Genomic DNA, 57280 nt, shown 5'->3' on the forward strand with positions numbered 1-57280 from the left:
GGGCCCAGATCTTGGCATCCGGTGCAGGCTGTTTCTGCACGTCATAGGGCAGACCGATATGCGCCGTGCCGGGCTTGCCCGTCGTCATCGCGCGGAAGGCGGTGCGCATCGTCTGCGGGATCTCGCCCACCGTGTCGATCACCTTGTTCCACTTGGTCAGCGGACGATAGAGCGTGGTCTGATCCAGCTCGGTCAGCGGAAAATGGCCCCGCGCGCTGACCGGGACATCGGTGGTGATCGCCAGCACCGGCACCGAGCTTTCGTTGCTTTCCACCAGTCCCGGCAGGATATAGGTCGCCCCACCGCCCGAGGGCCCTTCACACACGCCGACCTTGCCGGTCACCCGGGCATACCCATCCGCCATATAGGCCGCGCTGCGTTCGTCGCGGGTCAGCACATGGGTAATCCCGTGGTCAAGCCGCGCAAGCGCATCGTAAAGCGGCAGCGAGGTATCACCGCACAGCCCGAAGACATGCGTCACCCCGTGCGCTTCAAGCATGCGCACCACGGCTTCCGCGCCACTGAGCTGGTTGTGAGTCGTGTCCATTATGCCCTCATACAGTCCTGTATACAGTAAGTTATACAGGTATGTTTCTGTGACGGAAGACCCAAAAAACCTTTTGTTATCAGCTACAATACCTAAGATTGCAGAACCTGATCCGCTCACGACAGCGCCCCGGCGCGGCGATTCGGCCTGCTGGATCCTGCGGACCGCCAAGGGCGCGCGGGCCTCATGGGGGTCGCTCGCGCAGCAAGGGTTTTGCCCGCCCGATTGCTGCGCTATCGTCCCGGTCGTCGAAGGGCGCGGATATCTTGCACGGGGATCACAGGCGTTTCATGGGCATCGAACGGGACCTGATGGGCGGCCTTGCCAAGGGGCTGCGGGTCATCGAAACCTTCACCGCCGAGCGGCCCCGCCAGTCGATCAGCGAGGCGGCGGCGGCCTGTGGGCTGGACCGCGCGACCACGCGGCGCTGCCTGCTGACGCTGGCGCATGAAGGCTATGCCGATTACGACGGCAAGTTCTTCACCCTGAAGCCGCGCGTGCTGAGGCTGGGCACTGCCTGCCTTGCCACCATGCCCCTGCCGCAGATCGTGCAGCCGATGCTGGACACGCTGTCGGACCGGATTGGCGAAAGCACCTCGGTTTCGATCCTCGACGGGGACGAGATCGTCTATGTCGCCCGTGCCGCACAGCAAAAGGTGATGTCCATCGCGCTGATGCCCGGCTCGCGGCTACCCGCCTATTGCACCAGTATGGGCCGCGTGCTGCTGGCCGCGCTGCCTGAGGATGAAGCCGCGGGGATCATCGGCGCGGCCCCCCTGCCCGCGCGGACGCCGCACACGCGGACCGATCCTTCGCGGATCCTCGAAGAACTCGTGCAGGTCCGTGCACAGGGCTTCGCGCTGATCGACGAAGAGGTCGAGCGCGGCCTGCGCTCGCTTGCCGTGCCACTCTTTGACAGCCACGGGCGCGTGAAAGCCGCGCTGAACGTGGGCCTTGCGGCTTCGACCCACCCTGCCGCCACGCTGGCGGAACGGTTCCTGCCCGCGCTTCTCGACATGCAACAAAACCTGCGCGGCCTGCTGCGCTGACCCCTCATCGCCCACAACGGGCCCAAAGATCGGAGACATCATGACCGCCATCACCCTTACCGCCAAAGACGGGCACCAACTGGGCGGCTATCTGGCCCTGCCGCAGGGAACGCCGCGCGGCGGCATCGTCGTCATTCAGGAAATCTTCGGCGTGAACGTCCATATCCGCGACATGTGCGACCGCTTCGCCGCGGCGGGTTACGCGGCGCTTGCGCCCGCGCTGTTCGACCGGATCGAGCGTGATTTCGAATGCGGCTATGAGCCCGACGATATCGCCATGGCCCGCGCCTTTATCCCCAAGCTGGACTGGGACGCGGTGATGCTGGACACCGAGGCCGCGCGCGCCGAGTTGTCGCAATACGGCAAGGTGGGGATCGTAGGCTATTGTCTGGGCGGCTCGGTCGCCTTCCTTGCCGCCGCCGAGATGGACGGGATTGCCGCCGCCTCGTGCTATTACGGCGGCAAGATCAAGGATTTCGCCGACAAGAAGCCGCATTGCCCGGTGCAGCTGCATTATGGCGCCCTGGACAAGGGCATTCCGCCCGAGAATTACGAAGCGGTGCGCGCGGCGCGGCCCGATTGCGAATTCCACCTGTATGAAGACGCTGATCACGGCTTCAACTGCGACCGCCGCGCCAGCTTCCACCCCGAAGCCGCCGCGATGGCCCAGAAACGCACCGAAGAGCTGTTCGCCAAGACCGTCGGCTGACCGCGCGCCCGGCGCCCCTGCGCGCAAACGCCCCCGCCATGGTCGCGGGGGCGTTTGTCATTGTGGCACTGCCTCAGGTATCGAGCTTCATCAGCGTCATGCCCGCGACGATCAGCACGGCCGCAGCGATGCGGGTCGCATTGAGCGCCTCGCCGTGCAGGATCACCCCGGCGATGAAGGTGCCGACCGCGCCGATCCCGGTCCAGACCATATAGGACGGCCCGGCGGGCAGTTCCTTCATCGCAACGGCCAGCAGGCTGAGCGAGGCGACGATGCCGACCACGGTGACGATGCTGGGCACCAGCACGGTGAAGCCGTTTGACGCTTTCATCGTCGTGGCCCAGACGATTTCCAGCAGACCGGCGATTGCCAACAGGATCCATGACATGAAACAGGCCTTTATCGTAGGGGCGCGACGCCGATGCGCCGCGCGAGGGTAAAAAACCGACGGCGCCGGAGGGCGCCGCCGGAAGGGCCGGGCCACGGGCCCGACTCGATTGAGCGCCGACAGGCGTTACTTCTTCAGCGCCTTGTAGGCATGTTGCTCATGACGCCAGCCAAAGACGATGGCGACGACGACAAGGGCAAGGCTGGCGGCGATCCACAGCCCCTCGACCGAGCCATAACCGGCATAGATCGGGCCGCTGATGCCGTCCCAGGTGGTGGAGGTGAACGGAGCTTCCATGGGGTTTTCCTTCCCTGTGTTGATTATTCAGCCGGGCTGACCGACGGGTGAAGCGCCTCGGGATAGGCCGACGCGGGAACCTTGACCGCATCGAGCCCCCGGATCTCGGCCTCTTCGGGAACGCGCAGCTGGCCCGTGACCTTCAGCAGGAACGACACGCCATAGCCCGGCACGAAGCCCAGAAGACCCATGACGACGGCACCGATCAGCTGGCCGGTGAACGAGATCTGGATCACGTCTTCACCGAACAGCGCGGGATAGCCCTGCGCGGCGATGCCGACGGCGATCACGCCCCACATGCCGAGGAACCCGTGCACCGCGAAGGCGCCGACCGCGTCGTCGATCTTGCGGCGCTCGATGAACGAAGCGACGAAGGGCATCATCGCGGCACCGAGGAAGCCGATCACGAAGGCCATCGGCGGGTACCACAGGTCAAGCCCGGCCGCGCACGAGATGATCCCGCCCAGCGCGCCCGACATCATCCAGAACGGATCGCGGGTCACCATCCAGGCACCGATGATGCCGCCGGCAAAGCCCATCAGCGTGTTGAAGGTCATGCCCGAGATCGTCATCGGCGTGCCGTAGATCGTCGCTTCGATCGCGTTGCCCCACGACCAGGCCTCGCCCGGAACGATGACGCAGCCCATCAGGAAGCCCCAGAACCCGGCGATGATCAGCATCAGCCCGATCAGCGTCATCGGCATCGAGTGACCGGCGATATGGTTGGCGCTGCCATCGGCATTGAACTTGCCGATCCTCGGCCCGAGATTGATCAGCACGCCCAGCGTGAAGAAGCCCGCGATCATGTGCACGACACCCGCCGCGCCGAAATCGTGGTAGCCGAATTGCGTGACCAGCCAGCCATCCGCGTGCCAGCCCCAAGCGCCACCCAGGATCCACACGAACGAGCCCAGCACGATCGCCAGAACGACGAATCCCGTCAGCTTGATACGCTCGATCACGCCGCCCGACATGATCGACGCGGTGGTCGCGGCAAAGAGCACGAAGGCCCCCCAGAAGACGCCCGACGAGCGGTCATCGAGATTGGGGCCCATATAGTCGCTCCACGGCAGGGCGACGTCGTTGGCATAGGCCAGCCCCGAGATGCCCATCGCGCCCTCGGACAGCGTCAGCCCGGTGGGGAACGCCCAGTAGATCCACCAGCCGATGAAATAGAAGAACGGCACGATCATCGCGAAGGCGAGGATGTTCTTGATGCCTGAGGCGAGCGCGTTCTTCGACCGCGAAGCGCCCATTTCGTAGGCGAGGAACCCGGCATGGATCAGAACCATGAGCGGGATCGTCAGGTAATAGAATGTCTCCGAAAACGTGCCGTTGGTGGCGGCAAGGTTCCCCTGTATCTCGGCGATCGATGCCGCCAAGGATGCGAGTTCCTGTTCCACGTCAGTCTCCCGTTATGAAGTTGTCGTTTGTCCCGAGCCGCTTTGGTTTGAACCAATTTCTTCTGCTGGCTCACTCAGTGACGACAATCAGAGCGGAGGAAATCACCTCAGGTCAAAAATTTTTCTTCTAGAGAATTTAGTAGCGCATGAATTTGGACCATGAAAGCGAGCATTGCGACCGGAAAGATGAAAATATGCGCGCCCCACGCACATGATGCAGGCTTAAAAACAAGGCCTATGTGGGCCTGGCGGGGATCTTGGCCGCGGAAAAGATGCGCAAGAGATTCGTCCAATCGGTCAGGTCACACGCCACGGGAAGCAATATTGGTCCATTGGTCCCGTGATGACGCGCACAATCATAGGTAGCAGCACCCGTTTCGCCGCCTGCCCTCTGGCTCGGTGCCCCGAACGCCCCCGGTACGCCCCATCCATTGCTTTTCATTTTCGGACATCCTATTCCGATTTTCGGCCCAGTCGGGATACCCGCCATGAAACGCATCGCCTTTCTGCTGATCGACGGACACGCGCTTTTATCGACCGCCTCGGCGCTCGAGCCGTTGCGCGCGGCGAACCTGTTTTCGGATGGCGCGGCCTTCGAGGTGACGCTGCTGTCGCGCAACGGCGGGGCGGCCTTGTCCTCGGTCGGGGCCAGTTTTCCGACTCGCGCCTATCGCGAGGTCGCGCTCGATTTCGACCTGATCTTCGTGGCAGCGGGCGGTGATCCCGCGCGGGTCTCCGACCCCGCGCTCTTTGCGTGGCTCAGACAGGCCGACAGGCAGGGGATCGCTCTGGGCGGAATTTCCGGCGGGGCGGTGATCCTTGCCAAGGCGGGGCTGCTCGACCAGCGCCGGTTCACCGTCCACTGGCACCATTACGAGGATTTCGAGAAGCTGGGCGGCGCATGGCTGCTGGAGCGGCGGCTCTTCGTCATCGACCGCGACCGCTATACCTGCGCGGGGGGCGCGGCGCCTCTGGACATGATGCATGCAATCATCGCCCGCACGCATGGCACGGCCTTCGCCCAGCGCATTTCCGACTGGTTCATCCAGACCGAGATCCGCAGCCCCGAAGCGCCGCAGACCGCCTCGATCGAGTCGCGCTACGGCGCCCTGCCCCGCGCGGTGACGGCGGCGCTTGAGCTGATGGAATCGCATATCGCCGACCCGCTGTCACACGAACAGATCGCGGCGCTGGCCGGTTTGTCGGGACGGCAATTGCAGCGCCAATTCAATGCCAGCCTCGGCCGGTCCGTGATGGCCGAGTATCGCCGCATCCGGCTGGAAACCGCGCGCGAGCTGATCGTCTCGACGCGCCTGCCCTTGTCCGAAATCGCCCTGATGACGGGTTTCGCGCGGCAGGCGAACTTCACCGAGGCCTTTCGCAGCCAGTTCGGCGCCGCCCCGTCGTCGCTGCGCCCCCGGAAGGGCGCGGCCTAGACCCCGCATGCCCCCCATGTTGCCCTTCCCCGCAGGAAGACTATTTGCCCCGGCGGAAGAGCTTTCAGTCAGCCGTTGCGCGCCCTGCGCGGTTCGGCGCGCTTTGCAACGCCTGAAAACTGGGGCACATACACAGCCTCACGGGAATGACCGGCCCACGAGCCGGAACGCGGAAGAGAGACAATCGTAATGACCAAAGCCGTGGGGACCGAAGCCGTGTCCAAGCTGACGCAAGACCCGCACAGCGTGCGCGAGGAACGCGAGAAGATCCTCGAGGTGGCCATCGGTCGCGAAGTCCGCGCCTATCGCAAGCAGCAGAACATCACCGTGGCCGAGCTGTCCAAGCTGACCGACCTGTCGATCGGGATGCTGTCGAAGATCGAGAACGGCAACACCTCGCCCTCGCTGACCACCTTGCAGACGCTGGCCAACGCGCTGTCGGTGCCGCTGACCGCCTTCTTCAAGGGATACGAGGAACGCAGGCAGGCTGTGCACACCAAGTCCGGTCGCGGGGTCGAGATCGAGCGGGCCGGCACCCGGGCGGGGCATCAATACAAGCTTCTGGGGCATATCGGCTCGAATTCGAGCGGCGTGATCGTCGAGCCCTACCTGATCCAGCTCGATTCTGAATCGGACGTGTTCAAGACCTTCCAGCACGACGGGATCGAGATGATCTACATGCTGGAAGGCAAGATTGATTACCGCCACGGGGCCGAGATGTATCCGCTGGAACCGGGCGACACGCTGTTCTTCGATGCAGACGCGCCGCACGGGCCCGAACGGCTGGTGCAACTGCCAGCGCGCTATCTGTCGATCATCAGCTATCCGCGCGAGAAATGACGAAAAAGGCCCCCGGATCGCGGGGGCCTTTCGTCATCTCTGCCGGTCACTTCTGTAGTGGCGGCTCGGTGTCCAGATCGGGCCAGACGCCGGGCGAGGTGGGCAGCCCGTCGTCGTATTGGCTCAGGTAATCCAGCATCATGGGCCGGTTGGCGATGAAGCCTTTGTAGGTCGCCAGTTCCTCGGGCAGGTCGCGCACCACCCGGTGGAGGCGACGTCCCCATTTGGGCACCGTGACCAGATCCTGAAACGCGATCAGGTAGCAGCGAATCGGGAAGACCAGCGCATTCGAACGCGGCAGCCGGTAGAAGGTCTGCAACTCGACCCGCAGATGCTGCTTGGCGCCGATATTCTCTGGCGTGAGCTCGGTCTTCTGGATGCCCCATTTGTGGTAATTCTCGGGGCTGGTATCCAAGAGCGGGTTGACCGTCATCGTCCAGTTCAGCCGCCGCGCCGGCGCGCCCTGCTGCACGTTCATCAGGAATTTCAGCGCGCGCTTGAAGATCCCCATCTCATGCGCCAGCGGCACCGGCGCGTGCCATTCGAAGAAATTCATGCCGATGTCGAAATCCAGCGACCAGTCGGCCTGCGTCGTCACCATCCCGGCATCCATCCACAGATTGTCATCGCGCTGATCCAGCACGGCGAAATCGCCCTGCGTCTGACGGGTGATGTATTCCATCGGGCCGTAAGGCAGCGTGGTTTCGTCCATGAAGGTGAAGGTGTCGTCGATCCCCATCGGCCTGTTCACCCAGCGCCAGCGGTCGCCGTCGCGGTGCAGCTCGAACAGGTCGGGATAATCCTCGGATTTCGAGACCATGATGAGTTCCAGCAGATCCCAGCCGGCCAGCGTCATATGTGGCAGCGACTGGCAGCGCAGGGGATCTTCAGCCAGCACCAGCGCGCGGTCGCGCATCTCGGACACGTAGTGCTCGTCTACATCGAAGCGCTTCTCGTAGACGGACCCCGCCGGACCGCCGCGATGCTGCTCCATGTTGACCGAGTACATGTAGCTGTCTTCGTGGAACGGAAACGGGAAGCGCTTGATCGCCCAAGGCGAATTACGGAAAGAATAATCGCCGCGAAAGGTCTCGTCGTTGAACTGGATGGTCATTCGATGCTCCCTATCGGTCCAGAACCAGCGTCGGGCCGACAAAGCGGCTGACGCAGGGCATGATCTTGGTGCCGCTCGCCTGCTGATCGTCTTCCAGCCAGTGGTCGCGGTGGATGAATTCGCCTTCATGCTCGACGACATCGGTTTCGCATTGCCCGCAGGCGCCGCCCCGGCACAGGAAGGGCGCGTCGACGCCGCAGCGCTCCATGGCTTCCAGCAGGCTTTCATTTTCGCCCACCCGGATCGTCATGTCGGATTTGCACAGCCGCACCTCGAAGGGCTTGCCGGGTTGCGGGGCGAGGAATTCCTCGGAATGCACGTTGTCTTCGGGCCAGCCATGGTCGGTGGCGGTGCGGTGCACCCACTCGATCATGCCCTTGGGGCCACAGACATAGACATGCGTGCCCAGCGGTTGCCCGTCGAGCAGATCGCCCAGCGGAATCGCCTGTTTGCGGTCGTCGTAATAGATGCGGACTTTGCCGGGATGGCGGGCGGTCAGAACATCGGCATAGGACGCGAGTGCCTCGTTGCGACAGGCGTAATGCAGTTCCCACCGCGCGCCGAGCTTCTCAAGCTGCGCGATCATCGCAAGGAAGGGCGTGATGCCGATCCCACCGGCAAGAAACACATGCTTGCGCCCGCGCAGATCGACCGGGAACAGGTTGACCGGATAGGACAGCGTCATCCGGTCGCCGGGCTTCACGTTGCGATGCAGGAACAGCGATCCGCCCCGCCCCTGATCGTCGCGGCGGACCGAGATGGCGTAGGTGCCGGGATCGGCGGGGTCCGACATCAGCGAATAGGGGTTCAGGCGCGTGCGGCCCGCATCGTTCATCTCGACCACGGTATGCGCCCCGGCCGAAAACGGCGGAAAGGGCGCGCCGTCGGGGCGCTGGAATTCGAAACGGGTGACCAGTTCGTTGACCGGCACGACGGCGCTGACGATCACTTCGATCTTCTCGGCGCCGGCCTTGGTTTTCTGGGGGGCGGCGCTCATTTGTACAGCTCCACGGGTTCGGGGACATTACCGGGATCCTCGGCGTCGATGCAGACGGCCTGAAAGGCGGCAAGGCGGCGCGAATAATGGTCGCGCACGAACAGGTTCAGCCCGCAATGCGAACAGGTGAAGGGATCGGTGGTCACGTCCTCGGTGATGCCCTTGCAATGAACGCATTGCATCCGCCGCGCGACCGAGCCGCGATGCTCTGTCTGCACCGCGCCAAGGGGAATACCCGCCGCCGCGACCTCTGCCGCGGCGCGGCCCATCAGACCTTCAGTTCCAGCCAGATAGACTTGCAGGCCCATATGCGCGTCCGACAGCACCCGGCGCAGGCGCGGCAGCGCAGCATCGAAGCTGGGGCCCACATAGAACTGCGCGGGTTCAAGCGCGCGCAGCCGGTCGGTATAGGCCTGACCGGTGGTGCGCGGGATATAGAGGATATGCGCCTTGGCCATCAGGCCCACATCCTGCGCGGCCAGATCGAGCAGCGCCTCGGCCCCTTCGGCATCGGCGATCATCAGATGCGCCTTTCCCGGTCGCGGCGCGAGGGTGCCATAGACCGGCCGGCTCGCAATGCTCTTGGGGAACTGGAATTTCGACATTGCGGCAGTTACTCCCGTTGTCCTGTTGCCTGTTGCGAAACAGGCGCCACCCGCAGGGGGAGCGCCTGTCGTTGTGGGGTCAGCCCTTGGCGGTGCGGATGACCTTGTCCTTGTCGTAGAAGGGCATCTCTTCGGTCACGCAGGGGATTTCGGTCCCGTCCGCGTTGACCACCACCATCTTGGTGCCGGGCACCGCACAATCGACGGGCATCCGGGCGATGCCGACATTGTGGTTGTTCAGGCTCGAATGCATCCCGAAGGTCACGAGGCCCACTTCCTTGCCGTCCTTGACCAGCTTGGCGCCGATATCGGCCCGGGTCGTGCCCTCAAGCTTCACGCCGTAGATCTTGAACCGCTCCTTGCCCTTGAGGGCGTAGTGGTTCTCGGCCCCGCGGAAACCGGTCTTGCCCGGCGAGACGGTGAAATCGAGGCCCAGCTCCCACAGCGTGTCGCCCGCCGGCTCATCCGCGAAGGGGAAGGTTTCGGAATTGTCGCCGGGGAAGAACAGCAGGTAGCTTTCCGTGCGCAGCAGATCGAGGGTCGAGAACTGCACGGGCCGGATGCCCATATCCTTGCCCTCGGACAGGATCGTGTCCCACAGCTCGAGCGCATGACGCCCTTCGCAGAAAATCTCGTAGCCGCGCTCGCCCGTATAGCCGGTGCGCGAGATCATCACCGGCTTGCCGAACAGCTTGGTCTGCATGATGCCGAAATATGCGAGATCGCGGATACCGGGCACATGCTTGGCCAGAAAATCGACGGCCACCGGCCCCTGAAGCGACATGTCGTGCAGGCTGTCGTCGAAGATCATCGAGACATTCTTGCCGAAGGCGGCCATGGCCATGGATTCGTGGCCCGTACCCGCGCCATGGACGACCATCCAGTGATTGACCGACAGCCGGTAGATCACGCAATCGTCGATGAACTTGCCCTCGTCATTGAGCATCGAGGCATAGATCGCGCGGCCCGGCATGATCTTGTCGACATTGCGGGTGGTGACGCGGTCAATGACGGCAGCGGCATGCGGTCCAACCAGATGAACCTTTTTCAGACCAGAGACATCCATCAGGCCCGCTTTGGTCCGAACGGCGAGGTAATCCGCCTCGGCGCGCTCGTCGCTGTGGTCGTAGAACCACGCGGTGCCCATGCCGTTCCAATCTTCCAGCTCGCCGCCGATCTCGGCATGGCGCTGCGCAAGCGCCGAGGTTCTGTAGATAATCGCCATGTTTTGACCTCCCAAGGCATCACTGTCTCACCGCATACAGCCGCAGCGCCCACCAAAAATCAACACTTTAGTTCACATTTGTTTCCTGAAGGGAAATTCCCGCGCAGCCCGATTCAGCGCGCCGAAAGGCTGCGCAAAAGGTTGATCATGCTTTGAAAACCGGGACGATTCAGAAATCCCCCCAAACGACCCGGTGTCTTCCCGCAAAAAGGATAGCGTCCAAAAAATGCATTGGTCCAGACCAATGTTCAAAATCCGGGCAGATTGGATCAACGCGAGGGCGGTTCAGGAAGCGCCGAGAGGTCACAGAAAAGAATCACCCGGGCGCAATCCGGTCAGTCCGCCTCGCCGCGCCAGTCGGGCACGTCGTTGACCAGCTTGTGCGCCGCGCGGCGCAAGGTGGCGCGCAGGCGCTCGACGACCGGCCCGGTCATCGCGCAATCGTGCAGCGCCGCATCGAATGTCTGCAGCCACAGCTCGGCATCGGCGCTGCGGATCGGCACATGGGCGTGGATCTCGCGCAGGTTCATGTGCCCGTGCCGCTCGCGGTAATAGGCCCGTCCGCCCAGAAACCCGCACAGGAACTCGAACTGGGCCTGCCGCGTATGCGACAGACCATGCCCACGGAAATGCAGACGGTGCAGGGCATGCACCGCCGGGTCGGTTTCCATCCGGTCGTAGAACCGGGTGACGAGCCGGTGCAAAGCCGCCTCGCCGCCCAGCGCGTCGAGCGGGGTCGCGCTCACGAGCGCGGGCGCGTCTTCTGCGGGTCGTAATGCGCGAAGGCCACGATCCGCGCGGGCAGGCGCTTCTGGTGGCCGTCGAGCTTGCCGATCTCGACCTCGGTTCCCTCGGCGTGATGGGCCACATCGACCCGCGCCAGCGCGATATTCTTGCCCAGAAGCGGCGAGCGCATGGACGACGTCACCTCGCCGATCTGTGCCCGTCCGATATGGACGCAATCGCCGTGACCCACCGCGACATTGCTGTCGATATCCAGCCCCACCAGCTTGCGCGCGGGGTGCTCCTTGCGCCGGATCAGCGCGTCGCGGCCGATGAAATCGTCGGGCTTCGACTTCAGCGGCACGGTGAAGCCGATCCCCGCCTCGAACGGGTCGGTCTGGTCGCTGAAATCGTAGCCCGCGAAAATCAGCCCGGCCTCGATCCGTAGCATGTCCAGGGCTTCCAGCCCCATCGGTTTCAGCCCGTGCGGCTGCCCGGCCTCCCACACGGCGTCGAAAACCGCGCTTGCGTGTTTGGGGTGGCAGAAGATCTCATAGCCCAGCTCGCCGGTGTAGCCGGTGCGCGAGACGACGACGGGCACGCCCTGATCGTCGCCAATGCGCGCGGGGGCAAAGCGGAACCAGTCGAGCGCATCGAAGCGGGGCTGGTGCGGCGCGGTCCAGATCACCTTTTTCAGGATCTCGCGGCTTTCCGGCCCCTGCACGGCGATGTTGTGCTGCATGTCGGTCGAGGCGCGCACAAGCACCTTCAGCCCCAGCTCGGTCGCCTTCTCGCGCAGCCATTCGCCGCCGTAATCCGACCCGCCGATCCAGCGGAAATTGTCGCGACCCAGACGGAACACGGTGCCGTCGTCGATCATCCCGCCATGCGGGTAGCACATCGCGGTATAGACCACGCCGCCCACGGGAAGCGTCTTCATGTTGCGGGTAAAGACATACTGGCACAGCGCCTCGCTGTCCGGCCCCGTAATCTCGAATTTTCTGAGCGCGCTGAGGTCCATCACCACCGCCTTCTGGCGGCAGGCGTGGTATTCCTCGATCGGGCCGGCGGTCGACATGCAATTGGCCAGCCAATAGCCGTTATACTCGACGAAATTCTGGGTGAAGCGGGCGAAACTGTCGTGAAAGCCAGTCTGTTTGGTCATTTTCGGCTCCGAATCGGGCGTCGGGCGATAGGCGATGGCCCGCTGAAAGGTTTCCTTGCCGCTATAGGTGCGGACATGGATGTCGGTCGGGTTCCAGCCATTCGCGGCCGAGGTGTCATCCGGGCAGGCGGAACTCACGCAGACCAGATCGGTCAACGCTCGCAGCAGGACGTAATCGCCGGGCCGCGACCACGGCTCGTCTGAATACATCACGCCGTGCTCATCGAGCCCGGTATTGAAGAAGAAGTTGATCGCCATCCAACCACGCCGCGCCGTCACGCCATGCGGGGCCAGGGCTGCGTTGAAATTGTCCGAGCAATTGACATGCCCCGGATAGCCGATGTCGTCGTAATACTTCGACGAACAGGCGAGCGCGAAGGCATCGTGGCGCCCGCAGGTATCCTGCACCACCTCGACAAGCGGCAGCATGTCGTGGTCGTAGTATTTCGCGTGCAGCCCCGGCATCGGATAGGCGTGTTCCATCAGCGTCCGCGTGGTCGTCACGTCCAGCGCATGGACCACGCCCTTGTCGAGCTTGCGCGCGGCGAAGCATTGGAAATCCGTGCATTGCCGTCCGTCGACATCAAGGATCTGGATATAATCGCCCGCCTTGACGAAATAGGCCTCGGCGGTGGCGGAATGGACGCGGATATCGCTGACCGGCTCGGCCAGCGGGTCGGGCAACTCAAAGCGCGGCGCCTGTTTGATGACCGCACGACGCACCATCACCGTGAGCGGCGTCGCGGTATCCTGCGCTTCGAAATCCATGATCCCGCCCGGTGCGGCAAGGATCGCTACCCCCTCGCGCGTCGCGGTGAAGCTTTCCGAGGCACCCGCCGGGGTCTGGCTGTCGAAGAGCGTGATGGCCGTGGCGCGGGATAGGTCGATGCCGCGCGCCTCAAGCCCCAGACGCAGACTGCGAAGCGAGGCATCGCCGCCCGTGACCAGCGCCATCAGCCCCTTTGGCGCAGCCGTCGCCGGAACGCCAAGGATCCCGGGATCGCTGGCGCCCTTGGGATCGGCGCAGACGATCTCGCAGGGCTGACCGCCCTCGGTATTCTGCACCTCGATCCGGTCGCCCGGTTCAACGCGGATCAGGATCGCGCCCGCGCCCTCGACGACATAGCGCTCAGTTCCCGGCGGCATCGAGAAGACGCGCGGCTGGATCAGGCCGCTGGGCCGGGGCGGACCGGCTTTCACCGAGGGGTATTTGTCGTCCAGCATGGGATCACCCTTTCGCTTGGCGTTCTGTCTCTGCGTCTCAGGCCGTCAGCCCTTCGGGTTCGGGCAGGCCATGCGCGCGGCAGCAGGCGGTCACGGTATTGGCCAGAAGGCAGGCGATGGTCATCGGCCCTACCCCGCCCGGCACCGGCGTGATCGCGCCCGCGACCGCCGCACAGCTGTCATAGTCGCAATCGCCCACCAGCTTGGTCTTGCCGTCACGCTCGATCCGGTTGATGCCGACATCGATTACCGTGGCGCCCGGCTTGATCCAGTCCCCCGGCACCATTTCGGGCCGGCCCACGGCGGCAACCACGATATCGGCGCGGCGGACGGCCTCGGGCAGATCCTTGGTGCGGCTATGCGCGATGGTCACCGTGCAGCTGTCGCCCAGCAGCAACTGCGCCATCGGCTTGCCGACGATGTTCGAGCGCCCGATCACCACCGCATCCATTCCCGACAGGCTGCCGTGAAGATCACGCAGCATCATCAGACAGCCCAGCGGCGTGCAGGGGACCATGGATTTCTGCCCCGTGCCCAGCAGCCCGACATTCGAGATATGGAACCCGTCCACATCCTTGGCCGGGTCGATGGCGTTGATGATCAGATCTTCGTTCAGATGCCCTGGCAGCGGCAATTGCACGAGGATCCCGTGCACCGCCGGATCGGCGTTGAGCCGCGCGATCAGTTCCAGCAGCGCCTCTTCGCTGGTCGAGGGCAGAAGCTTGTGCTCGAACGAATTCATGCCCGCCTCGACCGTCTGCTTGCCTTTCGAGCGGACATAGACCTGGCTTGCGGGGTCCTCGCCCACCAGAACCACGGCAAGCCCCGGCGTGATCCCATGATCCGCCTGCAGCCGGGCGACATGGGTCGCTACCTCGCCGCGAATGCGGGCCGCAAAGGCCTTTCCGTCAATGATTTGAGCCGTCATTTTCGATCCTCGTTTCGGTCGAAGCGTCGGGGCGACCCGGTGGGGCCGCCCGTCCCATCCTCAGAACAGGCCTTCGATCTGACCGTCATCGTTCAGGCGGATGCTCAATGCGCTGGGTTGGCGCGGCAGGCCCGGCATGGTCATGATCTCGCCGCAGACCACGACGACGAAGCCCGCCCCGGCGCTGAGCCGCACCTCGCGCACGGGCACCGAATGCCCCGTGGGCGCGCCGCGCAGGTTGGGATCGGTCGAGAACGAATATTGCGTCTTCGCCATGCAGACCGGCAAATGGCCGTATCCCTGATCTTCCCACAGCTTGAGCTGATCGCGGATTTTCTTGTCCATCAGCGCCTCGTCGGCCCGGTAGATGCGCTTGCAGATGGTCTGGATCTTGTCGGCCAGCGACATCTCGTCGGGATAGATCGGCGCGAAATTGGCCTGCCCCGCCTCGGCGATCTCGGCCACCTTGCGGGCGAGATCCTCGGACCCTTCCGAGCCCAGTTCCCAGTGACGCGACAGAACCGCGACGGCGCCCTGCTGGGCCACATAATCCTTCACCGCCTGAACCTCGGCCTCGGTATCGGTGACGAAATGGTTGATCGCCACCACGACCGGCACGCCAAAGCTTTTCAGGTTCTCGATATGACGGCCCAGATTGGGGCAGCCCTTTTTCACCGCCTCGACGCTTTCGGCGCCCAGATCGGCCTTGGCCACGCCGCCATTCATCTTCATCGCGCGCACCGTGGCCACGCAGACCACGACCGAGGGCGCCAGCCCCGCCTTGCGGCACTTGATGTTCATGAATTTCTCGGCACCCAGATCCGCGCCGAAGCCCGCCTCGGTGACCACGTAATCCGCAAGCTTCAGCGCCGTCGTCGTGGCGATGACCGAGTTGCAGCCATGGGCGATATTGGCGAAAGGCCCGCCATGCACGAAGGCCGGATTGTTTTCCAGCGTCTGCACGAGGTTGGGCTGCATCGCGTCCTTCAGCAGGACGGTCATCGCGCCTTCGGCACCGATATCGCGGCAAAAGACCGGGCTGCGGTCGCGGCGATAGGCCACGATCATGTCGCCCAGCCGCTTTTCCAGATCTTTCAGGTCATTGGCCAGACACAGGATCGCCATCACTTCGGACGCCACGGTGATGTCAAAGCCCGCCTCGCGCGGGAAACCGTTGGCGACACCGCCCAGCGAACAGGTGATCTGCCGCAGCGCGCGGTCGTTCATGTCGACCACCCGGCGCCAGACGACTCGGCGGATGTCGATATCCTGCTCGTTGCCCCAGTAGATATGGTTGTCGATCATCGCCGACAGCAGCGAATGCGCGCTGGTGATCGCGTGGAAATCGCCGGTGAAGTGCAGGTTCATCTCTTCCATCGGCACGATCTGCGCGTATCCGCCGCCCGCGGCGCCGCCCTTCATGCCGAAGTTCGGGCCGAGGCTGGCTTCGCGGATGCAGACCATCGCTTTCTTGCCGATCCGGTTCAGACCGTCGCCCAGACCTACCGTGGTGGTGGTCTTACCCTCGCCCGCCGGGGTCGGGTTGATTGCGGTGACAAGGATCAGCTTGCCGTCGTCCCGGCCCTTGACCGAGTTGATGAAGCTCTGGCTGACCTTGGCCTTGTCGTGACCATAGGGCAGCAGGTCGTCGGCCGGGATGCCCAGCTTTTCGCCGATCTGCATGATCGGCTGTTTCTTGGCTTCGCGGGCGATCTGGATGTCACTCTTGTAGCTCATGGTCCTCGCATCCTGTCGGTTTGTGTGGCTAAGGCACTGCCCGTCATCGGGCAGAAATATTCCTTATGCTCAATCTTTTTTCTTTTCAGTCAACACAAGAATTGACGCCTCGGCAGTCGCCGCGTGCCTGCCTACAAGGCGCAACACGCTATTCCCGCCCGGAAGCAAAGACTTCCGGGCCGGGGAAAGGGCCGGCATTCAGACCGGCCCTTCAGGTCGAAACTGCGGGCGATCAGTTGCGCAGATAGGCGGTCATGCTGTCGTCCAGCGCATCCTTCCACGGCGTGTGATGCACGGGCGCCATGGTGCCGGTGATGACCGATTTGTACGAGTTGTTGCGGAAGCCCATGATGTCTTGCATCTTGTGCTTCTTCCACTCGAAGAAGGCCTGACAGGCGCCGTCGATGTCGAAGCTGGGATAATCCGTCTCGGCCACGAGTTCCTTTACGTAATCCGCCTGATACTGGATCGCGTATTTGGTGTCGTCGTCGGCTTCCTCGCGCTCTTCGCGCTCTTTCACATCAGCCAGCATCTGCTCTTTGGAGACCGCCGAAAGGTCGATCTTGCCCATGATCGCGTCCCGCGCCCACCAGGCCTGCGCGTCGAACATGTTGAAGGTGAACCACTGGTCCTGCATGCCGAGATAGAACAGCTTCGGGTTATGGACCCACGCCACGCCCTTATAGAGATCGGCGGTGGCGAGACGGTTGGCGGTCTTCAGCCGCAGATCGTCGGGCAGGAAGTTGAAGAAGTGCTTGTAGCCGGTGCACAGGATGATCGCATCGACTTCCTTGCTCGACCCGTCCTTGAAATGCGCGACGTTGCCGTCGACCTTGACCAGCGCGGGCTTTTCTTCCCAATTGTCGGGCCAGGCGAAGCCCATCGGCGCCGAGCGGTAGCAACTGGTGATCGACTTGGCGCCGTATTTCCAGCATTGCGACCCGATATCCTCGGCCGAGTAGGACGCCCCCATCACGAGGATGTCCTTGCCCGCGAATTCGCGCGCGTCGCGGAAGTCGTGGGCATGCAGCAAGCGACCGTTGAAGCGCTCGAACCCTTCGTAATACGGGACGTTCGGCGTCGAGAAATGGCCCGAGGCGACGACGACGTTGTCGAATTCCTCGCTGTAGACGTAATCCTTCTGGTGGTCGTGCAGCGTCACCGTGAACTTGCCGGTATTGTTGTCGTAGTCGATCCAGCGCACCGCGGTGTTGAAGCGGATCCAGTCGCGCACATTGGCCTTTTTCACGCGGCCTTCGATATAGTCGAACAGCACGGCACGCGGCGGGTACGAGGCGATCTGCTTGCCGAAATGCTCCTCAAAGGAATAATCGGCGAATTCCAGCCCCTCCTTGGGGCCGTTGGACCACAGGTAGCGGTACATCGAGCAATGCACCGGCTCGCCGTTTTCATCCACCCCGGTGCGCCACGTGTAGTTCCACAGCCCGCCCCAATTGTCCTGCTTCTCGAAGCAGACGATCTCGGGGATTTCCTCGCCATTGGCGGCGGCGGACTGAAAGGCGCGAAGCTGCGCCAGACCCGACGGCCCGGCACCAATGATCGCGACACGTTTCTTGCTCATGAGTGGCTCCCTTGTCGAATTTTTTAATTGGTTCCATGTGGTCCGGACCAAAGTACGCCGCCAGCAGACCAAAATGTCAACAATAATTCACGGCAGGCATATGTTTTCATTGCCAGGAGCATCATTTCCCTTTTGACTTCAAAGGGTCCGGTGCTACGAATTGGCATGCTCAACTCCAGTTTCGCGCACCGTATGGCGGTGACCTCGCTGTTTCCCCAGAGCCGAGTCGGCATGAACGAGCCGGTGAAGATCGGCTTTCTCGCGCCATTGACCGGTCCCGTCAGTTCCTGGGGCCTGCCGGGGCTGCGGGGGTGCCGGTTATGGGAGGAATGGCTCAATCGCGCGGGCGGCATGTTGATCGGCGGGCGGCGCTATCCGGTGTCGATCATCCCCTTCGATTGCGGCTACGATCCCGAACAGGCGATGGAGGGGGCTCGCCATCTGGTGCGCACAGAACAGGTGCGGCTGCTGATGATGCTGGGCGGCGACACGTTCACGCCGGTGCGTCAATTCCTGAACGAAAACAAGGTTCTGACATCAACATTACTGCCATCGGACCTGTCACCCGACACGCGCTATCTGATTGCCCCCGCCGAGGTGCATCCGCTCTATAACGTCACCGCCGTCGACTGGCTGTCGCGCGCCCGGCCCGGAATCCGCAAGGTCGCGCTGTGCAGCCAGAAGGACGCGCATGGCCTGCCTTCGGTCGCGACCTACCGCGCCGCGTTCGAGGCCGCGCGAATCGATGTGGTCAAGGATATCCTCTATGATCCGTCGGAAACCGACGTGGCCAGCATCGTGCAGCCGATGCTCGATTCCGAACCTGATCTGCTGTGCTGGTGTACCAGTTACACACCAATGGTCCACTCAATGACCGAGTACGCCCATAAAATGGGCTACAAAGGTGAAATTCTGTCCTGCACGATGGACAACTACCAGCGACTGGTTGCGCGCACCTCGCTGGATTTCATGGACGGCGCGATCTTCCAGTTTCCCGATTTCGACGACCCGAAGCTGGCCAAGAAGGCGTTCTTCTTCAACCGCCCCAGCACCTTTTTCAAAGAGTACAACGCCCGCTACCCCAACAGCTGGAGCGCGGTGAGCTGGGAATATGTCGCGATCCTCGATCTGTGGCACGCGGCGGTGGAAAAGGTGGGGTCGGTCAACCCGGTCTCGGTGCTGAACACGATGAAGCACATGGACACGACGACGCATGCATTCGGCGCGGCCCGCTGGTGGGGCGAAAGCATCTTCGGCATCGACAACGCGCTGGTCGGCGACTGGCCGGTGGTCACGCTTCAGGAAGGCCGCGCGCGGATCGTCGAATTCGGCTCGGTCCCCGACTGGCTGGAAAAGCACGAACCGCTATTGCAGCGCCATCTCGGCGCGGTCGGCCAGCTCTGGCGACAAAGGCTCGAGACCGGCGATCACAAGACCGGCCTGACCTCGCGCGTTGTCGAAAGCTGACACGGGCGCCGCTTAGCCGTCGTGCAGGAACAGTTTCTGCTCTTCGACCAGATGCAGCTTGGTGATCTCGACCGCGGCCTCGACATCGCGGGTGGCGATGGCGTTGAACAGCGAGTTGAAGCGCGTCTGGTATTCCTGAATCCGGTCGGGCGTCAGGTGCTTGCGCATCAGCGCGGTGCGGAAGGACTGCCGGCAGACCTCGATCGTCAGCTCATAGCAGGATTCCAGCAGCGGGTTGCGCGTCGCCTTCGCGATGCGGCGATAGAATTCTTCTTCGCAGCGAATGAACTCGTTTAGATCGGTGCGCACCGCCTCGATCTGCGCGACGGTCTGGGCCAGCGCATCAAGCTCGCGCGGGGTCATGTTCATCACCGCCAGCCGCGTCATCTCGGGCTCGATGATCGAGCGCACGATCAGGTGGTCAAGCGGGCTGGTACGCTCGCCGATGGAATCGGGCGAGGGCGTTTCGGGACGCTCGGATTGATAGATCACGAAACTGCCGCTGCCCTGCCGCCGGCGGATAAGCTTGCGCGTTTCCAGCACATCCAGCGCCTCGCGCACGGTATTGCGCGACACCCCAAGCTCGGCCGCCAGCGCGCGTTCGCTGGGCAGGCGGGAATCGGGGGGGTATTCGCCCGAGCGGATCCGCGCATACAGCGTGTCGATCACGATGCGGACGGTTTCGCCGACCGTCTGGCCGATGGGCAGCTCCGCTGTGGGCAAAGAGTTCATGAGGGATCTACTTCGAAACGATACGGGTCCAGGGCTTTTGCCAAGCATAGTGCAGGGGTTGTGCAAGCCACAAGCATGACCCGCTGAATAGTGAAGGCCCCGGCACGAACCGGGGCCTTCGGTTCTGGTCTTGCGATCAGGCCTGTGTCGGTGTGTCGGCGTGGGTGACCACGTCGGGCTCAAGCCCCCAGCGCACCACGTCGAGGCCCTTGATCTGATCCTCGTCCGAGACTTTCAGCCCGGTCGTCGCGCGCAGAAGGACGGACAGGACAAGCCCCGTAACCACCCCCGCGCCGATGCAGACCACGATCCCGGCCACCTGCATCAGAAGCGAGATCTCGCCATGCTGGAAGGCATAGGCGCCCTCTTCGATGCCCAGATACCCGCCGCGCGGCGTCCCGGACTTGAAGATACCCACAAGCAGCATGCCCAGCACGCCGCTTCCAAGGAACAGCGGGAACAGCTTGTGCTCGTCGATGCCGCGCTTGAGCGTGAACTCGTAGACCGCGTAAGCGGCAAGCGGTCCGGCAAGCCCGACGATGAAGGCCTGCCACGGCAGCCAGACATCAAAGCCCGACGCCCCCGCCACGTAGCCCGCAAGCGGCCCCAGCAGCGTGTAGGCATAATTGCCCGAGCGATAGGCCAGCAGGATGCCGGTGATGGCCCCGCCTGCCCAGACCAGCGCGTAATTGTTCAGCGCGATGCCGACGCTGGTATCGGCCATGGTTACGCTGACGGCATGCGCCTCGGGGTCGAAGAAGAACAGGCACGACATGATCACCATCGGCAGCCCGGCAAAGATGATCAGCAGCCCCGGTGCGCACAGCCCGATACTGGGCGCGAGATAGGCGCGGACCTCGGGATGCGGCTCCATCATGCCCGGGCGCTTGCCCATCTGCGCGTTGAGCACCAGCGCAATACCGGCGGGGAACATGTAGACGAAGCCCACGCCGAAGAAGTCGTGAAAGCCGAGATTGGTCAGCGGGCCGACCGAACCCCAGGTCACCCAGCTCAGCACCGACGACCCCAGCGTCGCCACGATGCAGGTGACGTAATAGGCCGAGGGCTTCATCCGCTCGGAGACCGAGAAATGCAGCAGGATGTTGATGATCCCGGCAAAGACCGCCAGGAAGAAGATGAAGATCTGGAACGTGTTCAGACCGGGAAAGACCGCCGGATCGACATGCTGCGCCAAGGCATTGGTCAGGTTCCCTCCCAACCACCAATCCTTGATCGAATCCATCAGCGTGCCATCGGCCATGATGTAGTATTGCGCGGCCCAGAAGCCGAAGCCGATCCCGTAATAGGTCGCAAAGCCCAGAAAGAAGCCCAGCACCTTCTCGATGGTCGAGTTGAACAGGCTGCGGCGGCGCGCGGTACCCGCGTCGATCAGCAGCAACCCGACGACCACCAGCAGCGCCCCCACGGTGCCGGATGCGTATAGGATATTTTGTACCAGTGAATTCAATGTCACCTGTTCCGCGTAAAACGCGGTTGTGTCGACGGACATAAGCTCCTCCCTCTTGTGTCCCTGAGTCGTTCCGCCGGCTTTTCTTTGCGGCTTTTGGGGCTGCAGAAGGACAAACGTCGGATGGCGCCTGCCGCCGATCGGCACGGGAACCAATTCAGACCGGTTACAGTCCGCCTTGGCCCCACTGGATCATGTCCGACAATTGGTTCTTTTCAAAGATATTTTTGAATTCAAAATTTACTATCTACTTTCAATGCAATAGGCCAACATAGTGGAATAATTTTCCTGCAAAGAAAGAACCAGTTATCACCCAGAAACGCTAGATTCAGGCAGAATCACAGGGCCACTTCGCTTGGCCTCAACGCCGCGAGGCCGGGATCCGGACACCAAAACAGACGCCCCGCGCGGTGGCGGGGCGTCTGTGACTGCGGGTGATCTCCTGCGTTTTCGGCGCCGCTCAGAGCGGCGCCAGACGGTGGAAGCGCGATTGCTCGTAGAGCAGTGCGGCGCCCTCGGCCTCGCTGATATCGGTGATCTGTCCGATAAAGACCTGATGCGTTCCGGCGGTCAGGCTTTCGGCCACCTCGCAGGAAAAGGCCACTCGCGCATCGGCCAGAACAGGCAGGCCCGAAGCGTCGTCGCGCCAGTCACCCAGCGCGAACTTGTCCTCGCCCGTGGCGCCGCCCGCGCCGGCAAAACGCATCGCCACGTCGCCCGACGGATCGGGCAACAGGTTCACCGCGAAGCGCCCGCTTTCAAGGATGCCCTGGCAGGTGCCGGTGGCGCGGTTGACGCAGATCAGCAGGCTGGGCGGGTCCGCCGTTACCGAACAGACCGCCGTCGCGGTGATCCCGCGCCGTCCCTGCGGGGTGAGCGTGGTGATGATCGTCACCGCGCCCGGAAACCGCGCCATGGCGGACCGGAATTGACCGGGATCGACAGACATGCCCATGATCTCTCCTTTTCTGGCTCAGGCCGCTTTCAGCTCGGACAGATAGGCCGAGGCCGCATCGGGATCGGCGAACCACGGGAAGAAATCGCGCGGATCGTCGAACGCATTGGCGATGCGGTGCGCCAGTCGCGGCTCGACGCAGGCGGTGCCCATGATTTCCAGAATGAAGGGCGGCGGCGGGGCCAGCATCATGTTGGTCCAGTTGACCACCCATTGCGCATAATCCCAATAGGCATCGAAGGTGCCCTGCATCCACGCGCCGTCAAACGGCCGATCGCCGTGGTCCAGAATGCGCTTCAGATAAACCCGCGCCGCCTTGGCCGCGTTGTTCGAGCCCTGCCCCGTGATCGGGTCATTCAGGCAGACGGCATCTCCCAGCCCCAGCACCATGGCGCCCGAGGGCAGCGTACCGATGGGCTTGCGCACCGTCGGCGGGAAGCGGCCTGCAAGGAAGCCGTTATCGTCGGTCAGGGTGACATCGGTACACCGCTCGGCCTCCCACGGCAGGAAGGTTTTCAGGATGCGCTTCGACGTTTCCAGATGCTGCTCGGGGCTTTTCACCTCGGCCCAGCAATCCATCGGGCCGCCGGGCACGCCTTCGAACACCATGATGTCGCAAGGCCCGGTGGTGGTGAGCGCCGGGAAGACAAAATACTCGCCCACGCCGGGGATAAGGTTGAAGTTGACCGCCGAGTATTCGGGCCGCGGCATCATGCCCTTCACATAGGTCAGCGCCAGCGCGCGCTGCGGCCGGTCATAGGGCGATTTCGAGGCGTCGCGTTCGAACATCTTGCCCACGTCGCCCTTACCCGAGGCCACGATCACCAGATCGTCCTCGCGCGCATACATCTCCATATCGGCGATGCCCGCTTCCTTCAGAACCAGACGCCCGCCCAGTTTCTCGAACTCGGCCATCCAGCGCGGGATTTTCACCCGCTGATCCACGGAATAGGCGTTGCGATCAAGGCGCGACGCCCAGTCGACCACCTTGGCGCCCGGCTGTTCGGGATGGGGCACTGTGAAGCTGATGCCTTCGACCGGCGGGCAGTGATCGGTCCAGAAGTCGATGCCCAGCGCGCGCTCGGCCTCGATCGCGTCGCCGAACATACACTGGCTGGACAGCACCTTGCCGGTCGCCATGTCCTGCGCGTCGCGATTTTGCACCACACGCACCTGATAGCCCTGTTGCAAGAGGCCGATGGCCAGTTGAAACCCGGACTGGCCGCCGCCGATAATGGTGATCTTTCTCATAGTCATCTCCCTGTTTTTCTTTATCATTCCATCAGTTTCGGGATCGCCGGGACGGCCTGTTCCGGGCCCATGGCGGTATAGCCGCCATCGACGCGGATATCCGTGCCGGTGATGAAGCTGGCCTCGTCCGAACACAGGAAGAGGACAGTATTCGCGACCTCTTCGGGATGCCCGGTGCGGCCCAGCAGGTGGAAGGGCGCGGCGACGGCATCGGTCTTGGCCCGGTCGCCGCCGGTCAGCTGGTCCATGATGTTCGACCATGTCCAGCCGGGGCTGACGGCGTTGACGCGGATGCCGTCGGGCGCAAGGTCCATCGCCTGATTGCGGGTCAGTTGCAGGATCGCGGCCTTGCTGACCGGGTAGAGCCAGCGCCCGGTCTGCGCCACGCGGGCCGAGATCGAGCCGAAATTGACGATGGCGCCTTTCGTCGCCGCCAGATCCTTGCGCGCGGCCTGCATCAGCATGACCGAGCCCACGATATTCACATCGAGCGCTTCCAGCCATTCCGCGCGCGGCGACTCCGCCCCGTTATCGAGGTATGAGCAGGCGACATTGACCAGAAAGTCGATACGCCCATAGGCGTCGCGCGTGGCCTGAACCAGAGCTGCGATATCGGCGTCGCTGCGCAGATCGCAGCGGGTGAAGCCGACGCCGTCGGCTTCCATCGCGGCGCCGCCCTCGGCGTCGATATCGGCCACCATGACACGCACGCCCGCCGCCCGGAACGCGGCCACCACGGCCCGTCCGATCTTCGTCGCACCGCCCGGAACGATGGCAACCTTGCCGTCCAATCCCCGCATGACTTTCCCCTGTTCTGGCTTGTTTGACAGGCAGTCTGGCAGGGTCGCGGGCACTGACTATCCGCGCAGCACGCGGACTATCCGAAAAACGAAAAAACCTTCATCCAAACGTAAAAATATGTGCATTCGCATGTATCGACTGGTATCCTGATCCGGTCACCGGCAATGGGAGGCTGCGATGGCACGCTCCGCGTCGGCTCCGCTGGCCGCACACGCGCTGTTCCATACCCACGACCTTGACGAAGCGCGCGAGCGCGTCGCGGCGATCTTCTGCCCGCACAGGCTGGATCGGATCGGGCCGGGCGCGTTCGATGCCAGCCATCACCACATGCGCGGCGAGCGGCTGTCGCTGAACTACATTTCCTACGGCACGAAGACGCTGATCGCGCCGGGCGAGCTGCGCGATTTCTACCTCTTGCAGATGCCGCTTTCGGGCGCGGCCTCGATCCGCAACGGGTCGGATTCCTACGTGTCCGATCAAAGGCGGGCGGCGGTGCTGAACCCGCATCACGCGACGACGATGATCTGGGACGAAGAATGCCGGCAGGTGCTGCTGCAAATCGACCGCGCGGCGCTGAATACGCATCTGGCGGGTCTGATCGCCGGGCGTCCGGACCGCCCGCTGACCTTTACCGGCGCGCTGGATCTGGGCACGGCGCAGGGCGCGGCGCTGAAGGCGCTGGTGCTCTATCTGGTGGCCGAGGCCGATGCGGGGCGCTCGGCCCTGCGCCCCGGAAGCCTGTTGGGACGGCAGATCGAAAGCACGCTGATGACCGGCCTTCTTGAGGCGCATCGGCACAATTTCACCGACGCGCTGAGCCACAGCCGGGGCCATGCCCCCCTGCCCCGGATGGTCCGTCAGGCCGAGGATTTCATGCGCGCCCATGCCGATCAGCCGCTGGCGATCGAAGATGTGGCGCAGGCGGTCGGCGTCAGCGCCCGCACGCTGCAACTGGCCTTTCGGCGGTTTTGCGACACCACCCCGATGGCATTCTTGCGCGATGTGCGGCTTGACCGGGCCGATGCCGATTTGCGCGCGGCGATGCCCGGCGAGAGTGTGACGGAAATCGCCACGCGCTGGAGCTTTGGCCATTTCGGTCGCTTCGCCGGGATGTATCGCGCGCGCTTCGGCTGCACGCCGCGTCAGACGCTGCAGGACGCGCTGGCCGACAAATTCGTCAGCTAGCGCGTTCGAACCACGGCTTCTTCGGATCGGGTTCAGGGATCGCTTCGAGCAATTCGCGCGTATAGGCCGCCTGCGGGGCGGCAAAGAGCGCCTCGCAGGCGGCATCCTCGACGATCTCGCCCTGATGCAGCACCAGAACCCGGTCGCACAGACGGCGGATCACGCTCAGATCGTGGCTGATAAAGGCCAGCGTCAGGTTCATCTCGCGCACGAGATTGCGCAGGATCGACAGCACCTGCGCCTGGCTCGACACATCAAGGCCCGAGACGATCTCATCCGCCAGGATGAAATCGGGCCTGAGCGCGATGGCGCGGGCGATGCCGATCCGCTGACGCTGACCGCCCGACAACTCATGCGGGAAACGCGCGCCGAAACTGCGCGGCAGCCCCACCCGTTCCAGCGCTTCAAGCGCACCTTCGCGCGGGTTCGGGCGACCATGCAGCGACAGAGGTGCTGCGATGATGCGCGCGACGCTCATACGGGGATTGAGCGATGACATCGGGTCCTGAAAGATCATCTGGAAACGATGGCGCAACGGGCGCAGCGCGGGTTCGGGCAGATGGGTCAGGTCGGTGCCGTCGAACGTGACGCGCCCGCCCGTCGGTTCCAGCAGACGCACCAGCGCCCGGCCCAGCGTGGACTTGCCCGAGCCCGAGCCGCCGACGATGCCCAGTACCTGCCCCTTTGGAATCGTGAAGGACATGCCCTTCAGGATCTCGATCCGGGGAGCTGCGCCGAAAAGCGGTTTGCGGGTCATGTCGGGCAGCGACAGGCGCAGGTCCTCGACGCGGTAAAGATCGCTCATGTGTGCCACCTCAGATCGGCTTCGGCCACCGCGCGCCGCGCCTCGGCGATCACCGCGTCGGGAACCGGTGTCAGATCGGCATCGGGATCGGTATGGCGCGGTGTCGCGGCCAGAAGCGCGCGTGAATAGGGATGTTGCGGGGCGTCGAAAAAGGCGCCGACTTCGGCCTCTTCCATCACCAGCCCGCCATAGAGGACGGTCAGCCGCTGGCAGATCTTGGACACCACGCCCAGATCATGCGTCACGAACAACAGCGCCGTCTCGTGGCGGGCCTGCATTTCGAAGATCAGCTTCAGGATCTGCTTTTGCACCGTCACATCCAAGGCCGTCGTCGGCTCATCCGCGACGATCAGCCGGGGTTCGGCGGCAAAGGCCGAGGCGATCAGCACCCGCTGACGCATCCCGCCCGACAGCTCGTGCGGATAGGCGCGCAGCACGCGGTCTGGCTGCGGGATATGCACATCGTGCAGGATCTCGGCGGCGCGGGTCCGGGCGCGGGCACGGTCCCAGCCGAGGATATCGACCAGCCGGTCGGTGATCTGCGGCTCGATCCGCCGTGCCGGATTGAGCGCGGTCAGCGGATCTTGCGGGATCAGTGCCGCCTTGCGCCCGACCAGCGTGCGCCGCTTGCGGGGCGGCAGGGTCAGCAGGTCGACGCCGTCAAGCTCGATCGAGCCCGAGACGATCCGAGCCGAGCGCGGCAGGATGCCCAGCACCGCCTTGCCGATCATCGACTTGCCCGCCCCGGATTCGCCCACGAGGCCCATCACCTCGGTCGCGCTGACATCCAGCGAGACATCACGCAACAGCCTGTGGCGCGTGCCGCGCAAAACGACCGAGAGGTCGCGGATTCGCAGGTAGCTCATGCCCGCCCCCTCAATTCAGCACCGGGTCGAAGCGGTCTTTCAGACCCTCGCCCAGTTGCGAAAACGACAGCACTGTCAGGAACAGCGCGACCAGCGGGAACACCAGAACCCACCACGCCTGATGGATCGACAGCCGCCCCTCGGCAATCATCCCGCCCCATGTCGGATCGTCGGTCGATACCGACAGGTTCACGAAAGACAGGATCGCCTCGACGATCACGGCGATGCCCATTTCCAGCGTCAGAAGAACGGCGATGGTGGACAGGACGTTTGGCAGGATCTCGGTCAGCAGGGTCGACATCCGCCCCCGCCCCGCCACCTGCGCCGAGGCCACGTAATCCATCGCCCCCTGCGCCATCGCCTCGGCCCGGACGACCCGGGCGAAGCGGGTCCAGTCGATGACGATGATCGCCACGACGACCGAGGTCAGCCCGGTGCCCATCACCGCGATCAGCAGGATCGCGAACAGGACCGGCGGGAAAGCCATCCAGATATCGACAAGGCGCGAAATGACCATATCCGCCCAGCCGCGGAAATACCCCGCGATCAGACCCAGAGTCGCACCGATGAGCGCCGTCGCGGTGCCCGCGATCAGCGCCACGATCAGCGCCACGCGCCCACCATACAGGATGCGGCTCAGCACATCGCGGCCCAGACTGTCGGTACCAAGCCAATAGCCCGGCTCGGCGCCGTCCATCCAGAAGGGCGGCAGGCGGCTGGTGAACAGGTCCTGCATCAACGGATCCTGCGGCGCAATCCACGGCGCGAACACCGCGCCGATCACCAGCGCCGCGATCCAGCCCGCCGACAGCCAGAGCCGCAGCCCGGCGGTGCGTTTCACAAGCGAACGACCGTCAAGCATGGCGCAACCTCGGGTTCAGCACGGCGTAGAGCAGGTCCACGGCAAGGTTTACCATCGTGAAGAGCAGCGCGAAGAGCAGCACGATCCCCTGAATAAGCGGCAGGTCGCGGTTGATGACGGCGTCGATGGCCATGTTGCCCAGCCCCTCGTAGGAAAAGAGCCGCTCGATGATGACGGTGCCGCCGATGAGGAAGGTAAACTGCACACCGATCAGCGTCAGCGTCGGCAGGACCGCGTTGCGCAAGGCCTCGCGCAGGATGACGTGGTTCTCGCTGTAGCCCTTGGTGCGGGCGAGCGTCACATAGTCCAGATGCATGGTTTCCTTGAGGCTCTGCTTGAGCAATTGGCCGATGATCGCCGCCAGCGGGATCGCCAGCGCCAGCGCGGGCATCAGCATGTGCTGCACGAGGTCCAGCCAGAGATCGAAGCGCAGCCTGACCACGCTTTCGAACAGGAAGAACGAGGTGGCGAATTCCGGTGCCAGATTGGGCGAAACGCGCCCCGATATGGTAAAGACCGGCCACAGCACGCCAAAGAGCAGGATCAGCACAAGGCCCCACAGGAAATCGGGCACGCTGAGCGCCATGCCGTTGGCCACGTCGAGCGCGCCCTCGGTCCGGGTATAGCGCAGCCGCGTGCCGGTCAGCGCCACCAGACCGCCCAGCGCGACCGCGATGACCAGCGCCATCACCGACAGCTCAAGCGTCGCGGGCAGGCGTGACAGCACCAGCCCCAGCACTGGCTGACGGGTGGTGATCGACGTGCCGAAATCCCCCTGCACGACACCGCCGAGCCAGATGAAGAATTGTTCGGGAATGGATTTGTCGAGCCCGTAAAAGGCTTGCAGGCGGGCGATATCGGCCTCGGTCGCGCCCGGGGGCAACATCATGGCGACGGGGTCGCCGGGAACGATACGGATCACGGCAAAGACGATCACCGCCACGCCGAACAGCGTAACGAGCGTGGTCGCGATCCGCGAGAGGAGTCGGCGCAGGAACATGGGAACCTCGGGCAGCCGGGGGGCAGCAAGTGCCGCCCCCCGGGGACATTACGCGCGCGTCATCAGATGCGGCAGCAGCGCACCCGAAGCATGCGGCACGACATTGACGCCCGAAGCGTGCAGGATCGGCTGAACGTATTGCAGCAACGGCAGCACATAGGCGTGCTCGGCGATATAGCGCGAGACGTCCTTCCAGCCCTGGATCCGGGTTTCCTCGTCGGGTTCAGCCCAGAGCGGCGCGATCTTCTCGATCAGGTCGGGGCTGTCCCAGACCGAATGCGGCGACGGGCCGAACATCGCGAAGCCGGTCGAGGTAGTCGGATCACCCACCGAGTTGCCCCAGTTATAGAACGCGGCCGGTGCAAGCTGGTCGGCGGCGCGCAGCTCGTAGTGGCGGGCGACTTCGTAGACCTCGATCTCGGCCTCGATACCGACCCGGCGCCACATGCCGACGATAGCCTGGATCATCTCGTAATCCTTGGGCTTGAAGCCGCGCGTGGTCTGGATCGTGAAGCGCACCGGGTTGTCGGAGGAATAGCCCGACTCGGCCAGCAATTCGCGCGCCAGATCGGGGTCATAGGGCACTTCGATCGACGGGTCATAGGCCGCATATTCCGGCGTCTCGAGCGTGCTGATCGCCACACCGTAGCCCGAAAGCAGGCGGTCGATGATCAGTTGCTTGTCGACCGCATAGACGGCGGCGCGGCGCACGTTTTCATCAAGCATCACGTCGATATCGTTGAAGAAGATCATTGCGATATCGCTGACCGGAGCGGCCACGCCCGCAAGGCCCGAACGCTCGCGCAGGCGGTCGTATTCCTCGTAGGGGATTTCCAGCGTGACATGGCTGCGGCCCGATTCCACCTCGGCCACGCGGCTGGCGGCATCGGTGACGAAGCGGATGGTGACGCTTTCGAATTCGGGCACGCCGTTCCAGTAATCGGGATTGGCCCGCAGCCGGACGAAAGCGTTGCGCTCGTATTGCTCGACCATGTAGGGGCCGGTGCCGATCGGGGCGGCTTCGAAGCCATCGGCGCCGACGCGCTCGTAATAGGCTTTGGGCAGGACGTAGCCGGTCAGGAAGTACATCCACTTGAAGATCGTCGGATCGAATTGCTGCACATCGGCGATGACGCGGTTGCCCTCGACCCGGTGATTGGCCAGCGTGCCCCAGACGAACTGGATCGGGTTGCCGGTGGCGGGATCAGCGGCGCGGGCCAGCGACCACGCGACATCCTCGGCGGTAAAATCCGAGCCGTCATGCCATTTGACGCCCTCGCGGACATCCATCCAGACCTGCGTGCGGTCCTCGTTCCAGCCCCAGTCGGTCAACAGGCCGGGCGCGGGCGACAGGTCGGGCTCCTGCAGGATGAACTGATCGAAGACCGACTGATAGATGCCCTGAATCGTCGGGTTGACGGCCGAAGGGCCCACGGTCGGGTCCCAGCTGGGCAGGTTGACGTTATAGGCGATCACCAGCTCGTCGATGGCCTGCGCAAAGCTGGGCATCGCGACGCTCAGCGTCACGCTGGCGGCGGTCATCTTCAAAAGACTGCGGCGTGAGAAGGTCATTGTTTGTTTTCCCTGTTGTCGGTGGTTTTGATCGGTGCCCCGTTTGTCGGGGTCTGGTTCATGTCAGGCGTTGCGCAAGCTGATAGCCCGGCCCCGCGCCCGTTCCGCCCCCCGGCCAGACGGCGGCGCCGGTCAGGTGCAGGTTGCGGATCGGCGTGCTGCCATCGGCATGGCCGGGGGCAGGACGGAAGAGGAAATGCTGCGCCAGATGGTGACTGCCGCAAACCTGATCGCCGCCCACCAGATTGGGGTTGTCGGCCTCCAGTTCGGCGGGGGTGACAAGACGGCGGCCAAGGATCTTGGCCCGCGCGCCCGGCGCATAACGCTCGAGGATCTCGAGCGCGCGTTCGGCCATCGGTTCGGCGGCTTCGGTCCAGTCGCGGGCGGTGATCTGGCCCGCCGCATCGCCCTCGATCGTGCCGGGGACCATGCGGACCTGCATCCACAGCACATGCTTGCCTTCGGGCGCGCGCGACGGGTCGAACACGGTCGGCTGGCCCACGACGATGATCGGCTCGTCGGGCAGAAGACCGGCCTTGGCCTGCTGATAGGTGCGCGCCATCTGATCGAGCGAGGGCGCCAGATGCACATAGGCGAAGCCCTTGAGCGCATCGCCCGCCGCCCAGTCCGGCAGGCTGTCCATCGCAAGGTGAATCATCATCGTGCCCGGCGCGTGGGCGTAGCGTTCCATCCGGCTGTCGAAGCCCGCATCCCCGGTGCCGCCGGTCAGCCGCACCAAGGCCTTCGGCGCCAGATTGGCGATCACCGCTTTCTTCGCCGCGATCCTCCGTCCATCGGCAAGGATCACGCCGCGGGCGGTGCCGTTCTCATGCTCGATGCGCGTGACCTCGGCCCCGCATTCGACGCGACCGCCCCGGGCTTCGATGGCCCTGACCATCGCCTTCGTCACGGTGTCGGCGCCCCCCTGCCCCAGCGCCATGCCGAACGCCTGTCCTGCCATCCCTTCGAGATAGGGAAACAGCGCGCCGCCCGCGCTGTCGGGCGCGTAATCCAGATGCATCCCCCACGCGGCCAGCATCGCGCGCAGTTTGTCCGAAGCAAACGTCTCGGTCAGCCAAGCGCGCGGCGAGGCCAGCAAGAAGCGCGTCAGTTCGAGCGACCCATTCAGTCCCCGGCGCCGCCACAGGCCCCACAAGAAATATGCTAATGCACGCATTTTCATCGGCGAGCCGAGCAGCGCGAACACGTCTTCGGCCCGCTCGCCAAAGCCTGCCGACAGCGCTTCCCAGGCTTTGGCATCGACCTCGGACAGGGCCGCGATGCGCGCGCGGTTGGCGTCGGCATCCTGCTCTATTCCCAGCCATGTGCCATCGGGAAAGGCCGAAGCAAAGGGGCGATCCACCGGCGCGAAGGAAAGTCCGTGCCCGGCCAATTCTTCAGCGAATTGTTTATGAAACTGGCTTCCGGCGAACAACGACAGGTTCATTGCGCCCCAGTCGTGGCGAAAGCCCGGCAGGGTATACGCGCCGGATTTCACCGCGCCGCCGGGCTCTGCCGCCCGCTCGAACACCCCGACGCGCCAGCCCTTGGCGGCCAGCATCAATGCACAGGCGAGAGAATTGTGTCCGGCGCCGATCAGCACCGCGTCAAGATCGTCCAAATCGAAGCCCCCTCGAGTCGAAATGATATTTGCAAATGCATATAAATCTGTCTAGTCTGTTTTTGTGAAGGGCCGAGACAGGCCCAAGACAGGGAGAATCGCCATGAGCGCAGCCAATCTTTTGACCCAACTAGCCGAGCATCTGACGTCGGGCGGAATCGAGGTGGTGGATTGCACCGGCACCCTGGGGCCGGACACGCCGATCCTGCAGCTGCCGGAAGATTTCGCGCGCAACACGCCGAAGGTCGAAATCCACAAGATCAGTGAATATGACGATGACGGCCCCTTTTTCGCGTGGAACTGGATGGTGCTGGGCGAGCATACCGGCACCCATTTCGACGCGCCGCATCACTGGGTGACGGGCAAGGATTTCTCGGACGGCTATACCGACACGCTGGACATCAAGCGGGTCGTCGCGCCGGTGAACGTGCTGGATTTCAGCGCCGAATGCTCGAAAGATCCCGACTTCCTGCTGACGATCGACCATGTGAAAGCGTGGGAAGCCGAGCATGGCGAGATCAAGGCGGGCGAATGGGTGGTGCTGCGGTCCGACTGGGACCAGCGCGCGCATGACGAGGCGCTGTTCCTCAATGCCAACGAAACCGGCCCGCACACGCCCGGACCGACCGCCGAGGTGATTCAGTACCTGATCGACAAAGGCATCGTCGGCTGGGGCAGTCAGTGCATCGGCACCGATGCGGGCCTTGCGGGCGGCATGACGCCCCCCTTCCCCGCGCATAACCTGCTGCACGCCAATAACCGCTTCGGCCTGGCCTCGCTCGCCAATCTCGACAAGCTGCCGGCCAAGGGCGCGATCCTGATCGCGGCGCCGCTGAAAATCGTGAAGGGCACCGGCTCGCCCATCCGCGCGCTGGCGCTGGTGCCGAAGGGCTGACGCGCATGGCGGCCGATCACGTCATCATCGGGTCCGGTATCAACGGGCTCGTCGCTGCGGCGCTGCTGGCGCTCAAGGGCCACAAGGTCACCGTTCTCGAACGCGAGGACCGGCTGGGTGGCTGTCTGATGACCGAGGCCGCGACGCTGCCCGGTTTTCAGCATGACGTGATGGCCGCGACATGGGTCTTGTTCATGACCTCGCCTGCAGGCGCGGCCTTGGGGCCGCATCTGGAGCGCCACGGGTTCGAATATTGCCACAGCCCCCATCCCACCGCGGTGCTGCGCCCTGATGGCAGTGCGCTGGCGCTCAGCATGGACCCGGCGCGCAACCGCGCCGCGTTCAATGCGCTGGCCGAGGGCGACGGCGATCAGCACGCGGCGGATACCGGGCAGATCGGGGCCGATGCGCCCTTCCTGTTCGGGCTGCTGGGGGGCGAGCTGTGGTCATGGAGCACGGCGCGGCTGCTTTTCGGTCAGGTGCGCAAGCGCGGTCTGCGCGGGCTGGCCGCATGGATGGGGCAGGCGCTGGCCCCGGCGCGCGGCTGGCTGGAATCGCGCTATCAGAGCCCTCTGGTGCAGGCCCTCTGGGCGCCATGGGTTCTGCATTGCGGGCTGACGCCCGAATCCACCTATTCGGCGCAGATGGGCAAGGTCATCGCCTTCGCGCTCGAGGCTGCGGGCGCGCCCGTGGTCAAGGGCGGCTCGGGCGCGGCGGTCGCGGCGTTCAAGTCGCTGATCGAAGCCCATGGCGGTACGTTCCGCACCGGCGCCGATGTCGCGAAGATCGAGGTCAGCGACAGCCGCGTGACCGGCGTGACGCTGACCAGCGGCGAGACGATCGCCGCGCGCTCGGTGCTGGCTTCGGTCGCGCCGGGGCAATTGTACGAGCGGCTTCTGCCCGATCAGCAACTGAGCCAAGAACGCGCCGCGCTGCCCGAATTCCGGCACGGGCGGGGCGATTTCCAACTTCATTTCGCGCTGGAACGCGCGCCGGAATGGCGCACCGAGGGGCTCGAAGACGTCGCACTCATCCACCTCTCGGACGGGATCGACGCGGTGTCGAAATCCGCCAACGAGGCCGAGCGCGGGCTGTTCCCCGAAACGCCCACCATCTGCGTGGGTCAGCCCTCGCGCCTTGACCCGACGCGCTGCCCCGAGGGCAAGGCGATCCTGTGGCTGCAGATCCCCGATGCGCCGCGCACCATCAAGGGCGATGCCGCAGGCCAGATCGCGGGCACAGCGTGGGACGAAACCACGCGCGAGGCCTTCGCGGACCGGATCGAAGGCATTCTTGCCCGCCACATCAAGGATTTCGACCAGATCAAGCTGGCCCGCCGCGCCTATTCGCCGGCGGATCTGGAAGCGCTCAATATCAACCTTGTGGGCGGCGATCCCTATGGCGGGCATTGCGGCATTGACCAATTCTTTATCTGGCGTCCCTTCGCGCATTCCACCAACGGGGTTGGTCCTGTTCGCGGCCTGATCCATATCGGCGCCTCGACGCATCCGGGGCCGGGCCTTGGCGGCGGATCGGGTTTCAACGCGGCGAAAAGGCTGGGGGCATGAGCGATCAAGGAAAACGACCAACGCGGCTGGGCGAAACGGGGCTGGAAGGCTTCGCGCCCTATCTGATGAACCGCATCATGGGCCGCTATAACGCCGAGGTGCGCGCGGCTCTGGGCCAGAACGGATTGTCCACGCCGAAGATGCGCGCGCTGGCGGTGCTGTCGGTGGTCCCCGCGCCGCTGATCCGCGAACTGGCGGTCTATGCCGTTACCGAACAATCGACGCTGAGCCGGGCGCTGGATCAGCTTGAGGCCGATGGCCTTGTGCGGCGCGAAGCCGATGCCAGCGACAGCCGCGCCACGCGCATCCATATCACTACTGCCGGTCTGGCCGTGTTCGAAGGCCTGTGGCCTCACATGACCGACGCGCAGGAAACCATGTTCCGGGACATCTCGGACGATGAGCGGCAGGCCTTTCTGGGCACGCTGCAGAAGATGCTGCGCAACATCCGCAAGCACGAGTTCTGACCCATCCAGCCCCGAAGGGACCCTGCCATGAAGACCCTTGTAGCCACCGCTTGCCTGACGGCTCTGGCCCTGCCCGCCATCGCCGACCCGATGCCGGGGATGCGCGGGGTCAATCATATCGGCCTGACAGTGCCGGATCTGGATCAGGCCGAGGGTTTCTTTTCCGAGGTTCTGGGCTGCGAGCGGGCGATGGCCTTCGGGCCGTTCCGCGACGACGAGGGAACCTTCATGCAGGACCTGCTGGGCGTCGATCCGCGCGCAGTGGTCAACCAGATCCGCATGCTGCGCTGTGGGTTTGGCAGCAATATCGAGCTGTTCAGCTATGACGCGCCCGATCAGACCGTGATCGAGCAACGCAACAGCGACATCGGCGCCTATCACATCGCCTTTTATGTCGACGATATCGATGCCGCCGCAGCCTATCTGCGCGACGCGGGCATACAGACGAATATGGGGCCGCTGCCGGTCACCGATGGTCCCGCTGCAGGGCAGAGCATCCTGTATTTCTCGGCGCCCTGGGGGTTGCAGTTCGAAGCGATCTCGTTCCCCGAGGGCATGGCATACGAACACGAGGGCGGCCCGATCCTGTGGTCGAACACCGCCCCCTCGGAATAAGACGGAACGGGTAGAACATCATGGCGGAACGGTCCTTCAAAGCCGAAGTCCAGCATCTGCGGCTGGGCGCGGGTGAGACCTTCACCGGCGAGGGGATCCTTGCGATCACCAAGGCGCTGCTGGAAAACGGGGTCGGCTATGTCGGCGGCTATCAGGGGGCACCGATCAGCCACCTGATGGACGTTCTTGCCGATGCCGAGGAATTGCTGGGCGAGCTGGATGTCCGCTTCGAGGCCAATGCCTCGGAAGCAGCAGCAGCGGCGATGCTGGCGGCCTCGGTGCATTATCCGATCCGGGGGGCCGTGACCTTCAAGGGGCCGGTGGGTGTGAACGTCGCCTCCGACGCGCTGGCCAACCTCGCCTCGTCGGGCGTGACCGGCGGCGCGCTTATCATCGTCGGCGAGGATTACGGCGAAGGCTCAAGCATCATGCAGGAACGCAGCCACGCCTTTGCGATGAAGTCGCAGTTCTGGCTGCTGGACCCGCGCCCCAACCTGCCCTCGATCGTCAAGGCGGTGGGCGACGGGTTCGAACTGTCGGAAGCCTCCAACACCCCCGTCATGCTGATGGTGCGGATCCGCGCCTGCCACGTCACCGGCCAGTTCGAGACCAGCGACAACAAGCGCCCCACGCTCAGCGTGCGCGATGCGCTGGCGACACCGCAGCGCGATGTCTCGCGCATCGTGCTGCCGCCGATGAGCTACGCGCAGGAACACGACAAGATCGACAACCGCTGGCCCGCCGCCGAGCGCTTCATCCGCGAACACAAGCTGAACGAGGTGTTCGGGCCAAGCACGGCGCCGGTCGGCATCGTCTGTCAGGGCGGCATGTATAACGGCGTGATCCGCGCGCTGCAGCGGATGGGGCTGGCCGATCTCTATGGCCAGACGCAGGTGCCGATCTATTGCCTCAACGTGACCTACCCGCTGCTGCCCGACGAATTCGCCGAATTCTGCGAGGGCAAGGACGCGGTGCTGGTGGTCGAAGAGGGCCAGCCCGAATTCATCGAACAGGCCTATGCCACGATGATGCTGCGCTCGGGCTCGACCACGCGGCTGCACGGCAAGGACATCTTCCCGATGGTCGGCGAATATACCGGCGCGGTCATGAAAGAAGCGTTCGAGACCTTCCTTCGCCAGCACGCGCCCGACCTGCTGCCCGCGCAGGTTCTCGCGCCCAATACCGAAGCCCCGGCGATCCCGGACCTGTCCAAGACCGTGCCGATCCGTCCGCCCGGCTTCTGCACCGGCTGCCCCGAACGCCCGATCTTCGCGGCGATGAAGCTGGTGCAGCAGGAGCTGGGCGAACACCAGATCAGCGCCGATATCGGCTGCCACCTGTTCGCCAGCCTGCCGCCGTTCAATATCGGCGGCGCGACGATGGGCTACGGTCTGGGCCCGGCCTCGAACGCGGCCTTCGACGGCGGCAAGAAAGGGGGCGCCGAGAAGCGCTCGATCGCGGTGATCGGCGATGGCGGGTTCTGGCATAACGGCCTGACCTCGAGCTTCGGTAACATGGCGTTCAACAAGTCCGACGGGGTCGCGGTGATCGTCGACAACTACTACTCAGCCGCGACCGGCGGGCAGGACATCCCCTCGTCCCGCGCCAAGAACCCGACCAAGGCCACCAATAACCCGATTTCGAAGGCCCTTAGGGGCATCGGCATCGACTGGGTGCGGCAGGTCGACCGGACCTATGACGTGGCCGGGATGCGCGACATCCTGCGCGACGCGCTGACCACAGAAAGCGAAGGGCCGAAAGTCATCGTCGCCTCGTCGGAATGCATGCTCAACAAGCAGCGCCGCGAAAAGCCCCTGCGGGCCGCCGCGATGCGCGAGGGGCGCCGTGTCGAGGTGCCGCGCTTCGGTGTCGATGAAAGCGTCTGTACGGGCGACCATGCCTGTATCCGGCTGTCCGGCTGCCCGTCGCTGTCGCTAAAACGGCTGGACGATCCGCTGCGCGACGATCCCGTCGCCTCGATCGACACGTCCTGCGTGGGCTGCGGCAATTGCGGCGAGGTGTCGGAAGCCGCCGTGCTCTGCCCGTCATTCTACGAGGCCCGCGTGGTCCATAATCCCGGCCCGTGGGAGCGCCGCCTGAACGGCTGGCGCCAAGGCCTGATCGGCTGGCTGGCCCGCCGCCGCCAGTCCCGCCAGCTCGGTTTCAGCGAGGTTCAGCCATGACACTGCCCTTCACCCCGGAACAGCCCCTCGCCTCGGCGGGGGACGTGATCAAGCTGGCCGTCATGGCGGTCGGCGGTCAGGGCGGCGGCGTCCTGACCGGCTGGATCGAGGCGCTGGCCCGCGCGCAGGGCTACGCGGTTCAGGCGACCTCGGTCGCGGGCGTGGCGCAGCGCACCGGCGCGACGATCTATTACATCGAGATGGCGCCCGCCGGGTCGTCGGCCCCGGTCTTTTCGCTGGCCCCGGCGGCGGGCGACGTGGACGTGGTGATCGCCGCCGAGATGATGGAGGCGGGCCGCGCGATCATGCGGGGCTTCGTTACGCCCGACCGCACTACGCTGATCGGTTCGACCCACCGCGCGCTGGCGGTGAGCGAGAAGATGGCGCCGGGGGACGGCATCGCCGACGCGGACGAAGTTCGTGCGGCGGCCGAGGTCGCGGCGCGCGGGCTGGTGCTGGCGGACTTCGAGGCCGCAGCGCTCGATGTGGGCTCGGTCATCTCGGCCAGCCTGTTTGGCGCGCTGTCGGGATCGGGCGCCCTGCCCTTCCCGCCCGAGGCCTTCGAGGCCGCGATCCGCGCAGGCGGCAAGGGGGTCGATGCCTCGCTGCGCGCCTTTGCCGCCGGACGGCAGGCGGCCCTTGCCGGGGTTCAGCCCGCCACGCATCCGATGCCCGGCACTGCCGCTGCCGCTGCCCCAAGCGGCCCCGCCCGGCTGCGCAAGGCATGGGACGACCTGCAGGCGCGCATCGCGGCGCTTCCCGCCCCGGTGCAGCCGATGGCGCAGGCCGGTCTGCGCAAGGTGGTGGATTTCCAGCATCCGGCATACGGCGCCGAATATCTCGACCGTCTGGACAAGGCGCTGGCGGTCGACCGGGCCGAGCGGGACTGGACCCTGTCGGTGACGGCCGCGAAATACCTTGCCAATGCGATGGCCTATGACGACGTGATCCGCGTGGCCGATGCCAAGACCCGGCCCGAACGGCTGGACCGCATCCGCGCCGAGATGGGCGGGGCCGAGGTCATGCAGCTGACCGAATACACCCATCCCCGCGCCGAAGAGATCGTGAGCCTGCTGCCGCGAGCGCTGAGTCAGGCGATCACCGACCGGCCCCGGCTGATGGGCTGGATCGACCGGCGCGTGAACAAGGGACGCAGGCTGCGCACCGACCGACTGCTGCCGTTCCTGCAATTGCACGCGCTGGCGTCGATGCGGCGCTTTCGTCCGATGAGCCTGCGCCACGCTGAAGAGCGCGCGCATCTGGAAACGTGGTATGCCAGCGCGCTTGCGCGGGCGGGGACGGATTACGATCTGGCCGTCGCCACACTACAGGCGCGGCGGCTGATCAAGGGTTATTCCGACACCCATGCGCGCGGTCTGGGCAAGTTCGACCGGGTGATGACCGGGATCGCGCGGGTCGAGGGGCGCGAGGATGCCGCCGACTGGGCGCGCCGCCTGATGACCGCCGCCCTGCAGGACGAAGAAGGCAGTGCGCTGGACGGGACGCTGAAGACCATCGAAAGCTTCGCCGCCTGAGCGCCCGGCTCAGCGGCCGCCCCGCACCCGCCCGATGCTCAGCGCGCTCTGGCGCAGGATATCGAGCACCCGGTCCAGCCGCGCAGGGTCGTCGAAGGCGTTGACCGAAGCCGTGGTGGCCAGCACGAAGGGCGTCTGTCCCAGCGCGCCCACCGGCACCGCCACGCCCGCCGCGCCCAGCTCGAACTCGTCGCGGGCGATGCAATAGCCCTGCTCGCGCGCGGCCTCAATGGCGGCGCGCAGACGCTCGGGGGCGGTTTCGGTCGCCTCGCTGTAGCGCGGGGCGGGCCGGGCGGCGAGGGCCGCGTCCAGCACCTCGGGTCCCGAGCGCGCCAGCAGCATCCGTCCGACCGCCGTATGCAGAAGCGGCAGCGTGCTGCCGATCCCGAAGCCCAGCGTGACACGGGCCGAGGCAGGGGCCGCGCGGTCGACATAGACCGCCTGCAGCCGGTCGCGGGTGGCCAGCGCCACTTCCATGTCCAGCTCTTCCGCCGCGTGGCGCAGGATGGGCTGCACGACGCGCCCGACCTCCAGCCCGCCCAGATAGCCGCCCGCCAGCGTCAGCACCCGGGGCGCAAGCCGCAGGCCCGTTTCGCCCTCTTCCAGATACCCACAGCGCGTCAGCGTCAGGCAGAGCCTGCGCACCACGGCGCGGTCCAGCCCGGAGCGCCGCGTGATCTCTGGCAGGGTCAGGTTCTGCGCGCTCTGCTCGAAACAGGCCAGCACGTCGAGCCCCTTGGCAAGGGTCGCGGCGAAATCGCGATCGCTCATTTGACAGGTCTCCCGCGCTCTGGCAAAGTTCACATATCGCCCACTATGTGCGATTATCGCACTTTTCGCAAGGGGAGCCTGATCCTATGCCACCCTCCGACACCGCCGCGGACGGTTGGGTCCAGATCGCCACCAGCGCCGATCTGGATCGCCCGCGCCCGCTGATCCCCCTGACGCTGCAAGGCCGCAGGCTCGTGCTGTTTCGCGATGAAGAGGGGCAGCTGGGCCTGATCGGCCGTCATTGTCCGCATCGCGGCGCGGACCTGTGCTATGGTCGGCTGGAAGATAACGGCCTGCGCTGTCCGTTCCACGGCTGGCATTTCGACCGGACCGGCCAATGCGTCGAACAACCGGCCGAACCCGAAGGCTCGCGCATGCACGAACAGATCCGCGTGCCGATGGTGCCGGTAAAAGAAGAGAATGGCGCGATCTGGGCGCAGGTGGGCGCGGAACTGGAACGGGCAGCAGCATCGGAGGCAAACGCATGATCAGCCAGCACCTGAACGACCGGATCACCCGCATCGCGCCGGGCACGCCCGCAGGTACGGTGCTGCGCCAATACTGGCAGCCCGCCGCGCTGGTCGATGAACTGGCGCACGGCCCGCTTGTGCCCGTGAACCTGCTGGGCGAACGGCTGGTTCTGCGGCAGGGCGCGCAGGGGCTGGAGCTGGCGACGCGCGTGGCCTCGCCCGACGAAGCCCCCACGCATTACCCCGCCTCGGACGCGATCCAGATCGATCCCGATGGCCCGGTTTATCCGACCGAGACCCGCGCGGGCCTGATCTTTGCCTATCTGGGCGACGGGGCGCCGCCGCCCTTCCCCGCTTTCGACTGTTTCCGCGCGCCCGAAAGCCATGTCTTCGCCTTTAAGGGTCTGTGGGAATGCAACTGGCTGCAGGCGCTGGAAATCGGCATCGACCCGGCGCATGCCTCGTTCCTGCACCGGTTTCTCGAAGACGAGGATCCCGCCGACAGCTATGGCAAACAGTTCCGCGACAAGGCGGGCGCGACCGACATCCCGATGACGAAGCTGTTGCGCGACTATCCGCGCCCTGAGATCAAGGTCGATGAGACCGATTACGGCCTGAAGATCACCGCGCTCCGACACATGGAAAACGGTCATACCCATGTCCGTGTCACCAATCAGATCTTCCCCGAGGCGATCTGCATCCCCATGTCGCGCGAGATGACGATCACCCAGTGGCACGTCCCTGTCGATGACGAGACCTGTTACTGGGTCACCGTCTTTACCAGTTTCGACAAGCCCGTGAACAAGGAGGTCATGCGCGCGCAGCGGCTCAAAGAGCATCGGCTGCCCGATTACGCGCCGCTGAAGAACCGCCGCAACGATTACCATTACGACCCCGCCGAACAGGCCTCGCTGACCTATACGGGCATGGGGCTGGACATCAACGTGCATGACCAGTGGGCGGTCGAGGGCATGGGGGCCATTCAGGACCGCACGCAGGAGCATCTGGGCCGCTCGGACGTGGCGATCATCCGCTATCGGCGGATGTTGCGGCGGATGATGGATGCGGTGGAACAGGGCGATTTCTCGGCGCTGCCGATGCATGGCGACGGCGCTGCGGCGATCATGGGCCCCTTGTCGAACGACGCCATTGCCGAAACAGCGGATTGGCAGGCCTCCAGCCGCGCCACCGACCGCGCGCGCCGCGTGGCCTGCCCCTGGAACGCGACGGTGTGAGCATGGACGGAGCGATCAAGGGCGCGCTGTTCGAGCGCGGATTGCTGAGCGAGAATCAGGCACGCGCGGGCGCGGAACTGGCCGCGCGCGTGGTCGCCGACGGGTTCGAAACCGTGCGCGTGCTGTTCGCCGATCAGCACGGCATCCTGCGCGGCAAGACGATTACCGCCCGGACGCTCGGCTCGGCGCTGGCTGCCGGGCTGTCGGTGCCCTCGACGCTGATCCTGAAGGACACCGCGCATCGCACCGTGTTCGACGTGTGGAAAAACGGCCTGACGCTGGACGGCGTGTCGCTGTCGGGCGCGGGCGATCTGCTGCTGGTCCCCGATCCCGGCACCTTTACCCCGCTGCCATGGTCGCCGCATTCCGCCGTCATCCTGTGCGATCTGGCCTATCGCTCGGGCCAGCGCGTCTCGGTCTCGTCGCGCGGCGTGCTGCGGCGGGCGATGGACGGCCTTGCGCGCACCGGACATGACGCGGTGATGGGGCTGGAGGTCGAATTTCAGGTCTTCTCGGTCAGCGATGACGGGCTTGCCCACGATCAGGCCACCATGCCGCCCGCGGCGCTCACGACCCGCAACACCACGCAGGGCTGGGCCTTTCTGACCGAAACACGCTACGGCGCGGTCGAGCCACTGATGGACGAACTGCGCCGCGCGGCCGAGGCGATGGGCCTCGCGCCCCGTTCGATGGAAATCGAGATGGGGCCCAGCCAGTTCGAATTCACCTTCGATGCCTCGGACCCGATGGTTCAGGCCGACCGCTTCGTGCTGTTCCGCATGATGGTGAAAGAGATCTGCCAGAGGCAGGGCCTGCATGCCAGCTTCATGCCCAAGCCGCGCGTCGCGAATGCGGTGGCGAATGGCTGGCATATCCATCAATCGCTGGTCTCGCGCGAAACCGGGCACAATGTCTTCACCCCGGGCGAAGACGGCACGCCCACGCTCGAAGCCGGGGCGTGGATCGCCGGTCTGCTCGACCACGCGCCTGCCACCTGCCTGCTGACCAACCCTACGATCAACGGCTACAAGCGCTTCAGCGCCTTCCAGCTGGCGCCCAACCGCGTGCAATGGGGTACCGACAATCGCGGCGCCATGCTGCGCGCGCTGTTCCAGCCGGGCGACCCTGCCGCGCGGATCGAGAACCGCGTCGCCGATACCGCTGCCAACCCCTATTACGCGCTGGCCGGGCAGATCCTGTCGGGGCTCGACGGTCTCAATCGCGGTGCCACGCCCCCGCCGCCCACGCTGACGCCCTATGCCGAGGATCAGACGCATCTTCCCGCCACGCTGGAGGCCGCCGTTCACGCATTCGAGGCCAGCCCGCTTTATGCGCAGACCCTGGGCGAAGATTTCGTGCGATATCTTGCGCATCTCAAACGGGCGGAATGGGCGCGCTACCTGTCCACGGTGTCGGAATGGGAACAGGCCGAGTATTTCAACCTGTTCTGAAAGGCCTGCAATGACCGATCTGCGCATCGAAGGCCTTCCCGTCGCCGGGCGGTTTTTCGAGGATATCATCGACGGCTATTTCCCCCTGCGCGAAAGCCTGCGTCAGGGACTGCAACGCAATGGCTTCGGCGCAGCGCTGGTGGTGATGTCACATGCGCCGATCCTGCATCTGCCCGGGGATGACGGGCAGGGTCCGGTGCCGATGCGCTTGCAAGCGGCCCGTGCCGGCGTGTTGCGCTCGTTCCTCGGGCTGGCGGTGATCGCGGGCAACGACATGCGGCTGGTGGGCGCGGGCGACTGGGTCTGGCCCGGCGCAGCGCATGGCATGACCCCCGACACAAGGCTTGCCGAACCCGCCTTTCTGCGCGGGATCGGGCTGCTACCCGGGCCGGTGAACGGCGGAGTGTTCGGGCGGGTTCTGCGCGATGAAAGCTCGGGCCTGTCTCTGGGCGCGGGGACCGGCTCAGCGGGTGAGCGCTGGGGCTTCACCCGTCTCCCCGGCGGAATCGAGCGGCACGAGGGCCTGCTGGTCGCGCCCGGTTACGCCGACGGAGGCGATGGGCCGATGCTGTCGGTGGAAACGGGTATATCCGGGCACGGCTTGGCCTCAACCCTGATGGCGCGGGATCTGGCGGCGGGACGAAACTGGCGGGCGGCCCCGGCCTAGCCCTGCCGCCCGGCGATGGTCTCCAGCGCGTGCCACAGGCTTTCCGCAGCCGAGCGCATGCCCCAGATGCCCAGCCGATCCTCGGCCCGGCGCAGCACATAGGTGCCCAGATGCTCGATGGTGCTGCGCGTGGCATGGCCGGGGGCGAAGCGCGTCAGGTCGAGATTGACAGCACGTTCAAGGAAACGCTCAATCGGTTCAGCGCCGCCCGTCGAGCTGATCTCGAACAGCACCCAGCCATCCGTCTGTTCGGTGACCGAGGCACCGGGCGCGCGTTCGCCCAGCATCGCGGCGGCATCGACCTCGGCGCAGCCCGGCATTTCCACCAGCCATTGTCCCGGCCCCGTCCAGAACGCGGTCAGCCCGTCGGTTTCGTGCCATCTCCCCGGTTCCGGCAAGGGCAGCGACGGGGGCGGCGTGCCCGTGCGCAAAGCCAGCGAGGCAAGGCCGCAATCGGGCGTTTCGGCCAATGTCAGGGCGCCATGGGTCACGCGGCGGGGCGCGGTGGCGCCCAGCGCGCAGAGGGGGGAAAGATCAGTCACGCAGGCGCCCTCCTTCGGGATCGACGAAATGGCTGGGCACGACGCGCAAGGCGACCTCGCTGCCCTGAAGCGGGTTGGCGGCGGTGATGACCTCGCCCATGCGATCGGCCCCGTTTTGCAGGAAACCGAGCCCGATGGACGAGCCGACATGCGGCGAATGGCAGGCCGAGGTGATCCAGCCCTGATCGTGGTCCAGATCGCGCGGCGCGCCCTCATCGAACAGATGCGAGCCGGGCACGACCACGTCCTTGGCATCGACCGGCTGCAGTCCGACAAGGATCCGCGTCTCGGCCGCCAGCCCGTCGCGCCGGGACATGACATTGCCGATCGCGTCTTTCTTCTTGGACACCATCCGCCCCAGACCCAACATCTGCCCGGTGGTCTGGCCGTTCAGCTCGGCCCCGGCAGCGTGGCCCTTTTCGATCCGCATGACGCCCAGCGCCTCGGTCCCGTAAGGAGTGACGCCCATGTCCGCGCCCGCTTCCATAAGACGCGCCATCAGCGCATGGCCGTAGCGCGCAGGCACCGCCAGTTCGTAGGCCAGTTCGCCCGAGAACGAGATCCGGAACAGCCGCGCCCGCAGCCCGCCGCAGATCGTCAGCGGCGCGCAGGCCATAAAGGGAAAGGCCTCGTTCGACAGGTCGAAATCGTCGACCACACGGCTCAGCAAGTCGCGCGATTTCGGCCCCGCCACGGCGATCTGCGCCCAGGCGTCGGTGGTCGAGATCAGTTGCACATCCAGCTCGGGCCACAAGCATTGCCGGGCGAATTCCATGTTGCGATAGACCGGCCCCGCATTCGCGGTGGTGGTGGTGACGACGTAGTGATCCTCGGCCAGACGGGCGCAGGTGCCGTCGTCATAGGCGATGCCGTCCTCACGCAGCATGAGACCGTAGCGCACCATGCCGACCTTCAGGCTGGCCATCGCATTGGCATAGAGCCGGTCCAGAAAGACCCCGGCATCGGCGCCCTGCACATCGACCTTGCCCAAAGTAGTCACGTCGCACAGGCCCACGCCCGCGCGCACCGCCAGTACCTCGCGATCGACGGATTGGCGCCAATGCGTCTCGCCGGGGCGGGTGAAGTATTGCGCGCGCATCCACGGCCCGACCTCGACGAAGGTGGCGCCGTTCTCCTTGGCCCAGTGATGCGTGGGGGTCAGGCGGCGGGGGCGGAAATGCGCGCCGGTATCGCCGCCACCCAGCACCCCCAGCGACACGCCGGTATAGGGCGGGCGGAAGATCGTCGTGCCGGTTTCGGGGATCGACTTGCCCGTCAGTTCCGCCATCACGGCCAGCGCGGTGACATTGGCCGTCTTGCCCTGATCGGTCGCCATGCCCAGCGTGGTCCAGCGCTTCAGATGCTCGACCGGGCGCATGTTTTCCTTGTGCGCCAAGGCGATGTCCTTGACCGTCACATCGTTCTGGAAATCGACCCAAGCGCGGCGCTTGCCGGGCACATGCCAGATCGGCGCGACGTTGTCGTGACGGGTCTCGGCCTGAGGCAGCGGAACAGTCGGCGCCGGAAGGCCCAGCTGCGCCAGCGCCTCGCCGGCGGCCCGCAAACCGTCGGCCAAAGCCTCGGCCGTGCTGCCCTGCCCGGCGCAGGCGCCTGCGGCGATCAGCCCCTCGGGTCCGCCCGCGCCCGGCACGAAGGCCAGCTTGTCGGCATCCCAGACCGGCCGCCCGCGATGATGCGAGGCGAGATGGACATTCGGGTTCCAGCCGCCCGCGACGCCCAGCGCGCCCACGGAAAGGGTCTCAGGGCCCGCCGACGTCTCGACGCTGATGGAATGCAGCCCCAGACGCCCCTTGGTGCCGACGAACTGCGCGCCCGCCATCAGCCGGTATTCGCCCTGCGCCTGCACCCCGGCGCGTGCATCGATGACCGCAGCCACCGGCACGCCCCGCGCGATCAGGTCCGACGCAGTCCGGTGGCCGTCATCGTTATTGGTGAAGATCGCCACCGGGGCCGCCGTACCCGGCGCCGCCGCCCAGCGATTGGCATAGGCCCGCATCGCGCCCGCCAGCATCACGCCGGGGCGGTCATTGTCGGCAAAGGGGATGTGCCGCTCGGTCGCGCCGGCGGCAAGGATCGCGCGCTTGGCGGTGATCCGCCACAGCGTCTGGCGCACCGCACCGCCCGGCGTGGCAAGGTGATCCGACACCCGCTCGACCGCGCCGAACACGCCGTGATCGTAGACGCCGAACACCACCGTGCGGGGAAGGATGCGCACGTTCGGCAAGCTTTCCAGCTCAGCCCGGACCGTGTCGACCCATTCGACCGCCGGGGCGCCGTCGACTTGGTCGCTTTCGGCCAGCAGCCGCCCGCCCAGGCGAAAGTCCTCGTCCGCAAGGATCACCCGCGCGCCGGCCCGGCCTGCGGCCAGCGCCGCCATCAACCCGGCAGGACCGGCGCCGATGACCAAGAGATCCGCGTGAAGATAGCCGCGATCATAGGCATCGGGATCGGGAAGCTCGGACAGTTCCCCCAGCCCCGCCGCGCGACGAATAGCCGGCTCGTAGAGCTTTTCCCAGAAGGCGCGCGGCCACATGAAGGTCTTGTAATAGAACCCCGCCGCGAAGAAGGGCGACAGCAGATCGTTGACCGCCAGCAGATCGAAATTCAGCGGCCCCACATGGTTTTGCGAGCGCGCGACCAAACCGTCGTAAAGCTCGGCGACCGTGGCGCGCGTATTGGGTTCGGCGCGGGCGCCCTCGCGCAGGGTGACCAGCGCGTTGGGTTCCTCGGACCCCGCCGCAACGATCCCGCGCGGACGGTGATATTTGAAGCTACGACCTACCAGCCGCACGCCATTGGCCAGAAGCGCCGAGGCCAGCGTATCGCCGGGATGCCCCTGATAGCGCTTGCCGTCGAAGGTGAAGGACAGGGTGCGGCTGCGGTCGATCAGACCGCCGGGAAGCCGGGTCATGCCGTGCCCTCCTTGCGCGCCAGAGACACGTCGCGCGCCAGTTCGGCGCCGAGGATCTCATGCGTCAGCGTGTTGCGTGTCACCACCAGCCATGAGCGGTCGCCCTGTTCGTGGAACCACAGCTCGCGGTGAAGGCCCGCCGGGTTGTCGCGCTGAAAGACATAGTCGGCCAGCTCTGCCTCGTCGCCGCTGGTCGGGCGTTCGATAAGCCGGGCATCGCCGAGATAGGTGAATTCCTGCGCGTCGCGCAGACCGAGAAGAGGATGGGGGATCAGCATGACGTCGCCCTCAATGCAGGTTGGGTTGGGCGCCGACGCCCTTTTCGTCAATGACGTGACCGCGCGCGAACCGGTCCAGCCGATAGGCAGTGGCGGTTTCGTGCGGGGTATCGGTGGCGAGGAGATGCGCGAAGGCATAGCCCGAGGCCGGCGTGGCCTTGAACCCGCCATAGCACCAGCCCGCATTCAGATAGAGCCCGTCGACCGGCGTGCGGTCGATGATCGGCGAGCCGTCCATCGACATATCCATCAGCCCCGCCCAACTGCGCAGCAGCCGCGCGCGACCGATCCGGGGCATCAGGGCCATGCCGCCCTCGACCACGTCCTCGACCACCGGCAGGTTGCCGCGCTGCGCGTAGGAATTGTAGCCGTCGATATCGCCGCCAAAGACCAGCCCGCCTTTGTCCGACTGGCTGACATAGAAATGCCCGGCGCCGAAGGTGATGACGCCGTCGATTGCGGGCTTCAGCCCTTCGGTCACGAAAGCCTGCAGCACATGGCTTTCGATGGGCAGCCGCAGCCCCGCCTGCGCCATCACGCGCGACGAGGACCCGGCAACCGCCACGCCCACCTTCTTCGCGCCGATGAAGCCACGGTTGGTTTCCACGCCCTGCACGCGGCCATGCTCAATCCGGAAGCCGGTCACTTCGCAATTCTGGATGATATCGACGCCGCGCAGATCGGCAGCGCGGGCATAACCCCACGCGACACCGTCATGGCGCGCGGTTCCCGCGCGGCGCTGCAAAAGCCCGCCCTTGATGGGAAAGCGCGCATTGTCGAAATTCAGCCACGGATACATCCGGCGCACCGCGTCCTGATCCAGCAATTCGGCCCCGGCGCCGGTCAGGTGCATCGCGTTGCCGCGCCGCCGATAGGCGTCGCGCTGGCCGTCGCTGTGATAGAGGTTCAGGATGCCGCGCTGGCTGACCATGGCGTTGAAATTGATCGCCTGTTCCAGCCCTTCCCACAATTTCATCGAGAATTCGTAGAATGGCTGGTTGCCCGGCAGCAGATAGTTCGAGCGGATGATCGTGGTGTTGCGACCGATATTGCCCGAGCCCAGCCACCCCTTTTCCAGAACCGCGACCTTGCGGATCCCGTGGACCTCGGCAAGGTAGAACGCGGTGGCCAGCCCGTGACCGCCGCCACCAATGATGATGACATCGTACTCGGATTGCGGTGCGGGATCGCGCCACAGGGGCTTCCAGCCCTTATGGCCGCGCAGGGCCTCGGCGACGACCCGAAAACCGGAGAATTTCATCGGCGCTGCTCCTTGGTTGGCACCGTGGGGACAGGATCAGAGTAGAGCGGAGAGCGGGCCACTTCTTCCCGGAAACGGACGTTCTGTTTCGGTTTTTGGTCATACAAAGCAGTGTATCCTAGCCTTCCGAATCACCCGCTCCGGGCGCCCGCCCGTGTCCATTAAGTTATTCGATTTCATCAATATTCTGGCAGCGCCACCCTACGGTCTCGGCCATGAAAAAACGGGGACCAGAGGCCCCCGTCAGGTTCGGACCGGCGGGAGACGTCTCCGGGTCCGGTATCGCGTCGATACAGCGCTCAGATATCGAGCGTGTTGTCTTTCTCCCAGCGCGAGAAATGGTTGACGAAAGCGTTCCATTCCTGGTGCTTCATCTTGATGTACGAGGCCGAGAACTTGTCCCCCAGCATCGCTTTCAGCTCGGTATCGGCATCGAGATTGCGGATCGCGTCGAGCATGTTGAGCGGCAGCTTCGGCGCGTCGGTAATCGACTGCCCTTCGGCATACATGTCGATGTCATAGCGCCGGCCCGGATCGGCTTTCGAGCGGATGCCCGACAGACCGGCGGCGATGATGACGGCCTGCAGCAGATAGGGGTTCACCGCCCCGTCGGGCAGGCGCAGTTCGAACCGGCCGGGACCCGGCACGCGGACCATGTGGGTGCGGTTGTTGCCCGTCCATGTCACCGTGTTCGGCGCCCAGGTCGCGCCCGACATCGTGCGCGGCGCGTTGATGCGCTTGTAGCTGTTCACCGTCGGGTTGGTGATCGCCGCCAGCGCCTCGGCGTGTTTCATGATCCCGCCAAGGAAATGCCCGCCTTGTTCGGACAGCCCCACTTCGCCGATCTGGCCACCGGCATCGCCCGCGAAGGCATTGGTCTTGCCGTCGAGATCCCAGACCGAGATATGCGCGTGGCAGCCGTTGCCGGTCAGCCCTTCGATCGGCTTGGGCATGAAGGTCGCGCGCAGGCCGTGCTTTTCGGCCACCGACTTGACCATGAATTTGAAGAACGAATGCCGGTCCGCCGTAACCATCGCATCGGCGTAATCCCAGTTCATCTCGAACTGGCCATTCGCGTCCTCGTGGTCGTTCTGGTAGGGGCCCCAGCCCAGATCGAGCATGTAATCGCAGATCTCGGCGATCACGTCATAGCGCCGCATCACCGCCTGCTGGTCGTAGCAGGGTTTCTCGGCGGTATCGAACACGTCCGAGATCGCGTCGCCCTCGGGCGTCAGCAGGAAGAACTCGGCCTCGATTCCGGTCTTGACGCGCAGCCCTTCCTCGGCGGCTTCGGCCACCAGTTTCGCCAGCACGTTGCGCGGCGCCTGTTCGACATTCTCGCCTTCCATGATGCAGCGCGCGGGCACCCAGGCCACATCAGGCTTCCACGGCAGCTGGATCACCGCATCGGCATCGGGCACGGCCAGCATGTCGGGATGCGCGGGCGTCATGTCGAACCATGTCGCGAAGCCCGCAAAGCCCGCGCCGTCCTCTTCCATCCCCGCAATCGCCTGCGCCGGAACCAGCTTGGCGCGCTGGCCACCGAACAGGTCGGTATACGAGATCATGAAGTACTTCACGCCTTTCTCGGCGGCGAATTTGGCAAGTTTGCTCATTCTCTTGTTCCCCTGTTGGTCGGTCGGGACCGCGTGAGGGGGGCCAGCGGCCCCCCTTCGGTCTCTCGTCGTCAGAATCCCGGCTTCCCCGGGTACCAGTTGGTTCCGGCCAGCGGCACCTGCGCCATGGCCGCGGCTTCCATCGTCAGCGCGCACAGATCCTCGGGTTCGAGGTTGTGAACGTGGTTATGCCCGCAGGCCCGCGCCAGCGTCTGGCATTCCAGCGTCAGCACGTTGAGATAGTTGCGCAGACGACGCCCCGCCATTTCCGGATCGAGCCGCTTCATCAGCTCGGGGTCCTGCGTGGTGATGCCCGCCGGGTCGCGGCCTTCGTGCCAGTCGTCATAGGCGCCGGTCGTCGTGCCCAGCTTCTGGTACTCGGATTCCCATTTCGGGTCGTTGTCGCCCAGTGCGATCAGCGCCGCCGTACCGATGGACACCGCATCCGCGCCCAGCGCCAGCGCCTTGGCCACGTCCGCGCCGGTGCGAATGCCGCCCGACACGACGAGCTGCACCTCACGGTGCATGCCCAGATCCTGCAGCGCTTGCACGGCGGGGCGAATACAGGCCAGCGTGGGCTGGCCGACATGTTCGATGAACACGTCCTGCGTCGCGGCGGTGCCGCCCTGCATCCCGTCCAGCACCACCACGTCGGCGCCCGCCTTCACCGCCAGCGCGGTGTCGTAATAGGGGCGCGCGCCGCCGATCTTGATGTAGATCGGCTTTTCCCAGTTGGTGATCTCGCGCAATTCGAGGATCTTGATTTCCAGATCGTCAGGCCCGGTCCAGTCGGGGTGACGGCAGGCCGAGCGCTGGTCGATGCCCACCGGCAGCGAGCGCATATCGGCCACGCGCTGGGTGATCTTCTGACCCAGCAGCATCCCGCCGCCGCCCGGCTTCGCGCCCTGCCCCACCACGACCTCGATCGCGTCGGCGCGGCGGATGTCGTCGGGGTTCATCCCGTAGCGCGAGGGCAGATACTGATAGACCAGCTTTTCGGAATGTCCGCGCTCTTCCTCGGTCATGCCGCCGTCGCCGGTCGTCGTCGAGGTGCCCGCCATGGTCGCGCCGCGGCCCAGCGCCTCTTTGGCATTGGCCGAGAGCGAGCCGAAGGACATGCCAGCAATGGTGATCGGGATCTTCAGCTCGATCGGTTTCTTGGCAAAGCGCGTGCCCAGTGTGACCGAGGTCTCGCAGCGCTCGCGGTAGCCTTCGAGCGGATAGCGCGACATTGAGGCGCCGAGAAACAGCAGGTCGTCGAAATGCGGCACCCGGCGCTTCGCGCCACCGCCGCGGATATCGTAGATGCCGGTCGCCGCGGCCCGACGAATCTCGGCATTCGCCTCGTTCGAGAAGGTCCAGGACTGGCGCGGCATCGTCTGCGGGGTCTTTTCCATCACGCGCTCCTCAGTATTCGCCAGCGTGGTCGATATTGAAGTTGTAGAGCTTGCGCGCCGAACCGTAGCGCTTGAACTCTTCGGGTTTGGCATCCGCACCGGCGCGCTCAAGCAGCTCTTTGAGCACTTCGACATGCTCGGGGCGCATCTCTTTCTCGATGCAGTCGGCACCGAGGCTTTTTACCGAACCGCGCACGAAAAGCCGCGCCTCGTACAGGCTGTCGCCCAGCGCGTCGCCGGCATCGCCCAGAACGACAAGATTGCCCTTCTGCGCCATGAAGGCGGACATGTGGCCGATATTGCCATGCACGACGATGTCGATGCCCTTCATCGAGATCCCGCAGCGCGAGCTGGCATTGCCCTTGATGTTCAGCAATCCGCCATGCCCGGTCGCGCCCGCATATTGCGAGGCATCGCCTTCGATGGTGACGACGCCGGACATCATGTTCTCGGCCACGCCCGGACCGGCCGAGCCTTCGACCGTGACGGTGGCTTCCTTGTTCATGCCCGCGCAGTAATAGCCGGTCGAGCCCTTGACCGTGACATGCAGCGGGCCGTCGAGCCCCACCGCCATCGCGTGGCTGCCGCGCGCATTGACGATGACATGCGGCTCGTTCGACTGCGCTTTAGCCGCCGCCTGCAGGGTGGCATTCACCTCGCGCAGCGGGGTCTGGCTCATATCGAGGGTGACGCTCATGGTTCAACGCTCCCAGAAATAGACGGTGGCGGGTTCGGGTTCCCAGACGCGGGCGTTTTCGATGCCCGGCAGGTCGGCAAAGGCGCGGTATTCGCTGGCGAAAGCGACGTAATCGTCGGTCTCGGCCATCACCGCGGGCTTGCAGGCGATCGGGTCGCGCACGACGCCGAAGCCGTTCTTGGTGCCGGTCACGAAGGTGAAGAAGCCGTCAAGATCCTCGAGAGTGCCTTCGAGCGCCTCGCGCAGCGACGCGCCGTCGGCCATCCGGCTGGAGATATAGGCCGCGCCCACTTCAGTGTCGTTCTCGGACCGGGTGAACACCCCCTTCTTCGCCAGCTTGCGGCGCATCTGGTTGTGGTTCGACAGCGAGCCATTGTGCACAAGGCACTGGTCATCCGCGGTCGAGAACGGATGCGCGCCCATCGTCGTCACCGCCGATTCCGTCGCCATCCGCGTGTGGCCGATGCCGTGGCTGCCGCCCATCGACCGCAGGTCGAAGCGCTCGGCCACGTCTTTGGGCAGGCCGACTTCCTTGAAGATCTCCATCGCCGCGCCCGCGCCCATGATCCGCAGACCGCGCGCTTCCAGAGCGGCAATCGCCGCGTCCTTGGACGCTGCCGGGACATTCACGACCGCATGCGTATCGATCACGCGGATCGTCACGGGAACGCCGATCTCGTCCGAAAGCGCGGCCTCGAGCCCGCTGAACGCCGTGTCGGGGTCCTGCGACTGAACGGTGATCTTCACGCTGTCCGATTCCGCGTCACCATAGATCGCGATCCCCGCACTGTCAGGGCCGCGGTCGGTCATGGTGATCAACATATCGGTCAGCAACTCACCCAAGCGGGGACGCAGCGCGTCCTGCTTAAGGAAAAGGCCAACAATGCCACACATGGGGTCCTCCGTAGGGCTTTCCGATCCGGCAATCCGTGCCGTTACCCTCTTACTAATGAGAAACCTATTTTCTTTTCAAGAAATATATACGCCTGAGAGTGAAATGATTTCTCCCGTAGGAAATTGCGCGCAGATTGGCCGGACTGCCCGGTCGCAACCCGCCACTGCCTAAAAGAGCGGCAGCTTCGAAACCTCAACCGGCTTGCGGATAAGTGATGATCGACAGATACCGCACCGGCAACGCGACGATTCCTTCGGGGCCATGCGGCGCATCCGAATCGAACAGCAGCGAGTCGCCGGGCTCCAGCCGATAGATCCGCTCGCCGTGCCGGTAATCCACCACGCCCTCGATCATGTAGAGCAACTCCATCCCTTCGTGCTGGAAGGTCGGGAACCGGTGCGAGGCATCGTCGAGCGTGATGAAATACGGCTCGACCACCACGCCCGAGTTGTTCGAGCCAATGTGGCCCAGAAGCTGGTACTGATGCCCCGCACGGGTGCCTGCGCGTTCGATCTCAACGCCCTCGCCGGATTTCACATGCATGCAGCCGCGCTCTTCCTCGTAGCTTGAGAAAAGCTGCACCAGTGGCACGCGCAGCGCATGGGCAAGCGCCGAGATGGTGTTGAGCGATGGCGAAATCACCCCATTCTCGATCTTCGACAGCATCCCTGCCGACAGCCCGGTCTGCGCCGCCAGCTCGCCCCCGGTCATGCGCTGGCGCTTGCGCAGCTCGCGCACCTGTCGGCCGATCGCGACCTCGAGGTTTTTCTCACGCTGGTCGCGAACCGCATGCGGGTTCTGCCACAAGGCATCATCTTTCGTCGTCACATATCTCTCCCTGCGCCGCCGCGGCGTTCGTATCCGGGCCCGCCCGGACCGGGCGCGGCGAAAGGGCGAGGATAGCGGCTCGGCCCCCTGCTGCGAACCGTTCGGATCGGGCCGGTGGTGACGGCAGTGTCGGCGCCACGGCGCGGGAAATCCAGCCAAAGGACCGGATGCTGCGTGACAGGGCGGTCAGAGCGCCTGCAAAGCGGGCAGAACGAGACCGGGCCGGGGCGGCGGAGCGGTCCGTGCCCCGCTTTCATCCCAGCGTCACATCCAGAGGCTAGGCCCGCCCCGGAACGCAACGACGGGCGGTTTGCCCGTAATCCTGAGGATCACCATGCAACGCATCATCGCCGCGGCGCTTGCGGCCACGCTTTTCGCCAGTCCGGTCATCGCCCAGAACACCGATGTCTCGGGCCCGCTCGTTCTCTATACCTCGCAGCCCAACGAGGACGCGCAGCGCACCGTCGACGCCTTCACCGCCGCCTATCCGAATGTCGAGGTGACGTGGATCCGTGACGGCACGACGCAGGTCATGGCGCGGCTGGAAGCCGAATACGCCGCCGGCGCGCCGCAGGCCGATGTGCTGCTGATCGCCGACATGGTCACGATGGAAGGGCTTGAAGCGCAGGACCGGCTGATGGCCTATCCGGGCGCCGATATCTCGGCCTATGACCCGGCGCTGATGGATCCCGAGTACCATTATTTCTCGACCAAGCTGATCACCACCGGCATTATCTACAACACCAACGCGCCCTTCGTGCCCGAAAGCTGGACCGACCTGCTGCGCCCCGAGGCGCAGGGACAGATCGCCATGCCCTCGCCGCTGACCTCGGGCGCCGCGACGATCCACATGGTGTCGCTGACCTCGAACCCCGATCTGGGCTGGGACTATTATCAAGGCCTCGCCGATCAGGGCACGAACCCGCAGGGCGGCAATGGCGGTGTCTACCGCGCCGTGGCCGGTGGCGAGCAGATGTATGGCATGGTCGTCGACTTCCTGCCGATCCGCGAAATCCCGAACGGCGCGCCCGTGGGCTTCGTCTTCCCGACCGAGGGCGTCAGCGCCGTGACCGAGCCGGTGGCGATCCTGTCCAGCGCGCAGAACGTCCCCGCCGCGCAGGCTTTCGTCGATTTCCTGATCTCGGAAGCGGGTCAGCAACTGGCCGCCGATATGGGCTATCTGCCCGCCCTGCCCGGCATCACCCCGCCCGAGGGCTTCCCGGCGCTCGAAGACATCCGGATGCTGGATTTTGACCCCGCCGCCGCGCTGGAAAGCGCGACTGACGACCGGATGCGCTTTGTCGAGATCTTCGGCGGCTGATCCGCGCTCATGCGTCTGAAAACAACGCTCGGCGGCGAGGGGCTGACCCTCGCCGCGCTTCTTGTGTTCGCGGCGGCGCTGATGGTGACGCCGCTGGCGCTGTTGTTGCGCGCGGGGCTTCTGGCCGATGGTCTGCCCTCGCTTCAGCCGGTGCTGGAGGCGCTGAATTCCCGCTCGGTCCCGCGCGCGCTGTGGCATTCGCTGGAAAGCGCGGGGCTCTCTGCCGCGCTGGCGCTGTTCGTGGGGGTGACGGTCGCGCTGATCGTCGGGCTCACGGATCTGCGCGGCAAGGCGGTGTTCACCTTCCTGCTGCTGATCCCGATGATGATCCCGCCGCATGTGACCGCGATTGCGTGGACGCAGGCGCTGGGACCGTCCTCGCCGCTCTTGGGCGCGCTGGGGCTGGCGCCGCCACCCGGCACGCCGCACCCGCTATACGGGCGCGGCGGGGTGATCGCTCTGCTGGCGGTGCAATCCATGCCGCTGGTCTTTCTGGTCACGCTGGCCGCGCTGCGCAGCCTTCCGCGCGAGATGGTCGAGGCCGCGCGCATCGCCGGCGCCCGCGCGCCACGGCTGCTGGGCCGCGTGATCCTGCCGTTGCTCGCGCCCAGCCTGCTGGCCGCCTATGCGCTGGCCTTCGTCTCAAGCCTCGGGAATTTCGGCATCCCGGCGCTCTTGGGCATTCCCGGGCGCTACATCACCCTGCCCGTGCTGATCTGGCAGCGACTGTCCAGCTTCGGGCCGTCGATGCTGGCTGATGTGGCAGTCCTGTCGGCGCTGATGGCGCTTCTGGCGATCGTTGTCGTCGCGGTGCAGATGACGCTGGCGCGCCGCTTTCGCGCGGCACTGATCGGCCCGGCACAGGCGCCGCTGTCGCTGCGTCTGGGACGCTGGCGCTGGGGGGCCGAGGGCGCGATGACGGCGCTGATATTGGTAACGCTGGCACTGCCGATGGCGGCCCTGTTCGGCACGGCGCTGGTGCCGACCTATGGCGTGGCGCTGAACTGGCAGACGCTGACCTTCGACAATTTCGCCGAGGTGCTGTTTCGTCAGGGCGTCACGGCGCGGGCCTTCGTCAACTCGACCCTCGCCGCAAGCGCCG

The 57280-nt window shown here is 65.1% G+C and carries 52 protein-coding genes (2 of these 52 only partly in view); 18 read left to right on the top strand and 34 right to left on the bottom strand.

Annotated elements, in window-relative coordinates:
- On the bottom strand, positions 1-547 hold the 5' end (the start) of the coding sequence (locus JI664_RS03725) for a thiamine pyrophosphate-binding protein (protein WP_207012372.1). Its footprint begins 1160 nt before the window's first position; the window shows 547 of its 1707 coding nt (coding positions 1-547); its start codon is at positions 545-547; the stop codon falls past the left edge of the window.
- Positions 548-837: 290 nt separating this feature from the next.
- Here JI664_RS03725 and JI664_RS03730 point away from each other — a divergent pair, with 290 nt between their 5' ends.
- Positions 838-1596, top strand: coding sequence for an IclR family transcriptional regulator domain-containing protein (locus JI664_RS03730; RefSeq protein WP_207012373.1), 759 nt, complete (start codon positions 838-840; stop codon positions 1594-1596).
- A 40-nt stretch (positions 1597-1636) separates the two neighbouring features.
- Positions 1637-2305 carry a dienelactone hydrolase family protein gene (locus tag JI664_RS03735; RefSeq protein WP_207012374.1) on the top strand — a complete coding sequence of 223 codons (669 nt, stop codon included), beginning with the start codon at positions 1637-1639 and terminating at the stop codon, positions 2303-2305.
- A 73-nt stretch (positions 2306-2378) separates the two neighbouring features.
- Here JI664_RS03735 and JI664_RS03740 read toward each other — a convergent pair whose 3' ends face one another.
- From JI664_RS03740 to JI664_RS03750, 3 genes are all read right to left on the bottom strand, one after another.
- Complete coding sequence (locus JI664_RS03740; protein WP_109532859.1) at positions 2379-2693, bottom strand: DMT family transporter; 315 nt, start codon at positions 2691-2693, stop codon at positions 2379-2381.
- 126 nt (positions 2694-2819) lie between these two features.
- Positions 2820-2990, bottom strand: coding sequence for a hypothetical protein (locus JI664_RS03745; RefSeq protein ID WP_207012375.1), 171 nt, complete (start codon positions 2988-2990; stop codon positions 2820-2822).
- Between the two features lie 23 nt (positions 2991-3013).
- Positions 3014-4393 (bottom strand): ammonium transporter, encoded by a 1380-nt coding sequence (locus tag JI664_RS03750; RefSeq protein ID WP_207012376.1) that lies wholly within the window; start codon positions 4391-4393, stop codon positions 3014-3016.
- A gap of 488 nt (positions 4394-4881) precedes the next feature.
- Between JI664_RS03750 and JI664_RS03755 the strand changes: the two genes are divergently transcribed.
- Entirely contained in the window at positions 4882-5829 is a 948-nt protein-coding gene (locus JI664_RS03755) for a GlxA family transcriptional regulator (RefSeq protein WP_207012377.1), read from the top strand.
- A gap of 189 nt (positions 5830-6018) precedes the next feature.
- Positions 6019-6669: a helix-turn-helix domain-containing protein gene (locus JI664_RS03760; RefSeq protein WP_207012378.1), complete on the top strand. Its 651-nt coding sequence runs from the start codon at positions 6019-6021 to the stop codon at positions 6667-6669.
- A 46-nt stretch (positions 6670-6715) separates the two neighbouring features.
- Here JI664_RS03760 and JI664_RS03765 read toward each other — a convergent pair whose 3' ends face one another.
- From JI664_RS03765 to JI664_RS03805, 9 genes are all read right to left on the bottom strand, one after another.
- Positions 6716-7783: a heme-dependent oxidative N-demethylase family protein gene (locus JI664_RS03765; RefSeq protein WP_207012379.1), complete on the bottom strand. Its 1068-nt coding sequence runs from the start codon at positions 7781-7783 to the stop codon at positions 6716-6718.
- A 10-nt stretch (positions 7784-7793) separates the two neighbouring features.
- The gene (locus JI664_RS03770) at positions 7794-8780 is read right to left on the bottom strand and encodes a PDR/VanB family oxidoreductase (protein WP_207012380.1); all 987 of its coding nucleotides are present in this window, start codon (positions 8778-8780) and stop codon (positions 7794-7796) included.
- Positions 8777-9385 carry a dimethylamine monooxygenase subunit DmmA gene (dmmA, locus tag JI664_RS03775; RefSeq protein WP_207012381.1) on the bottom strand — a complete coding sequence of 203 codons (609 nt, stop codon included), beginning with the start codon at positions 9383-9385 and terminating at the stop codon, positions 8777-8779. Before dmmA ends, JI664_RS03770 begins: the two co-directional genes overlap by 4 nt.
- 79 nt (positions 9386-9464) lie before the next feature.
- The gene (locus JI664_RS03780) at positions 9465-10610 is read right to left on the bottom strand and encodes an aminomethyltransferase family protein (protein ID WP_207012382.1); all 1146 of its coding nucleotides are present in this window, start codon (positions 10608-10610) and stop codon (positions 9465-9467) included.
- A 335-nt stretch (positions 10611-10945) separates the two neighbouring features.
- Positions 10946-11356, bottom strand: a complete 411-nt coding sequence (locus tag JI664_RS03785; protein WP_207012383.1) for a group II truncated hemoglobin — start codon at positions 11354-11356, stop codon at positions 10946-10948.
- The gene (gene tdm / locus JI664_RS03790) at positions 11353-13722 is read right to left on the bottom strand and encodes a DUF1989 domain-containing protein (protein WP_207012384.1); all 2370 of its coding nucleotides are present in this window, start codon (positions 13720-13722) and stop codon (positions 11353-11355) included. Before tdm ends, JI664_RS03785 begins: the two co-directional genes overlap by 4 nt.
- Before the next feature lie 37 nt (positions 13723-13759).
- A complete protein-coding gene (folD, locus tag JI664_RS03795; RefSeq protein ID WP_207012385.1) occupies positions 13760-14650 on the bottom strand; it encodes a bifunctional methylenetetrahydrofolate dehydrogenase/methenyltetrahydrofolate cyclohydrolase FolD in 891 nt (296 codons plus the stop codon).
- 60 nt (positions 14651-14710) lie between these two features.
- Entirely contained in the window at positions 14711-16387 is a 1677-nt protein-coding gene (locus JI664_RS03800) for a formate--tetrahydrofolate ligase (RefSeq protein ID WP_207012386.1), read from the bottom strand.
- 232 nt (positions 16388-16619) lie between these two features.
- Entirely contained in the window at positions 16620-17969 is a 1350-nt protein-coding gene (locus tag JI664_RS03805) for an NAD(P)-binding domain-containing protein (RefSeq protein ID WP_207012387.1), read from the bottom strand.
- Positions 17970-18134: 165 nt separating this feature from the next.
- Between JI664_RS03805 and JI664_RS03810 the strand changes: the two genes are divergently transcribed.
- Positions 18135-19436, top strand: coding sequence for an ABC transporter substrate-binding protein (locus JI664_RS03810; protein ID WP_207012388.1), 1302 nt, complete (start codon positions 18135-18137; stop codon positions 19434-19436).
- Between the two features lie 12 nt (positions 19437-19448).
- Here JI664_RS03810 and JI664_RS03815 read toward each other — a convergent pair whose 3' ends face one another.
- The 5 genes from JI664_RS03815 to JI664_RS03835 all read right to left on the bottom strand — a co-directional run bounded on the left by JI664_RS03815 (position 19449) and on the right by JI664_RS03835 (position 24642).
- A complete protein-coding gene (locus JI664_RS03815; protein ID WP_207012389.1) occupies positions 19449-20168 on the bottom strand; it encodes a FadR/GntR family transcriptional regulator in 720 nt (239 codons plus the stop codon).
- A 136-nt stretch (positions 20169-20304) separates the two neighbouring features.
- Entirely contained in the window at positions 20305-21678 is a 1374-nt protein-coding gene (locus JI664_RS03820) for an ammonium transporter (RefSeq protein ID WP_207012390.1), read from the bottom strand.
- A gap of 418 nt (positions 21679-22096) precedes the next feature.
- Positions 22097-22591, bottom strand: coding sequence for a flavin reductase family protein (locus tag JI664_RS03825; protein WP_207012391.1), 495 nt, complete (start codon positions 22589-22591; stop codon positions 22097-22099).
- 18 nt (positions 22592-22609) lie between these two features.
- On the bottom strand, positions 22610-23842 hold the full coding sequence (locus JI664_RS03830; RefSeq protein WP_207012392.1) for a styrene monooxygenase/indole monooxygenase family protein: 1233 nt from the start codon (positions 23840-23842) through the stop codon (positions 22610-22612).
- 23 nt (positions 23843-23865) lie between these two features.
- Positions 23866-24642 (bottom strand): SDR family oxidoreductase, encoded by a 777-nt coding sequence (locus tag JI664_RS03835; RefSeq protein WP_207012393.1) that lies wholly within the window; start codon positions 24640-24642, stop codon positions 23866-23868.
- A 178-nt stretch (positions 24643-24820) separates the two neighbouring features.
- Between JI664_RS03835 and JI664_RS03840 the strand changes: the two genes are divergently transcribed.
- Entirely contained in the window at positions 24821-25828 is a 1008-nt protein-coding gene (locus JI664_RS03840) for an AraC family transcriptional regulator (protein WP_207012394.1), read from the top strand.
- Here the strand turns inward: JI664_RS03840 and JI664_RS03845 are convergent.
- The 6 genes from JI664_RS03845 to JI664_RS03870 are packed head-to-tail and all read right to left on the bottom strand — an operon-like array spanning position 25821 to position 32554.
- Positions 25821-26633 carry an ATP-binding cassette domain-containing protein gene (locus JI664_RS03845; RefSeq protein WP_207012395.1) on the bottom strand — a complete coding sequence of 271 codons (813 nt, stop codon included), beginning with the start codon at positions 26631-26633 and terminating at the stop codon, positions 25821-25823. The two genes, JI664_RS03840 and JI664_RS03845, sit on opposite strands and share 8 nt — an antisense overlap.
- Positions 26630-27499: an ABC transporter ATP-binding protein gene (locus JI664_RS03850; RefSeq protein ID WP_207012396.1), complete on the bottom strand. Its 870-nt coding sequence runs from the start codon at positions 27497-27499 to the stop codon at positions 26630-26632. The genes JI664_RS03845 and JI664_RS03850 overlap by 4 nt, the downstream gene beginning before the upstream one ends.
- 10 nt (positions 27500-27509) lie before the next feature.
- On the bottom strand, positions 27510-28361 hold the full coding sequence (locus JI664_RS03855) for an ABC transporter permease (protein ID WP_207012397.1): 852 nt from the start codon (positions 28359-28361) through the stop codon (positions 27510-27512).
- Positions 28354-29361 (bottom strand): ABC transporter permease, encoded by a 1008-nt coding sequence (locus JI664_RS03860; RefSeq protein WP_207012398.1) that lies wholly within the window; start codon positions 29359-29361, stop codon positions 28354-28356. The genes JI664_RS03855 and JI664_RS03860 overlap by 8 nt, the downstream gene beginning before the upstream one ends.
- Before the next feature lie 48 nt (positions 29362-29409).
- Positions 29410-30933, bottom strand: a complete 1524-nt coding sequence (locus tag JI664_RS03865; RefSeq protein WP_207012399.1) for an ABC transporter substrate-binding protein — start codon at positions 30931-30933, stop codon at positions 29410-29412.
- Positions 30934-30991: 58 nt separating this feature from the next.
- Positions 30992-32554: a phytoene desaturase family protein gene (locus JI664_RS03870; protein WP_207012400.1), complete on the bottom strand. Its 1563-nt coding sequence runs from the start codon at positions 32552-32554 to the stop codon at positions 30992-30994.
- 103 nt (positions 32555-32657) lie between these two features.
- Here JI664_RS03870 and JI664_RS03875 point away from each other — a divergent pair, with 103 nt between their 5' ends.
- Genes JI664_RS03875 through JI664_RS03900 form a run of 6 tightly spaced genes read left to right on the top strand, consistent with a single transcriptional unit; the run spans position 32658 to position 39817 of the window.
- Complete coding sequence (locus JI664_RS03875; RefSeq protein WP_207012401.1) at positions 32658-33449, top strand: cyclase family protein; 792 nt, start codon at positions 32658-32660, stop codon at positions 33447-33449.
- A 5-nt stretch (positions 33450-33454) separates the two neighbouring features.
- A complete protein-coding gene (locus tag JI664_RS03880) occupies positions 33455-35017 on the top strand; it encodes a phytoene desaturase family protein (RefSeq protein WP_207012402.1) in 1563 nt (520 codons plus the stop codon).
- Positions 35014-35484, top strand: coding sequence for a MarR family winged helix-turn-helix transcriptional regulator (locus JI664_RS03885; RefSeq protein ID WP_207012403.1), 471 nt, complete (start codon positions 35014-35016; stop codon positions 35482-35484). The genes JI664_RS03880 and JI664_RS03885 overlap by 4 nt, the downstream gene beginning before the upstream one ends.
- Positions 35485-35511: 27 nt before the next feature.
- Positions 35512-36099 (top strand): VOC family protein, encoded by a 588-nt coding sequence (locus JI664_RS03890; RefSeq protein WP_207012404.1) that lies wholly within the window; start codon positions 35512-35514, stop codon positions 36097-36099.
- Between the two features lie 20 nt (positions 36100-36119).
- Positions 36120-38282, top strand: a complete 2163-nt coding sequence (locus JI664_RS03895) for an indolepyruvate ferredoxin oxidoreductase subunit alpha (protein ID WP_207012405.1) — start codon at positions 36120-36122, stop codon at positions 38280-38282.
- The gene (locus JI664_RS03900; protein WP_207012406.1) at positions 38279-39817 is read left to right on the top strand and encodes an indolepyruvate oxidoreductase subunit beta family protein; all 1539 of its coding nucleotides are present in this window, start codon (positions 38279-38281) and stop codon (positions 39815-39817) included. Before JI664_RS03895 ends, JI664_RS03900 begins: the two co-directional genes overlap by 4 nt.
- 9 nt (positions 39818-39826) lie before the next feature.
- Here JI664_RS03900 and JI664_RS03905 read toward each other — a convergent pair whose 3' ends face one another.
- Positions 39827-40588 (bottom strand): IclR family transcriptional regulator, encoded by a 762-nt coding sequence (locus JI664_RS03905; protein WP_207012407.1) that lies wholly within the window; start codon positions 40586-40588, stop codon positions 39827-39829.
- 86 nt (positions 40589-40674) lie between these two features.
- On the opposite strand from JI664_RS03905, the gene JI664_RS03910 reads away from it, so the two are divergent.
- Genes JI664_RS03910 through JI664_RS03925 form a run of 4 tightly spaced genes read left to right on the top strand, consistent with a single transcriptional unit; the run spans position 40675 to position 44411 of the window.
- Positions 40675-41076: a Rieske 2Fe-2S domain-containing protein gene (locus JI664_RS03910; protein WP_207012408.1), complete on the top strand. Its 402-nt coding sequence runs from the start codon at positions 40675-40677 to the stop codon at positions 41074-41076.
- Entirely contained in the window at positions 41073-42293 is a 1221-nt protein-coding gene (locus JI664_RS03915) for an aromatic ring-hydroxylating dioxygenase subunit alpha (RefSeq protein WP_207012409.1), read from the top strand. Before JI664_RS03910 ends, JI664_RS03915 begins: the two co-directional genes overlap by 4 nt.
- A gap of 2 nt (positions 42294-42295) precedes the next feature.
- Positions 42296-43744 (top strand): glutamine synthetase family protein, encoded by a 1449-nt coding sequence (locus JI664_RS03920; protein ID WP_207012410.1) that lies wholly within the window; start codon positions 42296-42298, stop codon positions 43742-43744.
- Between the two features lie 10 nt (positions 43745-43754).
- A complete protein-coding gene (locus tag JI664_RS03925; protein ID WP_207012411.1) occupies positions 43755-44411 on the top strand; it encodes a hypothetical protein in 657 nt (218 codons plus the stop codon).
- On the opposite strand, the gene JI664_RS03930 is transcribed toward JI664_RS03925, so the two are convergent.
- The 9 genes from JI664_RS03930 to JI664_RS03970 all read right to left on the bottom strand — a co-directional run bounded on the left by JI664_RS03930 (position 44408) and on the right by JI664_RS03970 (position 54857).
- A complete protein-coding gene (locus tag JI664_RS03930; RefSeq protein WP_207012412.1) occupies positions 44408-44953 on the bottom strand; it encodes a sarcosine oxidase subunit gamma in 546 nt (181 codons plus the stop codon). The genes JI664_RS03925 and JI664_RS03930 overlap by 4 nt on opposite strands.
- Positions 44946-47885, bottom strand: coding sequence for a sarcosine oxidase subunit alpha family protein (locus tag JI664_RS03935; protein WP_207012413.1), 2940 nt, complete (start codon positions 47883-47885; stop codon positions 44946-44948). The genes JI664_RS03930 and JI664_RS03935 overlap by 8 nt, the downstream gene beginning before the upstream one ends.
- The gene (locus tag JI664_RS03940) at positions 47882-48163 is read right to left on the bottom strand and encodes a sarcosine oxidase subunit delta (RefSeq protein ID WP_207012414.1); all 282 of its coding nucleotides are present in this window, start codon (positions 48161-48163) and stop codon (positions 47882-47884) included. Before JI664_RS03940 ends, JI664_RS03935 begins: the two co-directional genes overlap by 4 nt.
- A gap of 10 nt (positions 48164-48173) precedes the next feature.
- Positions 48174-49424 (bottom strand): sarcosine oxidase subunit beta family protein, encoded by a 1251-nt coding sequence (locus JI664_RS03945; RefSeq protein WP_207012415.1) that lies wholly within the window; start codon positions 49422-49424, stop codon positions 48174-48176.
- A 299-nt stretch (positions 49425-49723) separates the two neighbouring features.
- Positions 49724-51040, bottom strand: coding sequence for a type III glutamate--ammonia ligase (gene glnT / locus JI664_RS03950; RefSeq protein ID WP_207012416.1), 1317 nt, complete (start codon positions 51038-51040; stop codon positions 49724-49726).
- A 71-nt stretch (positions 51041-51111) separates the two neighbouring features.
- On the bottom strand, positions 51112-52437 hold the full coding sequence (locus JI664_RS03955; protein ID WP_207012417.1) for an FMN-binding glutamate synthase family protein: 1326 nt from the start codon (positions 52435-52437) through the stop codon (positions 51112-51114).
- 10 nt (positions 52438-52447) lie between these two features.
- A complete protein-coding gene (locus tag JI664_RS03960; protein WP_207012418.1) occupies positions 52448-53134 on the bottom strand; it encodes a protein GlxC in 687 nt (228 codons plus the stop codon).
- Positions 53135-53137: 3 nt separating this feature from the next.
- Complete coding sequence (locus JI664_RS03965) at positions 53138-54028, bottom strand: class II glutamine amidotransferase (protein WP_207012419.1); 891 nt, start codon at positions 54026-54028, stop codon at positions 53138-53140.
- Positions 54029-54221: 193 nt separating this feature from the next.
- A complete protein-coding gene (locus tag JI664_RS03970; RefSeq protein WP_207012420.1) occupies positions 54222-54857 on the bottom strand; it encodes a helix-turn-helix domain-containing protein in 636 nt (211 codons plus the stop codon).
- A 334-nt stretch (positions 54858-55191) separates the two neighbouring features.
- On the opposite strand from JI664_RS03970, the gene JI664_RS03975 reads away from it, so the two are divergent.
- Positions 55192-56178, top strand: coding sequence for an ABC transporter substrate-binding protein (locus tag JI664_RS03975; protein ID WP_207012421.1), 987 nt, complete (start codon positions 55192-55194; stop codon positions 56176-56178).
- Positions 56179-56187: 9 nt separating this feature from the next.
- Positions 56188-57280 carry the 5' portion of an ABC transporter permease gene (locus JI664_RS03980; RefSeq protein ID WP_207012422.1) on the top strand. Its footprint extends 614 nt past the window's final position, so 1093 of the gene's 1707 nt are visible here — the first part of the coding sequence; its start codon is at positions 56188-56190; its stop codon lies off the right edge, out of view.

Source organism: Rhodobacter sp. NTK016B (assembly GCF_017303295.1).
In the GTDB taxonomy this organism is placed as follows: Bacteria; Pseudomonadota; Alphaproteobacteria; order Rhodobacterales; family Rhodobacteraceae; genus Pararhodobacter.

Excerpts from the sequence above, each read along its gene's own strand:
- JI664_RS03805 (WP_207012387.1), bottom strand. The coding sequence starts at position 17,969 with ATGAGCAAGAAACGTGTCGCGATCATTGGTGCCGGGCCGTCGGGTCTG.
- JI664_RS03905 (WP_207012407.1), bottom strand. The coding sequence starts at position 40,588 with ATGAGCGATCGCGATTTCGCCGCGACCCTTGCCAAGGGGCTCGACGTG.
- glnT (WP_207012416.1), bottom strand. The coding sequence starts at position 51,040 with ATGAGCAAACTTGCCAAATTCGCCGCCGAGAAAGGCGTGAAGTACTTC.
- JI664_RS03745 (WP_207012375.1), bottom strand. The coding sequence starts at position 2,990 with ATGGAAGCTCCGTTCACCTCCACCACCTGGGACGGCATCAGCGGCCCG.
- JI664_RS03975 (WP_207012421.1), top strand. The coding sequence starts at position 55,192 with ATGCAACGCATCATCGCCGCGGCGCTTGCGGCCACGCTTTTCGCCAGT.
- JI664_RS03865 (WP_207012399.1), bottom strand. The coding sequence starts at position 30,933 with ATGACCTTCTCACGCCGCAGTCTTTTGAAGATGACCGCCGCCAGCGTG.
- JI664_RS03940 (WP_207012414.1), bottom strand. The coding sequence starts at position 48,163 with ATGCTGATCCCCCATCCTCTTCTCGGTCTGCGCGACGCGCAGGAATTC.
- JI664_RS03935 (WP_207012413.1), bottom strand. The coding sequence starts at position 47,885 with ATGACCCGGCTTCCCGGCGGTCTGATCGACCGCAGCCGCACCCTGTCC.
- JI664_RS03875 (WP_207012401.1), top strand. The coding sequence starts at position 32,658 with ATGAGCGCAGCCAATCTTTTGACCCAACTAGCCGAGCATCTGACGTCG.
- JI664_RS03765 (WP_207012379.1), bottom strand. The coding sequence starts at position 7,783 with ATGACCATCCAGTTCAACGACGAGACCTTTCGCGGCGATTATTCTTTC.
- JI664_RS03810 (WP_207012388.1), top strand. The coding sequence starts at position 18,135 with ATGCTCAACTCCAGTTTCGCGCACCGTATGGCGGTGACCTCGCTGTTT.
- JI664_RS03920 (WP_207012410.1), top strand. The coding sequence starts at position 42,296 with ATGGACGGAGCGATCAAGGGCGCGCTGTTCGAGCGCGGATTGCTGAGC.
- JI664_RS03755 (WP_207012377.1), top strand. The coding sequence starts at position 4,882 with ATGAAACGCATCGCCTTTCTGCTGATCGACGGACACGCGCTTTTATCG.
- JI664_RS03960 (WP_207012418.1), bottom strand. The coding sequence starts at position 53,134 with ATGAGCGTCACCCTCGATATGAGCCAGACCCCGCTGCGCGAGGTGAAT.
- JI664_RS03740 (WP_109532859.1), bottom strand. The coding sequence starts at position 2,693 with ATGTCATGGATCCTGTTGGCAATCGCCGGTCTGCTGGAAATCGTCTGG.
- JI664_RS03800 (WP_207012386.1), bottom strand. The coding sequence starts at position 16,387 with ATGAGCTACAAGAGTGACATCCAGATCGCCCGCGAAGCCAAGAAACAG.
- JI664_RS03890 (WP_207012404.1), top strand. The coding sequence starts at position 35,512 with ATGAAGACCCTTGTAGCCACCGCTTGCCTGACGGCTCTGGCCCTGCCC.
- JI664_RS03770 (WP_207012380.1), bottom strand. The coding sequence starts at position 8,780 with ATGAGCGCCGCCCCCCAGAAAACCAAGGCCGGCGCCGAGAAGATCGAA.
- JI664_RS03885 (WP_207012403.1), top strand. The coding sequence starts at position 35,014 with ATGAGCGATCAAGGAAAACGACCAACGCGGCTGGGCGAAACGGGGCTG.
- JI664_RS03845 (WP_207012395.1), bottom strand. The coding sequence starts at position 26,633 with ATGAGCGATCTTTACCGCGTCGAGGACCTGCGCCTGTCGCTGCCCGAC.
- JI664_RS03835 (WP_207012393.1), bottom strand. The coding sequence starts at position 24,642 with ATGCGGGGATTGGACGGCAAGGTTGCCATCGTTCCGGGCGGTGCGACG.
- tdm (WP_207012384.1), bottom strand. The coding sequence starts at position 13,722 with ATGCTGGACGACAAATACCCCTCGGTGAAAGCCGGTCCGCCCCGGCCC.
- JI664_RS03825 (WP_207012391.1), bottom strand. The coding sequence starts at position 22,591 with ATGGGCATGTCTGTCGATCCCGGTCAATTCCGGTCCGCCATGGCGCGG.
- JI664_RS03830 (WP_207012392.1), bottom strand. The coding sequence starts at position 23,842 with ATGAGAAAGATCACCATTATCGGCGGCGGCCAGTCCGGGTTTCAACTG.
- JI664_RS03915 (WP_207012409.1), top strand. The coding sequence starts at position 41,073 with ATGATCAGCCAGCACCTGAACGACCGGATCACCCGCATCGCGCCGGGC.
- JI664_RS03945 (WP_207012415.1), bottom strand. The coding sequence starts at position 49,424 with ATGAAATTCTCCGGTTTTCGGGTCGTCGCCGAGGCCCTGCGCGGCCAT.
- JI664_RS03760 (WP_207012378.1), top strand. The coding sequence starts at position 6,019 with ATGACCAAAGCCGTGGGGACCGAAGCCGTGTCCAAGCTGACGCAAGAC.
- JI664_RS03955 (WP_207012417.1), bottom strand. The coding sequence starts at position 52,437 with ATGGAAAAGACCCCGCAGACGATGCCGCGCCAGTCCTGGACCTTCTCG.
- JI664_RS03860 (WP_207012398.1), bottom strand. The coding sequence starts at position 29,361 with ATGTTCCTGCGCCGACTCCTCTCGCGGATCGCGACCACGCTCGTTACG.
- JI664_RS03855 (WP_207012397.1), bottom strand. The coding sequence starts at position 28,361 with ATGCTTGACGGTCGTTCGCTTGTGAAACGCACCGCCGGGCTGCGGCTC.
- JI664_RS03735 (WP_207012374.1), top strand. The coding sequence starts at position 1,637 with ATGACCGCCATCACCCTTACCGCCAAAGACGGGCACCAACTGGGCGGC.
- JI664_RS03910 (WP_207012408.1), top strand. The coding sequence starts at position 40,675 with ATGCCACCCTCCGACACCGCCGCGGACGGTTGGGTCCAGATCGCCACC.
- dmmA (WP_207012381.1), bottom strand. The coding sequence starts at position 9,385 with ATGTCGAAATTCCAGTTCCCCAAGAGCATTGCGAGCCGGCCGGTCTAT.
- JI664_RS03900 (WP_207012406.1), top strand. The coding sequence starts at position 38,279 with ATGACACTGCCCTTCACCCCGGAACAGCCCCTCGCCTCGGCGGGGGAC.
- JI664_RS03730 (WP_207012373.1), top strand. The coding sequence starts at position 838 with ATGGGCATCGAACGGGACCTGATGGGCGGCCTTGCCAAGGGGCTGCGG.
- folD (WP_207012385.1), bottom strand. The coding sequence starts at position 14,650 with ATGACGGCTCAAATCATTGACGGAAAGGCCTTTGCGGCCCGCATTCGC.
- JI664_RS03820 (WP_207012390.1), bottom strand. The coding sequence starts at position 21,678 with ATGTCCGTCGACACAACCGCGTTTTACGCGGAACAGGTGACATTGAAT.
- JI664_RS03880 (WP_207012402.1), top strand. The coding sequence starts at position 33,455 with ATGGCGGCCGATCACGTCATCATCGGGTCCGGTATCAACGGGCTCGTC.
- JI664_RS03850 (WP_207012396.1), bottom strand. The coding sequence starts at position 27,499 with ATGAGCTACCTGCGAATCCGCGACCTCTCGGTCGTTTTGCGCGGCACG.
- JI664_RS03965 (WP_207012419.1), bottom strand. The coding sequence starts at position 54,028 with ATGTGTGGCATTGTTGGCCTTTTCCTTAAGCAGGACGCGCTGCGTCCC.
- JI664_RS03895 (WP_207012405.1), top strand. The coding sequence starts at position 36,120 with ATGGCGGAACGGTCCTTCAAAGCCGAAGTCCAGCATCTGCGGCTGGGC.
- JI664_RS03925 (WP_207012411.1), top strand. The coding sequence starts at position 43,755 with ATGACCGATCTGCGCATCGAAGGCCTTCCCGTCGCCGGGCGGTTTTTC.
- JI664_RS03815 (WP_207012389.1), bottom strand. The coding sequence starts at position 20,168 with ATGAACTCTTTGCCCACAGCGGAGCTGCCCATCGGCCAGACGGTCGGC.
- JI664_RS03840 (WP_207012394.1), top strand. The coding sequence starts at position 24,821 with ATGGCACGCTCCGCGTCGGCTCCGCTGGCCGCACACGCGCTGTTCCAT.
- JI664_RS03780 (WP_207012382.1), bottom strand. The coding sequence starts at position 10,610 with ATGGCGATTATCTACAGAACCTCGGCGCTTGCGCAGCGCCATGCCGAG.